General features: G+C 55.8%; 54 protein-coding genes (1 of these 54 only partly in view). 32 read left to right on the top strand and 22 right to left on the bottom strand.

Annotated features, from left to right (window positions below):
- Nucleotides 1-502: 502 nt before the first annotated feature.
- The gene (locus Q0816_RS06710) at nucleotides 503-1,255 is read right to left on the bottom strand and encodes a TylF/MycF/NovP-related O-methyltransferase (protein ID WP_298848856.1); all 753 of its coding nucleotides are present in this window, start codon (nucleotides 1,253-1,255) and stop codon (nucleotides 503-505) included.
- A 356-nt stretch (nucleotides 1,256-1,611) separates the two neighbouring features.
- Here Q0816_RS06710 and Q0816_RS06705 point away from each other — a divergent pair, with 356 nt between their 5' ends.
- Nucleotides 1,612-2,442, top strand: a complete 831-nt coding sequence (locus Q0816_RS06705) for a class I SAM-dependent methyltransferase (RefSeq protein WP_298848854.1) — start codon at nucleotides 1,612-1,614, stop codon at nucleotides 2,440-2,442.
- A 36-nt stretch (nucleotides 2,443-2,478) separates the two neighbouring features.
- Here the strand turns inward: Q0816_RS06705 and Q0816_RS06700 are convergent, their stop codons facing one another.
- Entirely contained in the window at nucleotides 2,479-3,573 is a 1,095-nt protein-coding gene (locus Q0816_RS06700; RefSeq protein ID WP_298848853.1) for an acyltransferase, read from the bottom strand.
- Between the two features lie 319 nt (nucleotides 3,574-3,892).
- Here Q0816_RS06700 and Q0816_RS06695 point away from each other — a divergent pair, with 319 nt between their 5' ends.
- From Q0816_RS06695 to Q0816_RS06680, 4 genes are all read left to right on the top strand, one after another.
- Nucleotides 3,893-5,800, top strand: a complete 1,908-nt coding sequence (locus Q0816_RS06695) for a glycosyltransferase family 2 protein (protein ID WP_298848851.1) — start codon at nucleotides 3,893-3,895, stop codon at nucleotides 5,798-5,800.
- A gap of 94 nt (nucleotides 5,801-5,894) precedes the next feature.
- Entirely contained in the window at nucleotides 5,895-6,566 is a 672-nt protein-coding gene (locus Q0816_RS06690) for a class I SAM-dependent methyltransferase (RefSeq protein WP_298848849.1), read from the top strand.
- A 21-nt stretch (nucleotides 6,567-6,587) separates the two neighbouring features.
- Nucleotides 6,588-7,640, top strand: a complete 1,053-nt coding sequence (locus tag Q0816_RS06685) for a glycosyltransferase family 2 protein (protein WP_298848846.1) — start codon at nucleotides 6,588-6,590, stop codon at nucleotides 7,638-7,640.
- Nucleotides 7,641-7,709: 69 nt separating this feature from the next.
- The gene (locus tag Q0816_RS06680) at nucleotides 7,710-9,563 is read left to right on the top strand and encodes an ATP-grasp fold amidoligase family protein (RefSeq protein ID WP_298848843.1); all 1,854 of its coding nucleotides are present in this window, start codon (nucleotides 7,710-7,712) and stop codon (nucleotides 9,561-9,563) included.
- Between the two features lie 62 nt (nucleotides 9,564-9,625).
- Here the strand turns inward: Q0816_RS06680 and Q0816_RS06675 are convergent, their stop codons facing one another.
- Complete coding sequence (locus tag Q0816_RS06675; RefSeq protein ID WP_298848840.1) at nucleotides 9,626-9,928, bottom strand: DUF6476 family protein; 303 nt, start codon at nucleotides 9,926-9,928, stop codon at nucleotides 9,626-9,628.
- Here Q0816_RS06675 and Q0816_RS06670 point away from each other — a divergent pair.
- The 4 genes from Q0816_RS06670 to Q0816_RS06655 all read left to right on the top strand — a co-directional run bounded on the left by Q0816_RS06670 (nucleotide 9,927) and on the right by Q0816_RS06655 (nucleotide 13,567).
- A complete protein-coding gene (locus Q0816_RS06670; RefSeq protein WP_298848838.1) occupies nucleotides 9,927-10,961 on the top strand; it encodes an RluA family pseudouridine synthase in 1,035 nt (344 codons plus the stop codon). The genes Q0816_RS06675 and Q0816_RS06670 overlap by 2 nt on opposite strands.
- A gap of 145 nt (nucleotides 10,962-11,106) precedes the next feature.
- Nucleotides 11,107-12,003 (top strand): RNA polymerase sigma factor RpoH, encoded by an 897-nt coding sequence (gene rpoH, locus Q0816_RS06665; protein WP_298848836.1) that lies wholly within the window; start codon nucleotides 11,107-11,109, stop codon nucleotides 12,001-12,003.
- 261 nt (nucleotides 12,004-12,264) lie between these two features.
- Nucleotides 12,265-13,239, top strand: a complete 975-nt coding sequence (locus tag Q0816_RS06660) for a Gfo/Idh/MocA family oxidoreductase (RefSeq protein WP_298848834.1) — start codon at nucleotides 12,265-12,267, stop codon at nucleotides 13,237-13,239.
- 58 nt (nucleotides 13,240-13,297) lie between these two features.
- The gene (locus Q0816_RS06655) at nucleotides 13,298-13,567 is read left to right on the top strand and encodes a DksA/TraR family C4-type zinc finger protein (RefSeq protein WP_298848832.1); all 270 of its coding nucleotides are present in this window, start codon (nucleotides 13,298-13,300) and stop codon (nucleotides 13,565-13,567) included.
- A 76-nt stretch (nucleotides 13,568-13,643) separates the two neighbouring features.
- On the opposite strand, the gene Q0816_RS06650 is transcribed toward Q0816_RS06655, so the two are convergent.
- The 4 genes from Q0816_RS06650 to Q0816_RS06635 all read right to left on the bottom strand — a co-directional run bounded on the left by Q0816_RS06650 (nucleotide 13,644) and on the right by Q0816_RS06635 (nucleotide 18,154).
- On the bottom strand, nucleotides 13,644-14,744 hold the full coding sequence (locus tag Q0816_RS06650; protein WP_298848830.1) for a hypothetical protein: 1,101 nt from the start codon (nucleotides 14,742-14,744) through the stop codon (nucleotides 13,644-13,646).
- A 239-nt stretch (nucleotides 14,745-14,983) separates the two neighbouring features.
- A complete protein-coding gene (locus Q0816_RS06645) occupies nucleotides 14,984-16,804 on the bottom strand; it encodes a M3 family oligoendopeptidase (protein ID WP_298848827.1) in 1,821 nt (606 codons plus the stop codon).
- A gap of 85 nt (nucleotides 16,805-16,889) precedes the next feature.
- Entirely contained in the window at nucleotides 16,890-17,864 is a 975-nt protein-coding gene (locus Q0816_RS06640) for an alpha/beta hydrolase (RefSeq protein ID WP_298848825.1), read from the bottom strand.
- Nucleotides 17,864-18,154, bottom strand: coding sequence for an SCP2 sterol-binding domain-containing protein (locus Q0816_RS06635; RefSeq protein WP_298848823.1), 291 nt, complete (start codon nucleotides 18,152-18,154; stop codon nucleotides 17,864-17,866). The genes Q0816_RS06640 and Q0816_RS06635 overlap by 1 nt, the downstream gene beginning before the upstream one ends.
- A gap of 30 nt (nucleotides 18,155-18,184) precedes the next feature.
- Between Q0816_RS06635 and Q0816_RS06630 the strand changes: the two genes are divergently transcribed.
- From Q0816_RS06630 to Q0816_RS06605, 6 genes are all read left to right on the top strand, one after another.
- Nucleotides 18,185-18,793, top strand: coding sequence for a tetratricopeptide repeat protein (locus Q0816_RS06630; protein WP_298848821.1), 609 nt, complete (start codon nucleotides 18,185-18,187; stop codon nucleotides 18,791-18,793).
- A gap of 20 nt (nucleotides 18,794-18,813) precedes the next feature.
- Nucleotides 18,814-21,648 (top strand): helicase-related protein, encoded by a 2,835-nt coding sequence (locus Q0816_RS06625; RefSeq protein ID WP_298848819.1) that lies wholly within the window; start codon nucleotides 18,814-18,816, stop codon nucleotides 21,646-21,648.
- A gap of 6 nt (nucleotides 21,649-21,654) precedes the next feature.
- A complete protein-coding gene (locus tag Q0816_RS06620; RefSeq protein ID WP_298848817.1) occupies nucleotides 21,655-22,020 on the top strand; it encodes an RNA-binding S4 domain-containing protein in 366 nt (121 codons plus the stop codon).
- Nucleotides 22,021-22,086: 66 nt separating this feature from the next.
- Complete coding sequence (fdxA, locus tag Q0816_RS06615; protein WP_074735041.1) at nucleotides 22,087-22,425, top strand: ferredoxin FdxA; 339 nt, start codon at nucleotides 22,087-22,089, stop codon at nucleotides 22,423-22,425.
- A gap of 284 nt (nucleotides 22,426-22,709) precedes the next feature.
- Complete coding sequence (locus tag Q0816_RS06610; protein ID WP_298848811.1) at nucleotides 22,710-23,219, top strand: CarD family transcriptional regulator; 510 nt, start codon at nucleotides 22,710-22,712, stop codon at nucleotides 23,217-23,219.
- Nucleotides 23,220-23,334: 115 nt separating this feature from the next.
- Nucleotides 23,335-24,096, top strand: a complete 762-nt coding sequence (locus tag Q0816_RS06605) for a potassium channel family protein (RefSeq protein ID WP_298848809.1) — start codon at nucleotides 23,335-23,337, stop codon at nucleotides 24,094-24,096.
- On the opposite strand, the gene cobS is transcribed toward Q0816_RS06605, so the two are convergent.
- The gene (gene cobS, locus Q0816_RS06600; RefSeq protein WP_298848808.1) at nucleotides 24,093-24,857 is read right to left on the bottom strand and encodes an adenosylcobinamide-GDP ribazoletransferase; all 765 of its coding nucleotides are present in this window, start codon (nucleotides 24,855-24,857) and stop codon (nucleotides 24,093-24,095) included. The two genes, Q0816_RS06605 and cobS, sit on opposite strands and share 4 nt — an antisense overlap.
- Nucleotides 24,858-24,935: 78 nt before the next feature.
- Between cobS and cobT the strand changes: the two genes are divergently transcribed.
- Entirely contained in the window at nucleotides 24,936-25,946 is a 1,011-nt protein-coding gene (gene cobT, locus Q0816_RS06595) for a nicotinate-nucleotide--dimethylbenzimidazole phosphoribosyltransferase (protein ID WP_298848806.1), read from the top strand.
- A 30-nt stretch (nucleotides 25,947-25,976) separates the two neighbouring features.
- Here cobT and Q0816_RS06590 read toward each other — a convergent pair whose 3' ends face one another.
- Nucleotides 25,977-27,857, bottom strand: coding sequence for a monovalent cation:proton antiporter-2 (CPA2) family protein (locus Q0816_RS06590; protein ID WP_298848805.1), 1,881 nt, complete (start codon nucleotides 27,855-27,857; stop codon nucleotides 25,977-25,979).
- A 20-nt stretch (nucleotides 27,858-27,877) separates the two neighbouring features.
- On the bottom strand, nucleotides 27,878-28,333 hold the full coding sequence (locus tag Q0816_RS06585) for an Lrp/AsnC family transcriptional regulator (protein ID WP_298848803.1): 456 nt from the start codon (nucleotides 28,331-28,333) through the stop codon (nucleotides 27,878-27,880).
- Between the two features lie 147 nt (nucleotides 28,334-28,480).
- On the opposite strand from Q0816_RS06585, the gene hppD reads away from it, so the two are divergent.
- Nucleotides 28,481-29,578 carry a 4-hydroxyphenylpyruvate dioxygenase gene (hppD, locus tag Q0816_RS06580; RefSeq protein ID WP_298848801.1) on the top strand — a complete coding sequence of 366 codons (1,098 nt, stop codon included), beginning with the start codon at nucleotides 28,481-28,483 and terminating at the stop codon, nucleotides 29,576-29,578.
- Between the two features lie 75 nt (nucleotides 29,579-29,653).
- Here the strand turns inward: hppD and Q0816_RS06575 are convergent, their stop codons facing one another.
- A complete protein-coding gene (locus Q0816_RS06575) occupies nucleotides 29,654-31,606 on the bottom strand; it encodes a hypothetical protein (protein ID WP_298848799.1) in 1,953 nt (650 codons plus the stop codon).
- A 164-nt stretch (nucleotides 31,607-31,770) separates the two neighbouring features.
- Here Q0816_RS06575 and Q0816_RS06570 point away from each other — a divergent pair, with 164 nt between their 5' ends.
- Nucleotides 31,771-32,466, top strand: coding sequence for an SIMPL domain-containing protein (locus Q0816_RS06570; protein ID WP_298848798.1), 696 nt, complete (start codon nucleotides 31,771-31,773; stop codon nucleotides 32,464-32,466).
- Nucleotides 32,467-32,468: 2 nt separating this feature from the next.
- Here Q0816_RS06570 and Q0816_RS06565 read toward each other — a convergent pair whose 3' ends face one another.
- The 3 genes from Q0816_RS06565 to Q0816_RS06555 all read right to left on the bottom strand — a co-directional run bounded on the left by Q0816_RS06565 (nucleotide 32,469) and on the right by Q0816_RS06555 (nucleotide 35,542).
- The gene (locus tag Q0816_RS06565) at nucleotides 32,469-33,179 is read right to left on the bottom strand and encodes a GNAT family protein (RefSeq protein WP_298848796.1); all 711 of its coding nucleotides are present in this window, start codon (nucleotides 33,177-33,179) and stop codon (nucleotides 32,469-32,471) included.
- 2 nt (nucleotides 33,180-33,181) lie between these two features.
- Nucleotides 33,182-34,474 carry an O-acetylhomoserine aminocarboxypropyltransferase/cysteine synthase family protein gene (locus Q0816_RS06560; RefSeq protein WP_298848794.1) on the bottom strand — a complete coding sequence of 431 codons (1,293 nt, stop codon included), beginning with the start codon at nucleotides 34,472-34,474 and terminating at the stop codon, nucleotides 33,182-33,184.
- 72 nt (nucleotides 34,475-34,546) lie between these two features.
- Nucleotides 34,547-35,542: a hypothetical protein gene (locus Q0816_RS06555; protein WP_298848791.1), complete on the bottom strand. Its 996-nt coding sequence runs from the start codon at nucleotides 35,540-35,542 to the stop codon at nucleotides 34,547-34,549.
- Between the two features lie 143 nt (nucleotides 35,543-35,685).
- Between Q0816_RS06555 and Q0816_RS06550 the strand changes: the two genes are divergently transcribed.
- The 4 genes from Q0816_RS06550 to preA all read left to right on the top strand — a co-directional run bounded on the left by Q0816_RS06550 (nucleotide 35,686) and on the right by preA (nucleotide 40,019).
- Complete coding sequence (locus tag Q0816_RS06550) at nucleotides 35,686-36,318, top strand: cupin domain-containing protein (RefSeq protein WP_298848789.1); 633 nt, start codon at nucleotides 35,686-35,688, stop codon at nucleotides 36,316-36,318.
- Nucleotides 36,319-36,478: 160 nt separating this feature from the next.
- Nucleotides 36,479-37,813, top strand: a complete 1,335-nt coding sequence (locus tag Q0816_RS06545; protein ID WP_298848787.1) for an NAD(P)-dependent oxidoreductase — start codon at nucleotides 36,479-36,481, stop codon at nucleotides 37,811-37,813.
- A gap of 46 nt (nucleotides 37,814-37,859) precedes the next feature.
- The gene (locus tag Q0816_RS06540; RefSeq protein WP_298848785.1) at nucleotides 37,860-38,696 is read left to right on the top strand and encodes a methyltransferase domain-containing protein; all 837 of its coding nucleotides are present in this window, start codon (nucleotides 37,860-37,862) and stop codon (nucleotides 38,694-38,696) included.
- 18 nt (nucleotides 38,697-38,714) lie between these two features.
- On the top strand, nucleotides 38,715-40,019 hold the full coding sequence (gene preA / locus Q0816_RS06535) for an NAD-dependent dihydropyrimidine dehydrogenase subunit PreA (RefSeq protein ID WP_298848783.1): 1,305 nt from the start codon (nucleotides 38,715-38,717) through the stop codon (nucleotides 40,017-40,019).
- Between the two features lie 47 nt (nucleotides 40,020-40,066).
- Here the strand turns inward: preA and Q0816_RS06530 are convergent, their stop codons facing one another.
- Nucleotides 40,067-40,675 carry a TetR family transcriptional regulator C-terminal domain-containing protein gene (locus tag Q0816_RS06530; RefSeq protein ID WP_298848781.1) on the bottom strand — a complete coding sequence of 203 codons (609 nt, stop codon included), beginning with the start codon at nucleotides 40,673-40,675 and terminating at the stop codon, nucleotides 40,067-40,069.
- 172 nt (nucleotides 40,676-40,847) lie between these two features.
- Here Q0816_RS06530 and Q0816_RS06525 point away from each other — a divergent pair, with 172 nt between their 5' ends.
- The 10 genes from Q0816_RS06525 (at nucleotide 40,848) to Q0816_RS06480 (ending at nucleotide 50,181) form a co-directional block, all read left to right on the top strand.
- Nucleotides 40,848-42,098: a Zn-dependent hydrolase gene (locus tag Q0816_RS06525; RefSeq protein ID WP_298848779.1), complete on the top strand. Its 1,251-nt coding sequence runs from the start codon at nucleotides 40,848-40,850 to the stop codon at nucleotides 42,096-42,098.
- Between the two features lie 92 nt (nucleotides 42,099-42,190).
- Entirely contained in the window at nucleotides 42,191-43,645 is a 1,455-nt protein-coding gene (gene hydA / locus Q0816_RS06520) for a dihydropyrimidinase (RefSeq protein WP_298848777.1), read from the top strand.
- Nucleotides 43,646-43,700: 55 nt separating this feature from the next.
- Nucleotides 43,701-44,498 (top strand): ABC transporter ATP-binding protein, encoded by a 798-nt coding sequence (locus Q0816_RS06515; RefSeq protein ID WP_298848775.1) that lies wholly within the window; start codon nucleotides 43,701-43,703, stop codon nucleotides 44,496-44,498.
- Nucleotides 44,488-44,931 (top strand): GNAT family N-acetyltransferase, encoded by a 444-nt coding sequence (locus Q0816_RS06510; RefSeq protein WP_298848774.1) that lies wholly within the window; start codon nucleotides 44,488-44,490, stop codon nucleotides 44,929-44,931. The genes Q0816_RS06515 and Q0816_RS06510 overlap by 11 nt, the downstream gene beginning before the upstream one ends.
- Nucleotides 44,928-45,845 (top strand): ABC transporter permease, encoded by a 918-nt coding sequence (locus Q0816_RS06505; protein WP_298848772.1) that lies wholly within the window; start codon nucleotides 44,928-44,930, stop codon nucleotides 45,843-45,845. Before Q0816_RS06510 ends, Q0816_RS06505 begins: the two co-directional genes overlap by 4 nt.
- Nucleotides 45,842-46,687: an ABC transporter permease gene (locus Q0816_RS06500; RefSeq protein WP_298848770.1), complete on the top strand. Its 846-nt coding sequence runs from the start codon at nucleotides 45,842-45,844 to the stop codon at nucleotides 46,685-46,687. The genes Q0816_RS06505 and Q0816_RS06500 overlap by 4 nt, the downstream gene beginning before the upstream one ends.
- Nucleotides 46,688-46,750: 63 nt before the next feature.
- On the top strand, nucleotides 46,751-47,746 hold the full coding sequence (locus tag Q0816_RS06495; protein WP_298848767.1) for an ABC transporter substrate-binding protein: 996 nt from the start codon (nucleotides 46,751-46,753) through the stop codon (nucleotides 47,744-47,746).
- Between the two features lie 157 nt (nucleotides 47,747-47,903).
- Nucleotides 47,904-48,617: an ABC transporter permease gene (locus Q0816_RS06490; protein WP_298848766.1), complete on the top strand. Its 714-nt coding sequence runs from the start codon at nucleotides 47,904-47,906 to the stop codon at nucleotides 48,615-48,617.
- Nucleotides 48,610-49,344 carry an ATP-binding cassette domain-containing protein gene (locus Q0816_RS06485; protein ID WP_298848764.1) on the top strand — a complete coding sequence of 245 codons (735 nt, stop codon included), beginning with the start codon at nucleotides 48,610-48,612 and terminating at the stop codon, nucleotides 49,342-49,344. The genes Q0816_RS06490 and Q0816_RS06485 overlap by 8 nt, the downstream gene beginning before the upstream one ends.
- A gap of 21 nt (nucleotides 49,345-49,365) precedes the next feature.
- Nucleotides 49,366-50,181 (top strand): substrate-binding domain-containing protein, encoded by an 816-nt coding sequence (locus Q0816_RS06480; RefSeq protein WP_298848762.1) that lies wholly within the window; start codon nucleotides 49,366-49,368, stop codon nucleotides 50,179-50,181.
- Between the two features lie 53 nt (nucleotides 50,182-50,234).
- Here the strand turns inward: Q0816_RS06480 and Q0816_RS06475 are convergent, their stop codons facing one another.
- The 7 genes from Q0816_RS06475 to Q0816_RS06445 form a co-directional block, all read right to left on the bottom strand.
- On the bottom strand, nucleotides 50,235-51,107 hold the full coding sequence (locus tag Q0816_RS06475; RefSeq protein WP_298848760.1) for a helix-turn-helix transcriptional regulator: 873 nt from the start codon (nucleotides 51,105-51,107) through the stop codon (nucleotides 50,235-50,237).
- Nucleotides 51,108-51,233, bottom strand: a complete 126-nt coding sequence (locus tag Q0816_RS06470) for a hypothetical protein (RefSeq protein ID WP_298848758.1) — start codon at nucleotides 51,231-51,233, stop codon at nucleotides 51,108-51,110.
- 13 nt (nucleotides 51,234-51,246) lie between these two features.
- Complete coding sequence (locus tag Q0816_RS06465) at nucleotides 51,247-52,509, bottom strand: c-type cytochrome (protein WP_298848756.1); 1,263 nt, start codon at nucleotides 52,507-52,509, stop codon at nucleotides 51,247-51,249.
- Complete coding sequence (locus Q0816_RS06460; RefSeq protein WP_298848754.1) at nucleotides 52,510-53,706, bottom strand: formate dehydrogenase subunit gamma; 1,197 nt, start codon at nucleotides 53,704-53,706, stop codon at nucleotides 52,510-52,512.
- Nucleotides 53,707-53,733: 27 nt separating this feature from the next.
- Nucleotides 53,734-54,084, bottom strand: coding sequence for an antibiotic biosynthesis monooxygenase (locus tag Q0816_RS06455; protein ID WP_298848752.1), 351 nt, complete (start codon nucleotides 54,082-54,084; stop codon nucleotides 53,734-53,736).
- Between the two features lie 110 nt (nucleotides 54,085-54,194).
- Nucleotides 54,195-54,788: a formate dehydrogenase FDH3 subunit beta gene (gene fdh3B, locus Q0816_RS06450; RefSeq protein WP_010439472.1), complete on the bottom strand. Its 594-nt coding sequence runs from the start codon at nucleotides 54,786-54,788 to the stop codon at nucleotides 54,195-54,197.
- Between the two features lie 11 nt (nucleotides 54,789-54,799).
- On the bottom strand, nucleotides 54,800-55,060 hold the final stretch of the coding sequence (locus Q0816_RS06445) for a formate dehydrogenase subunit alpha (protein ID WP_298848741.1). The gene runs 2,634 nt beyond the window's last position; the window shows 261 of its 2,895 coding nt (coding positions 2,635-2,895); the start codon falls outside the window, past its right edge; the stop codon is at nucleotides 54,800-54,802.

Genomic DNA, 55,060 nt, shown 5'->3' with positions numbered 1-55,060 from the left:
CAAACCAACGACGACGAATATGAAGACCAGACCCGCAGACTCTCGTTATGAATGAGGGAGCCTCGGGGGGCAGGTCAAATCCAAACTCAGCATCTTGAGTAAAAACTGTCAGAAGTTGGACTTTTCGACCATTTAAGTCGGGTTTTCATTTTGGATTTGTCTCTGATTCAATACGTCAGCTGATGTTCGAGCTACGCTAGTTTTGCGAGACAAAAGAATGCATGCTTCTGGGGTCCTGACTCACATTCGCTCCACATTGAACGAACTGTAACTCGCGAGAGGAATGGGGGGCTTGAACTGGCTCGCGAAAATAGAGCACTGCCGACAAAACTGTAATCAATATTGCATTAAGGGGACCAGGGGGACCGCGTCTTTGACATGACCCGCACTGAGAAATTGCTTACCTGTACACTGGTTTCTACGTGCAGCCTCAAATGTCGAAATTTAGATGGGCACACGATTTTCGACAATCGTGTGCCCAAAGTTTCTTCCAAAGGTCTCGTTACACTTTCTGGAAATATACCCCCACACCATCGATCTCACTGATCGTGGGCGGCTGATACCCGACTTCGTCGAGAAAATCATGTACGGCAGCCTTGGCTGCAGGAACGACGTGATAGTCGTCTACGATGATCCATCCGCCTTTCGAGACTTTGCCAAAGAGATGCCGCAAGGGATCTATGGTTGATTCATACATATCGCCGTCAAGGCGCAGCACAGCGATCTTCTCGCTGGGTACTAGCGGCATGGTGTCCTTGAAGAAGCCCTCAATGAACACGACCTGATCATCCAGAAGTCCGAACTTTTCAAAATTTGCTTTTACTGTATCAACCGAAACTGCCAGGGCATCGTACTTGTGGAAGTCTGATCCCTTGTCATGGGGATAAAGCTCTTCATTTGGCTTGGGCAAACCTTGAAATGAGTCACATAGAACGACTCGTCTGTCATTCTGGCCATATGTAAAAAGGACCGCTTTGGCATAGATGCTGGCACCGCCACGCCAAACTCCGGTTTCGACAAAATCCCCGGGAACATTGTTGCCAATGACAGACTCCACCATGGCGCGGACATTGGCCAACCGCTTACTGCCCACCATTGTGAAGGCTACGGATGGCCAATCCCAACCGTATTCCCGGTTTTGGGAATCGTAATCCGGCTGGGTGTCTCCAAACAAAATTGGTGGGTCTTCATAGATCGTGCCATCAAGGGCACGGGCAACTGTGGTCAGATATTGTTCCCGAAGTTCCGCGAGCATTGACTATAACCTTGTGTAGATGTCGGGCTGGTTCTGACCTCTATCCGGCAAAATTTCAACAAGATTCGCTGAACAGGACCTTCGGGTACGACTAAATTGAGTCACGCTTCCTATGAGAAGTGCCATATTCACCGCGACCGGACGGAAAGAATTGTTTCTTTCCATGCCGTACGCCGATGCGCAAGCGGTCACGCCATCCTCCGCAATAAGCTCGCCGAATATGATCTGACACAACCCATTGTGAGGTAGCAAATCAACTGTCTCCGCGACCCTTTCTGCGTTTGCTGAAAAGGAAGCTTGTAAACACGCGCCTTTCGGGTGAAGTAGCACGCAAGTTATCAGGTAAGGGCATAGTGATGAGCAAACTCAAGAAAACTGTCTCGACTGTCTTGCATTCACTTTCAGGCGGTTCGGAAGAGAAGAAAACCCAACCGATTGTCTGGTCCGAGCGGAACAGATGCTCCGTTGGTGATGTCAATTTTTTCGCGACGGTCGACAATTCCGAATATCACGCGATGACCTCAAACGATAACGAATTTCTCTTGGTGAAAACCCGGGAAATGATCGAAGCGGAACTCGAATGCACCTCGAAGATTGACGTCCGAAATATCGTCGATATCGGGGTATGGCAGGGGGGCAGCGTTGCCCTGCTCGACAGCGTCTTTCGGCCTGATAAACTGGTTGCAATTGAATATTCGACGCGTGAGTTGCCACATCTTGACGCCTATATCGACAAGCATTCGCGGCAGAAAAATGTGCGGCTTTATAAGGGTGTAAGTCAGGCTGATATTGATCGGTTCGGCGAATTGCTGGACGCAGAGTTCGGCAATAAGAAGATCGATCTCGTCATAGATGATGCTTCGCACCAATATTTGGAAACCAAGTTGTCTTTTAACCTTGTTTTCCCACGCATGTCGGAAGGCGGCATCTTTGTCATTGAAGACTGGCAATGGTCTACAATGGAAGAGCACTACAATTCCGACTATTTCGAGGGAAAAGAGGGGCTGGCAAACCTGGTGCTTCAGTGCGTCATGGCATGCGCTTGTCGACCTGATATCGTTCGTGAAGTCATAGTCAAAAATCATTCCGTGATGGTTGTTCGGGGCGACGCAGAGCTTCAGAGCGGTACCTTTGACATCACCGAAATTGCCCGCAACAAAGGCGAGGCTATTCCTCTAATTCTCTAAGCTCGAATTGTTGCTGGTCGGTGGGTTCTGCTCTCTCTACGCCAATCGTTGCGAAGCTGTATTTCTTGAAGCTGGCTTGGTTACATAGCGGGCAAGTAACATAAACGGAACTTCAACAACATAGTACAGCACAGTTGCGATCGGAATTGCTACGGCAAGCGTAACTGCGCAGACAACGGGTACAACAAGGTTCGGATTATCCGTCAATGTTGCGGCCCATCTGGTCAGGTTTGTCATATAAATCAGGAACGGGTGCATCAGATAGAGACTGTAACTTATTTTTCCAAGAAATCGGGTAACGGGGTTGTTTAGAAAAGCAACGGGCTGAAGAGCTTGCGATAATGCAAGACATGCGAAGGCAAGACCCCAGCCAAGAACAAAAATAAAGGGGATCGGTTCGTGTACTTTCTGCGCGGTGTCAGGGAAGGGTCCAAACAGAAACATGCAAGTCAGCCCCGCCAGTCCGGCAGCGAGTGCCAGGAAGCCGAGAGGGCGCATCAACGACGCTTTTGTCGTTTGATAGATACACCAAGCGATCAGACCCAATGCGAAAAAAGGAGCGTTGGTGAGAAAATTGGTCCAATAGTAGTAGTCCGGCACTTCGCCCTGGCTGTTTAGATTTATTGCAGCCCAGCCTAAACATGCGATCAAGAAAAGAAGCAGCGCCGCCCATATGTTCCGCCAAGCCCAGAGGAACGGGAACAAGAGATAGAAGATAACTTCTACGCCAATCGACCAACCAGCGGGAACAAGGCTGGTTTGTTCGTTTGGAACAAAACCAAAAAGAAATGTCACATTCTTGAGGATTGTACCCGTTTCGGCTTGGACGCCTGCATAAAGCCAAGCAATGAGCATCACGTAAAAGAGTGGTGCGATCCGGAAAAACCTGCGCAAGGCATAGGTCCAGCTACGATCAAGGGAAACACCACCGGGATAAGCAAGCGACATGGAAAATGCGCTTATTATGAAGAACAATGGCACACCCATCGAAAAATAATCGGTGCTCCAATCCTTGTGCTCAACACCAAGTGGATGAATGTGAACTGCATGCACAAACACTACGGCAACAGCAGCTATTCCCCGCAGGGCATCAAGGCCATGAGCCCTTCGCTCTTTATGATAAGCTGTCATAGTCCGCTCAAAATACCGTATCTTTGCAGCCAAATACCTTTGGCAATATTGAACGACACCTATAGATGATAGAAGCACGAAGGCAATCAAATAGACCTCGGTTCGTGCACAACAGTGCGTAAACAGGATCGGGGCACCGATGTGCCCGTTTTGGGGGATGAGTATTGTAATCCCTGAGCTGGCTGACTGGCCCGTCCGCTTGCAATGCAATTCCGAGGCCCGTAACAAAGCTGCAGGCAGGGATGCGCGCTATACGTCTGCAAAGATGCGTTTTTTCCCATTATCCTGAATTTGCGGGCGATGGTTGCAGGTAGTTGCGATGAGACTTGTCATATCCACGATGAAAGACGAGGGGCCGTTCATCCTGGAATGGATTGCCTACTATCTCTCGATCGGGTTCACGCATTTCATCGTCAATTCGAACGATTGTTCCGATGGCACCGACGCGATCCTTAAGCGATGCGAGGAACTGGGTTTTCTGGCGCATATCGACAATCCCGGACCTTGGAAATTCGGACCGCAGGCATCGGCGTATGCCAACGCGATGGAACACCCCTGGTATAAAGAGGCCGAGTGGATCTTGGTTTGTGATGTGGATGAATTCTTTGACATCCGCGTCGGCGACGGGACATTGGATGACCTGTTTCGCGCTTTGCCGCATGCCCACGGGTTTGTCGCGCTGTGGCAGTTATTTGGGCACAATGGAGTCATCGATTTCGAAGATCGGTTTGTCATTGAGCAATTTACTCGTGCTGGAGAGCTTGGGGCAGTACTTCCGCAAAATCTGCGTGCACTCAAATCGCTTTACAGAAACAATGGTTCTTATCACGCGGTTGACACCCACCGACCCCGCAGACCTGTTCGTAGAAAAGCGGATCGTTTTGTGTGGGTGGACGGAGATGGGGACCCATTGCCACCGGCGATGCGGCGGCGCGGATGGGGGTTTTCCATGACTGGTGCGGCATTCGGACAAAAGCTGTTTCGAATGAACCACTATGCTGTCAGGTCGATTGACAGTTATCTGATGAAAAGGTTGCGGGGAGATGTGAATACCACGGCCTTTCATCCGAAGATGGAGGCATCCGGTCAATCTTATTGGAATCTGCATTGCCATAACATTGTTGAGGAAACTTCGATAGTTGGCAAAGTGCAGCAATTGCGGTCGGTCTATGATCGTCTGCGAGAGGATCCGGTACTAGAAGGTTTGCATCATGCTACCGTGAATTTTCATAAAGACCGAATTGCTGTTCTGCGAAACACTGATGCGGCCCGAAAGTTCGTTAGCCGAAACAAGGGTTTTCGGGGTGGGCACTATTTGAAAGCACTGGACTTAGGCATTATTGAAGAGGCCAGCATTCTGTTCGGTGCCAAATCTCAATTATTACCCAATGTCGAAACGTATTCAGATGTCGACGTTTCATTCGCCCATAAAGCCAAATGGAACCGGTTAGGACACATGGCGAAGGCGCAAAATTCAAAAGCTAACGCGTACCCCTGGTTTGTTCGGTTGGATTCATTGGAAACGACTTTGGAACCTACCGAGGCAAGAGCGCAGCGAGATCGAGTGTCCGAGTTAAAACATCTCTCTTTGCCCTTTGATCCGAGAGATCCTGATATTCTACCGCCTGTTTCGCCGGAGATTGCGCGGACACAAGAGCAGCGCCGCAGTTTTCTCAAGTCTATCAGCGGTAAAAGGGCTTGGGTTCTGATAGGGCAGGTCGAGGTTGAAATTGTTGAGGAAATTCTGACGCTTGAAACCGTGTCTCAATTAACCGTCATTGCCCCTTGGGGATTGTCCTGGGACAGTTTCGCCTGCGCAGATGAAGTACAGGATCCAGACCTTCAAGCACTTGATCGGGCATTTTACGCCTTTCTCGAATGCTTCCGCGAACCGATCCTTGCCGGGCGATTGCGGGTCTACCGGGCACTGCCGCCCTTGATGCTGAAGCTGTTCGAAGATGAAAGCATTGGCGTCGTCATCATTCGTGGGGTGCGGGCAGAGCAGGTCATGAACCAACTGTTGCGCCGCATCGACCGGGTTCTGTCGCCCGGCGGCAGTATCGCGTTCACGTCCTACCGGCGTCATGGGGGAGGATCGTATTCTGGTATGAATGCAGCCATAAACAGTTTTCTCGGGCGCAATGCCGCAAGGTACAGGATAACCAGCTTGCAGCCTCCGTGGCTCGGTATCGACAAGTTACCGCCACTTGACAAAAAGGACACTTAGCTTCTGGTTCTCGATGCGACGGCATGGTAGCCATGTCTCAACAAACAAAACGGGATTTAAGTGAACGGAACACCCGTCTGTAAGTGAGGTCGAGATGTCAAACGAACCCAAGGTTATCGGTGTTGCACCCGGCAGTCAGAAAAAACCGAAGTCTGACAAGGCGACCAAGCGCAAGAACAGCAAAGAAGCGATCCGTCGTACGTTCCTTTCGCGCCTGCCAAAAGGTGGCTTGGCTGTTGAGATCGGTGTTTGGCAAGGCGAATTCTCTCCGACCATCCTGAAGTTGATCGAGCCCAGCCAGCTCTTTCTGATCGATCCGTGGAAACACATTGGTGAAGAATCGCATACAACCGCGTTTGTGGGCCGGACCGAAGACGAGAAAATGGAAGCCATCTTCCAGAAAGTCGTCAAATCTTTCAAAAAGGAAATCGAAGAGGGCAAGGTCGGTGTTATCCGCGATTTTTCCGTGCCTGCACTTAACCTTTTCGACGATGAAAGCATCTCGTTTGCCTATGTCGACGGGGACCATTCCTATGAAGGCGTGACCGCCGATCTGGCTGCATTGTTACCCAAGATCAAATCGGGTGGGATCATGGCATTCGACGACTACCACCGCCGTGGTTGGTGGGGCGACGGTGTGATCCGCGCGGTCAACGAGTTTCTGGGCAAACACCCCCGAGAGCTGCGCATCCGGGCAATCGCCGGCGCGCAGATCGCCATAGAAAAAATCGTCCCGCAAGATGACAGCAAAGGTCAGGGCGACTAGGCAGCGGGGGTAAGCGCAGCGATGGAAAAGCCTGAAAAGATCCTCATCTCTGCGATGAAGAACGAAGGCCCCTATATTCTGGAATGGGTGGCCCATTACAAGGTGCTGGGGTTTGACCGGATCATTGTTTACACCAATGACTGTACAGACGGCACAAACCAGATTCTTCGGCGTTTGCAGGACTTGGGTCATGTGGAGTTTCACAGAAACCGCGTTGGAACGGGCGGAATTCACCGATCTGCATTAAGACAGGCGCGGCGCTTGCCAGTCGTGAAAGAGGCGAAATGGATTTATGTCGGTGACGCCGATGAATTCCTGAACATTCACGTCGGAAACCACAAGGTTGATGATCTGATTGAGGCGACGCCGGGCGTAGACGTCATTTCCATCCCTTGGAAGATTTTTTCCAACAGTAATCGGCATGTGATGCGCGACACGCTTGTGACGCGGCAATTCTACGATTGTGAACTGGATTTCGAGCAGGGCGGGGCAGGGCGTCGGTTTGTCAAGTCCCTGTTCCGGCAGGGTGATTTTTATCTGCGTTACGGTTTGCACAACCCGCATCCCCGGCCCGAACTTCAGGCTGGCGTGTTCCGGTCTGTGCCCGGGGGACACGCCACAGAACCTGCGCCATTCGGCAACCATGTCGCGCCACCCTTCGGTTTTGAAATTGCGCAAATCAACCACTATGCTGTCCGGTCAACGCAAGCGTATCTGGCCAAGCGCAGCCGTGGTCGGGCAAATCATTCGTCTCAGACCCTGGGAACGGAATACTGGGACCGCTGGAACCGGGGCGGGGCAAAAGATGAAACGATTTTGCGATATAAGGGCGAAGTCGACGCGGTGTTGGAAGAGTTTCGCGCTGATGATCGGCTTCGACGTTTACATAGAAGAGCGTTCCGATGGCATAAGGCACTGATTAATGACCTGCTAAATCTGCCTGAATATCATGAGCTATATCAGAAACTGCTGGAAAAACCTGCGGCGGGGTTTGTGGCGCAGGATCGAGGTGTGCGGGAACGGCTTTCGGCTGGAACAACTTCCTCTTCCGATGAAAATCAGCCAGAATCCTGATAGTACAGCCCCCGGAGAAATGAACTAATGGTTGCGGATCGCTCTCTTCCGACGATTGGGATGCTATGGATGGAAGGAAGCCTGAGCTTCCTGGAACAGGTGTGCATGCTATCGTTCGTCGAATGCGGGCACAGAGTTGTTTTGTTTCATTATGGGCAGGTCGAAAACGTTCCCTCCGGAATCGAGCTGGTATCGGCGAACGAAATTCATGAGCCCGACCAGTTCATCATGAACAACCAATTTAAAACGCCGGTGCCGCAATCTGATATCTTCAGATTACACCTGATGAAGAAAACAGACTTTCTGTGGTGTGATACGGATGTGTTGGCAATTTCTCCCATTCCGTGGGCAGATCACATTTTTGGGTATTTCAACCGCGACACCATCTGTAATGCTGTTATGCGGCTGCCATCTGACAGCCCCACGCTGAACGCGTATTCGGAGTATTGTCAGGACCCTTACCCGATCCGCCCTTGGGTTGAAGGCGAAGAGCGGGCAGAACTTGAGCGTCAGAAACGCGCGGGTGCATTGCCGCATGCATCAGATCAGGAACACAGCGTCTACGGCCCCGGTGTCATGACATGGTTTCTTCGCCACTACGACGAACTGAAACATGCCAGCCCGATACCAGTCTTTTATCCATTGCCTTTCCGGCGGGCGGGACAAGCAAATGATATTCATGTCCGAGAGTTCAGGAACGCTTATATCAAAGAGGAAACGCTTGCCGTACATCTGTGGGGGCGCCGGATGCGATGGTGGATTGCAAACGGCATCAAACGCCACTCTTTCCTGGACCGGCGCCTAAGGAATTTGGGAATTCGCCCGGGTGACGCGCCATTGCCGAACCACGGCCGACGTGGACCCACGCCGATCAGTTTCCCGCCAAACCTTCCTTCATTGCACGCAACGACGGAAGAAATCCGAGACGCGACGGGCGGTGTTATGTCCGTTGCCCTGCTTTCCGACCGGGAAGACTACCTGAAAGCGGCGCAGGCTGATCTGGATGCGATCAAGGCTGACAATCTGTATGGTGTGAATACCCTACCGCGCGACGGTTTCCTGCGCGGGTGGGACCATTATGGTAGCGACCAGGCACGCCTGAATGCGCTTGGATTGTCACTGTACAATTTTGCCGACAACTATCGGTACTTGCCTGACCTGCGCGCTCCAACGACGTTCTCTGAAAAGCTGTTGGTCATGAAGTTGTTCGGTGAAATTCCGGACACCTTAATCGCCGATCGGAACAAAGGCCCGGCAAATGTTTCGGAACGGCTCACTTTCCCAGACCCCGTGTGGCAGTCGCCTTCTCCGAACTTACCGGACACGCTCGATGTTGAGCCGGGGCTGTATTGGCTGAGAGGAACAATAAGTCAGGCGCAAAAGCTTGCCTTATCATTTCCGTTGGATGATGCGCAGCGCGATGACGCCCACAAATATCTGGCTGCGTGGCACAAGACCAAAACTTCCGAAGGTTTCTGGACCGGTGAATGGTGGCGCGTCACCGGACAGCCCCGCTATTTCATAGAGGAAGATTTGGCGGCTGGGGATCGACAGACCGGCGAGTGGCAGTTTTGGGTAATCGCCGGGCGGGTTCAGCTAGTGCAGGTTGATCGTGATCGGGGACGTGGGCGCATTCAAATGCTCCATGACCGCGAATACAACTATGTTGCCGATGAACTGTTTTTTCAAACCAGCAGTACCGTTGAACCCCGGCCCGAGCGCTTTGACGAGATGGTCGGGATTGCTGAAACCCTGGGACAGAACCTCGAATTCGCACGCATCAGCCTGTTCTTGGTTAGGGACAGGATCTGTCTGCGCGACATCACGTTGTCCCCGATCTCGGGCAAGCTCAAGATACGTTCGGATACGCTGGATCAGCGGTTGGGTCGTACATGGACCGGAACGCGGCTGTTTCCCGGCTGAGATGAGGTTGTGCCCTCGAACGCGAAAGGTACCTGGACGGGTGGCCGGTGCGGATCAGTTGGTTACTCGACCGCTATGTCCTGACGCAGTTTCCCGGTGGTCTTGTCAAAAATCAGAACACGGTTGTCATCGGTGACGACAGCGTACCAGTTGGAGCCGATTGTTAGAGCCTGCGCCCGGGCGCCGTCCGGCAATTCGATCTGATCCGGCAGGGTAGGGGTGCGGTCCGATAGGCGGATGACAATCAGGGCGAATGTCACTAGAACCCCGCCAATCATCACCGCGGTCAATAGCATGACCATACGCCGCAGCAATCGCAACTGTGGTGTTTCCTGCGGTTCTTGGGGTTCGGAAGGGACAGTCATGGGCACCCGCCAGATAGAGTTTCAGATTGCGGCCAATCCGCCGCCTCGCCTTGATAAGGCGCTTTCCCGGGATGTGCCAGACGGGGAAAACCTGTCGCGTACCCGTCTGGCGCGCCTTATCGAAGAAGGCGCGGTTCAGATCGATGGAACCGAGACACGCGATCCCAGGGCCAAGGTGCCTGAAGGCGCACAGGTCACGATTGCCGTGGCCGAGGCGGAAGACAGTCATATTGGCCCCGAAAATATCCCGCTTGAGGTTGTTTTCGAAGACTCAGACGTAATCGTGCTCAACAAACCTGCAGGTATGGTTGTGCATCCCGCACCGGGTTCGCCAATCGGGACGCTGGTAAACGCGTTGCTACATCATTGCGGGGACGATTTGTCGGGCGTTGGCGGGGTGAAACGCCCTGGTATCGTGCACCGGATCGATAAGGAAACCAGCGGTCTTCTGGTTGTCGCAAAATCCGACGCAGCGCATCACGGTCTGGCCGATCAATTCGCGGCACACAGTGTTGAACGCTATTATCGCGCGGTGTGTTACGGGGTGCCGGATGCCAATGACCCTCGTCTGCGCGGTGTCAAAGGGATCAGCTTTGAACCCGGCAACATCATGCGCGTGACAACGCAACTTGCACGGCACAAGACCGACCGCCAAAGACAGGCGGTTCTGTTCCACGGTGGGCGCCACGCCGTGACGCGTGCGCGTGTTGTCAAAACTTTTGGAACACCTGCGGGTCTGGCTCTGATCGAATGTTGGCTTGAGACTGGTCGAACCCACCAGATTCGCGTGCACATGGCCCATGCGGGACACGGGCTTGTTGGCGACCCGGTTTATGGCGGTAAGCGAAAACTGTCTGCCAAGGCGTTTTCTCCGGCCTCAGCGGATGCTGTTCGCGATTTTCCACGTCAGGCGCTTCATGCCGCCGTATTGGGGTTTGAACATCCGGTCACTGGTGAAAATCTGCGGTTCGAGGCCGACTTGCCGGAAGATATGCAAAACCTTATTGAAGGTCTGTGTAGACCGCTGTCATAATAAGCAAAGTCCTGTGAAAAAGGGCTTTTTATCTTTCCTTAACGTAAGATTAATTCCAGACTGTTAGCAGCACCTCTTGAATGGGAAGCGTTTCTTACCCATATCCTATGTTAAAGACTTAAACATTTGTCGGAGGGACATCATAATGGCAAATTACGCAAATCTCCCCGCGCCGACGCCTGAGGGCGGCCTGAACCGCTATATGCAGGAAATTCGCAAGTTTCCCCTGCTGGAGCCGGAAGAAGAATACATGCTGGCCAAGCGCTGGGTCGAAGAGCAAGACACTGAAGCTGCACATAAAATGGTGACATCGCACCTGCGCCTGGCAGCAAAGATCGCCATGGGCTATCGCGGCTATGGTCTGCCGCAGGCCGAGGTGATTTCCGAAGCCAATGTGGGTCTGATGCAGGCGGTCAAAAAATTCGACCCCGAGAAAGGCTTCCGTCTGGCGACCTATGCCATGTGGTGGATTCGTGCCTCGATTCAGGAGTATGTCCTGAGGTCGTGGTCGATGGTCAAGCTGGGCACGACTTCGGCACAGAAGAAACTGTTCTTCAACCTGCGTAAGGCCAAAGCACGCATTGGTGCGCTGGAAGAGGGTGATCTGCGCCCCGAAAACGTAAAGAGGATCGCCGAGGATCTGGGCGTTACCGAAGACGAAGTGATCAGCATGAACCGCCGGATGTCCGGTGGGGATGCATCGCTGAACGCTACGGTCGGTTCCGAAGGCGAAGGCACGATGCAATGGCAGGATTGGCTTGAGGACGAAGATGCCGATCAGGCCGGCGACTACGAAGCACGTGACGAACTGGAAGCGCGCCGGGAATTGCTGGCGGCCGCCCTGGACGTTTTGAATGACCGTGAAAAGGACATTCTGACCCAGCGCAGATTGCTGGATCAACCAGTGACGCTGGAAGATCTCAGTACGCAATACAATGTCAGCCGCGAACGTATTCGCCAGATCGAAGTGCGTGCGTTCGAGAAACTGCAAAAGAAAATGCGGGATCTCGCGCGGGAAAAAGGCATGCTGGGAGCCAACTGACGGTTCCATCTGCCTCGCCGGCCCCGCGAAATGGTTGATCGCTGTTTATGTGAATGAAGTTCGCCTCCTGTTGATCAGGGGGCGTTTTCTTTTTGAGTCGACGTTGACTGCATCTGATGTTGAGGCTTGAAAAAGTGGCAGCGGGTCGGAAGCTATGTTACGAGAATGAACAGTTTTGCATTGATGATATTTTGTCAGGTCACGCCCTCGGAAACTCTTGGGGACCGCGCAATTTGCAAACTAGCAAGTCAGGAGAGCGGAATGCACAAACCAGTTCAATTTGGCGTATTGGGTGCCGCAAAATTTGCGCGCGAGTACATGGCCCCTGCTATTCATGCTGCGAACGGCGCGCGATTGGCTGCTTTGGCAACCTCGGATGCGGCCAAAGCAGATCCGTTCTTGTCCTTTTGCCCGGATGCGCAGGTGTATGACTCTTATGACGCGCTGTTGGCAGATTCCGGTGTCGATGCTGTCTATATACCGCTGCCGAACCATATGCATGCGGAATGGAGCCTGAAGGCGCTGGACGCAGGCAAGCATGTTCTGTGCGAAAAACCTATGACGATGAAGGCGGATGAGTTCGACGCATTGATCCAAAAGCGGGACCAAAGCGGCCTGCTTGCTGCCGAGGCTTACATGATCGTGCATCATCCCCAATGGCAGCTCGCGCGGAAACTGATCGCTGATGGTGCCATCGGAGATTTGGTGCACGTGACCGGTGCGTTCAGTTTCGACAATCGCGCAGATACAACGAACATTCGAAACCGTGCTGAAACGGGCGGCGGCGGATTGCGCGACATCGGTGTCTACGTGATCGGCGGAGTCCGCTTTGCAACCGGGCAAGAGCCTGTCTCGGTAAAGTCCGCAATCCGTTGGCAGGATGATATCGACATCTTTACCGAAATTCGGGCGCAATTCCCCGGGTTCACCTATTCCAGCTACGTGTCCATTCGGATGCATCCCCATCAGGAGATGGTGTTTCATGGTGAGGCAGGTTTGATCCGTCTGACGACCCCGTTCAATGCGCGTGTGTTCGGCGAGGCACGCGTCGAGTTGCATCGCCCTGGGCTTGAGGTTCAGGTCACCCGGTTTCCCGGAGCAGACCATTACAAGCTGCAGGTCGAGGCCTTCTGCCGGTCGATCCGGGAGGGGGTAGAATACCCCTGTCCGCTGGAGTTCTCTCGCGGGACACAAGAGGTAATTGATCGTGTGTTCGAAGGTGCCGTTTCGCTGTAACTTGCCTTGTTCCCAATGGCTCAGCTATCCTGAGTGTCACAAGTCCAGGAGATGACCCATGGCCGGAGGTTGGTCACGCGACGGCGCTGTAAGCGAACAGATCGAAGCGTCGATTTCAGATGAATTGGCGCGGATGCAGGCGCAAAAGCGGCCCCAGGGCGAAAGCCTGACCCATTGTGCCGAGTGTGAAGAGCCGATTCCTGAAAAGCGACGTATTGCACTGCCGGGCGCGAAACTGTGCCTGGATTGCCAACAAGAGCGCGATGGCGCGTTCAAGGCGCGTGGCGGCGTCAATCGGCGGGGGTCGAAAGACAGTCAGTTGAAGTGACCTCGGGTATGGCTGTTATGAGCCCTTAGTATCGAATGCGGCGCTTTGTACGAATGTCGGCAGTCTTCTCGCGAAGTTAGAGATTTTCGCTCCCAAATTCGAGAATCTTCAAAAGAGCATCGGCTCCCTGAGCAAACAGTGAAACGGTTTCGGCTTTTTCTAGAGGGGATAAATCAGACCATGTTCGTCCTGCGTGCTCCCCTTTCAAAATGAGTGCGTCCGCTTCTCCGGTCTCGGCATCGAGCGTCAAGCTAAGGTCCTCGTTTTCCATCTGAACCGAAGGCGCACCGTTCGTTAGTTGAAGAAGGGCTGCGTCCCTTTCTGCCTTTAGTTCGGCAATCCGTTCATCCCGCTCTCGTCCGCTGAGCATTTGAGCCTTTTGCATTTCCTTACGCCAAGACCGCATCGCTACTAGAATTGCTGCTCCAGCGCTGACCGGAAGTAAAGGAGGAAACAGAACTGCGGCCATAACGCCAAAACCAACACCAGCACCTGCCCCGTGCGTGAGTGCTTTGCCGCTGGCCTGTAGTCGCATTCCAATTGGCTTTGTGATGTTATCTGACATCATTCCGCCCAACGTCCGGTGCAAATTGGATGCTAGTATTGGGACGGCGTTCGCGCGTTCAAGAGATGTCGAAACACCATCTTTCAGCGCTCCAACCACGTTTGGAACGGATTCAACGCTGATCTTAGCCTTTTGCAGGGTGGTGTTGGAGGCCGACAAAACGCCATCGCGAGTACGTTCGAAGAGCGACGCTTTCTTGAATTCCTGTGTGGTCGTCGGCGCATAGTTGGCCAGCACGCTCAGTTCAACCTTGGCCTCAGTAAGCGCAGATTGTTCGATCCGTTCACGCGCAGAGGATGCCAACTGTGCAGCACGATTGATCGAAGTGTAAATCTGGTGCCGTTCGTCTTCATTGACCGACTTCATTTCGTCGATGTTATCCAACATCGACATAACCGCTAGAAAACTTGGTGCATGAACAGCATGAAATGCCCTGTTCAATTTCCATACGGTCGTGTCACGGCGAAGTGCATCGGAAATAAATTCCAAGTCTTGAGCGAGCGATCCTGTTGCCCGTTTGAAATCATAGTCGGCTAAAGACCGTTTTTCGACCAACAAAGCGAGTTGATCTAAGCTGCGCAACCGCTCGTCGTTAGATGTATTATTTTGCAAATCGAGATTTCCTTAGCTTCGCTCAAGTTCAAAATAAGTAGCCCCTAAAAGAAGTTGAAGTCGACAAGTTATCGTTTGGACATTTTGAGTCTGCCAACCAAAGCAGACCCTGGTGCTTGCGTAGCAAAGGCCCACTTTGTCCCGCGTAGAGGGCATTCAAGAGCCCCTTGGGTGCGACATTGCCGGGCATGGCAGGTTTTTCCACAAGGCAGATGTCACCACCCTCTGTCGAGGGCGTCTCAGCCCTCCATCGCCTCCAGCTCGTCAATAAAGCCCGAGATCATCGAAAGGCCCTTGTCCCAGAACTTTGGGTCGCTGGCGTCCAGACCGAACGGGGCCAGCAATTCCTTGTGATGCTTGGAGCCACCGGCGCGGAGCATGTCGAAATACTTTTCCTCGAACCCGTCCGCGCCGCTTTCGTAAACGGAATAAAGCGCGTTCACGAGGCCATCGCCAAAGGCATAGGCATAGACGTAGAAGGGAGAATGCACGAAGTGCGGGATATAGGCCCAGAAGGTCTCGTACCCGTCCATGAATTCAAATGCGGGGCCAAGGCTTTCGGCCTGAACGCTCATCCAAAGGGCGTTGATGTCATCCGGGGTCAACTCGCCTTCGCGACGGGCGGCGTGCAGCTTGCATTCGAAATCGTAGAAGGCGATCTGGCGGACCACCGTGTTGATCATGTCCTCGACCTTGCCTGCCAGCAACACCTTGCGCTGTTCAGGGGTTTCGGCCTTGTCCAGCATCTTGCGGAAGGTCAGCATCTCACCAAAGACCGAGGCGGTTTCGGCCAGCGTCAGCGGAGTTGATGACAGCATCTCACCCTGATCAGCGGCCAGTACCTGGTGGACACCATGGCCCAGCTCATGCGCCAGGGTCATTACGTCGCGTGGTTTGCCCAGATAGTTGAGCATCACATAAGGGTGGACATCAGTAACTGTTGGGTGGGCAAAAGCACCCGGCGCCTTGCCCGGCTTCACCGCAGCATCGATCCAGCCTTTCGAGAAGAAAGGGGCCGCGATTTCGCCCATGCGCGGGTCAAAGGCGTCATAGGCATCCATCACCGTTTTTTCGGCGTCGTCCCAATTGACAATGCGTGTGTCTTCCATCGGCAGCGGCGCGTTGCGGTCCCAGACCTGCATGACGTCCAGCCCCAACCATTTGCGCTTCAATTCATAGTAACGATGGCTCAGCCTGGGATAGGCGGCCACGACCGCCTCGCGCAGGGCCTCGACCACTTCGGGTTCGACATCGTTCGACAAATGACGCCCGGTCTGAGCGGTTGGCATGTTGCGCCAGCGGTCGACAATTTCTTTCTCTTTGGCTTGCGTATTGTGAACACGGGCAAAGGTTTTGACGTTCTCCTGAAAGACCGAAGCCAATTCACGCGCCGCTGCCTCACGTTTGGAACGATCCTGTTCGGTCAGCAGATTCAGGGTGCCTTCGATATTCAACTCATCACCGCCGACGTGAAACGTCAGACCGGCAATGGTCTCATCGAACAGACGCTCCCACGCGTCGCCGACCACGCCCAGATCGTGCATGAATTTCTCAAGCTCATCAGACAGCTGATAGGGTTTCATCGCGCGTACGCGACGGAACACGGGCTCGTACCGGGCAAGATCTGCGTTGGCTTCGAAATGCGCTTTCAGCACATCGTCTTCGATGCGGTTGATCTCGAGCGTGAAGAACACCAGCGGAGTGGTAAAAACGGTGATTTTTTCCTGCATGTCGGACAGGAATTTGGCCCGTTCTGCGTCGGTGGTCAGCTGATAATACCGCAGACCGGCAAAGGACATGATCCGACCCGCGATCGAGTTGATCTTTTCATTGCGCTGCACGCAGGTCAGTAAGTCGGCAGCGTCCAATTCTGCCAACTTTCCTTCATAGTCAGCAGCAAAGGCGGCACATTCGCCTTCCAACCATTCTAGATCGCGCTCCAACTCGGGTGCGGTTTCCGATGCGTAGAGATCGCTCAGATCCCATTCCGGAAGGTTGCCCAAATTGTCGGCGCCGCCCATTGCGTTTGCGTCAAGGACAGGAAAGGGAAGGTTGCGCATGGATCACCTTTTGTAGACTGCTTTTGCAAACATCTAGGGCTGGCGCGCCCGGATCACAAGCGGCCAATCCCAAAGGTGAGAGGGTTTACGAGGAAACCAGCTTGGACGCACCGTTGGATTGGGTGGCCAGGAAATGCGAGGCAAGCTGGTCCAGAACCGGTCCCCGAACGTCCGGTGCTTCCATCAACACCTCGTGTTCGCCGTTCGGGATTTCGATCAGCGTCCCGTTTGGCCAATTGGCCATACGAGCCCGTATGGCCTTGCGATCCACGATTTGCTCATGGCTGCCCAGAAATGTCAGGCCGGGTGTTTCGGGGGCGGGCTGTTCCATCAACCATGCACATTCGTCCAGAGACTCGCGCAGCCACAGGTTTGAAGGCGCACCAAGTGCCAGTTCGGGATGTGCGTTCAACTGTTCCTGCATCATCCTGTACATATCAGGATCGCGGGTCAGAACATTCCCCTCGAACGGTTGTGACAGCACATAGCTTTCTAACGTTGTCGTCGGTGGCGTTCGTTCACCAAGGCCAAGCGCGGTGCCCCAATAGGCGGTCACGCGGCTTAGCGGCTTCATGACTGGCGTGAAGAAAATTCCCCACATCGGGCCCGTGAAGGCGCATGCGGCAAAGCACCCTTTCTCGATGACGGCGCGCAACCCGATTGCGCCGCCCATCGAATGCCCGATTACGTACCACGGTTTCGGCAGGTCCAGAGCATTGGCAAGATCCAGAGTCGCCTGAACGTCGTGCTGGTAATCGGTAAAGTGATCGACATGGCCGACCCGAGCGTCATCCAGCAATCGATCCGCAAGACCCTGACCACGCCAGTCGACGGCCAGCATCGCAAAACCACGATCCGTGAATTCGCCAGCCGTACGGCCATATTTTTCGATGTATTCAGTACGTCCGGGGAACAACATGACTGTGCCATGTGCCTTGCCGTTCGGAAGCCAGTGACCAACGCGGATGCGTTTTTGGTCAGACGTCGTCAACCAGTGGGCTTTTCCACCGGCGGGTCCGCCGGCCACGTCTTCAAACAAAGGGGCCGGCGTCAGTTTCATCAGGCCAGCACCGATGCAAGTTTCATGGCAACACCCATGTCGCCATCGACGCTCAGCTTGCCCGACATGAAAGCACCTGTGGGATTCAGTTCGCCGCTGAGGATCTGCTCGAACGTATCGGCGTCAGCGCTCAGGGTAACTTCAGCGTCGTCGTCGCTGACCCGTGCACCGTCTGCGTCCAAAACGATTGCGCCCAGATCGGCGATAGCAAACTTGGCCGAGGCATCAAACGCGCCGCCTTCCAGTTTTTCATTCAGCGCGGCTGCTGCCTTTTCAAGAATCTCGCTCATGCTTTTCCTCATATTGTTAGTGCGCCGTGAATGGACATCCCCGGTCGCAACGCTACACTGACTATTGTTATGAGCATTGCAAACCACAATCTCAAAGGTACCGTCGCGGCACTTGCCGTCCTAGTCATGTTTTCCACCAGTTGCTTTGCGCAACAGGCGGATTCAAGGGACGAGGGTGAATTGTTGCAGAAACTTGCCGAGTCGACGCCGGAGCAGGCATTTGCCCTGGATCGGCAGTTACAGGCCCTGTGGTCACAATCCGGTTCGGCATCTGCTGATCTGTTGCTGGAACGGGGCCGTGAAGCGTTGGATGACGGCGACGTGGACGCTGCACTTGATCATCTGACTGCACTGACGGATCATGCTCCTGACTTCGCCGAAGGCTGGCATCTGCGCGCGTCAGCCTTTTTCGGGGTCGAGCGGTTTGGAATGGCCGCTGCAGATCTGGAACATGCGTTGACGCTGAACCCCAACAATTACGAAGCGATATACGGCCTTGGCCTGATATTCGAAGTGGTTGGCCAACCCGAAGAGGCCTATGAAGCCTATTCCCGCGCATTGGCTATACATCCCCATCACGAAGAAGTAACCAATGCCGTGAATCGCCTGAAGCCTCAGATCGAAGGCAAGGCTCTTTAAGGTCCGGGCAGGGGGCAAAAGTGAACGGGTCATCCCGAATCGTGGCCGTGCTTGGCCCGACAAACACAGGAAAAACCCACTACGCGATCGAACGCATGCTGGGGCACCGGACCGGTGTGATCGGCCTGCCGCTGCGCCTTCTGGCACGCGAGGTCTATGACAAGATCGTCGCCATACGGGGTCCTTCTGTTGTGGCTCTGGTCACGGGCGAAGAACGTATCGTGCCACCTCGAGCCCAATACTGGGTGTGCACGGTTGAGGCGATGCCGGAAGGCATGGGCGCTGATTTTGTTGCGATCGATGAAATCCAGCTGTGCGCAGATCCCGAGCGCGGACATGTGTTTACAGATCGGCTGCTGCGGTCACGTGGTACGCATGAAACGCTGTTTCTGGGGTCGGACACCATACGCAGTGCGATTGCAGCGCTGGTGCCAGAGGCGCAGTTTGTGCGGCGAGAGCGGATGTCGCAACTGGTTTACTCGGGCTCCAAGAAAATAAGCCGGATGCCCCCGCGCAGCGCCATCGTCGGGTTCTCGGTAGAAAACGTTTACGCGATTGCCGAACTATTGCGCCGCCAAAAGGGTGGCGCGGCGGTGGTTATGGGTGCGCTCAGCCCCCGTACACGGAATGCGCAAGTCGATCTCTATCAGAATGGCGAGGTCGATTATCTGGTTGCCACAGATGCGATAGGGATGGGGCTTAATCTGGATGTAAACCACGTGGCGTTTTCATCCTTGACCAAATTCGACGGGCGCCGGATGCGCCCGCTTGCCCCGAATGAACTGGCGCAAATTGCTGGCCGGGCCGGACGCGGCATGTCCGATGGCACCTTTGGTGTGACCGGAGAGGCCCCACCGCTGGACGAAGGTTTGGCGCAGGCGATTATGGACAGCCGCTTTACGCCGATGAAAAAACTGAACTGGCGGAATGCTGCCCTCAGGTACGGCTCGATTGACGCACTGATCAACTCGCTGGAAGTCAGCCCGGATGACGTACACTTGATCAAAGCTCGCCCCGCTGACGACCTGAACGCACTCAAATCGCTGTCGCAAGTGACCGAAGTCGTAGCTCGCGCAAGCGACGGTCCGTCCATCCGATTGTTGTGGGATGTGTGCAGAATTCCTGATTTTCGCGGTATCAGCCATGCAGAACACGCGAGTTTGCTTGAGGTGATTTATGGCCACCTGCACGAGCGCGGCAGCATTCCCGACGATTTCTTGGCGCGGCAGATCCGGCGGATTGATCAAACCCAGGGCGATATCGACGCTCTATCTAAAAGATTGGCATATATTCGCACATGGACATATGTTGCGCAGCGAAAAGAATGGGTTCGTGACGAATCACATTGGCGTGACGAAACGCGCACTGTAGAAGACAGACTGTCTGACGCACTACATGAGCGTCTGACGCAAAGATTTGTGGACCGGCGTACATCCGTTTTGCTGCGCCGGCTCAAACAGAAGGAGGCCCTTTTGGCCGAAGTAAATGACAAGGGTGAAGTGACCGTCGAAGGCGAATTCGTCGGTCGTCTGGAAGGGTTCCGGTTCACGCCGGACAAAAGCGCGCAGGGAACCGAGGCGAAAGCTCTGAAATCGGCGTCCTTGCAAGCACTCGCGCCGCAATTCCATCTGCGCGCCGATCGCTTCTACAATGCGCCCGATACCGAAATTGATTTTACCGATCAGGGTGGCCTGATGTGGGGCGAATATGCCGTTGGCAAACTGGTTGCCGGGGCCGAACCGCTTAAGCCCATGGTCGAGGTCTTTGTGGATGAGGCCGCAGGCCCGGATGTAGAACAGAAAGTTCAGCGCCGCCTGCAGCATTTCATTGACCGCAAGGTCGCGGCCCTGTTCGAACCGCTGCTGAACCTGTCGCGCGATGAAGAATTGACCGGTCTGGCCAAAGGCTTCGCCTTCCGCATGGTCGAAGCACTGGGTGTGCTACCCCGTGGCGCCGTCGCGCAAGATGTCAAAGACCTTGATCAGGACGCCCGTGGCGCATTGCGCAAGCATGGCATTCGGTTCGGTCAGTTCACCATCTTCATGCCGCTGTTGTTGAAACCCGCGCCGACACGCCTACGTCTGGTGCTCTGGGCGCTGGCCGGTGGGTTGCAGGAATTCCCTGATGCGCCGCCCCCGGGTCTGGTCACAGTGCCGGTCGCCAAAGGCGCGCCAGAGGGCTACGACACCATGTGTGGCTACCGTAATGCGGGCGAACGCTCGATCCGGATCGACATGCTGGAACGACTGGCTGACATGCTGCGCGCCGAAGACAGCCGCGGCGGGTTTGAAGCCAAGCCCGACATGCTGTCGATCACTGGCATGACGTTGGAACAGTTTGCTGACCTGATGCAGGGGCTGGGCTACAAAGCCGAGCGCGGTGAGCGCGAAAAGGTCAAACCGGCACCTGTTGAAACCGCCGAACAACCTGCGGCGGACACGACTGAGCAATCTGTCACCGGAGAAACTTTGGCACCCGAAGCGGTTAGCGAGGAAACTGCGGCCCCCGCCGAGGGGTCGACCGAGGCCACCGACAGCACCGAGGCGCCAGCCGAGGCTTCCGTGGAAGATCGTGCAGCGGAACCTGCGTCGGATGAGCCCGAGGTTGAAGTGTTTTATACTTTCACCTGGGCCCGTCAGCGCCAACCCAACCGCGCCCCGCGTCGCGAGCAGGGGCAGGGCAAGGGCAAACCGCGTAGCAAACCACAGGATGGTCGCGGCAAACCGCATGGCAAGAAGGGGGGCAAACCTCAGGGGGCCAAAACCTTCTCGTCACGGCCTCCAAAGAAGGAAAAGGCCATTGATCCCGACAACCCGTTCGCAGCAGCGCTGATGGGTTTGAAGGACGGCAACTGACCCGAGATGGCCGAGGCCAAGCTGCGGATCGACAAATGGTTGTGGCAGGCGCGGTTCTTCAAGACCCGCAGCCTGGCTGCCAAACAGGTTAGCGGCGGCCATGTCAGGCTGAACGGAAACCGGGTGCTGAAACCGGCGCAAGCCGTGGCCCCTGGTGACGTTTTGACCTTTCCACAAGGCCGAATCGTTCGTGTTGTTCGCGTCAAAAAACTGGGGGACCGCCGTGGTCCTGCACCCGAGGCGCAAACGCTGTTCGCCGACATGACCGAAAAACAAGACGTTTCTCCAAGAAACCCGGGGTTCGAAGGAAAGGGTCGCCCAACCAAGAAAGTTCGTCGTGCTCTTGATCTTTCTCGCACAGAAGATCGCTGATCCTATCTTGAAGAGTGGGCCAGACTGAATTAGCTAGTCGCTCAAACCGCAAACGGGAATCCGATCATGACCTATGTTGTCACTGAAAACTGTATCGCCTGCAAATACACCGACTGCGTCGAAGTGTGTCCGGTGGACTGTTTCTATGAAGGTGAGAACACGCTGGTCATTCATCCTGACGAATGCATCGATTGCGGCGTTTGCGAACCGGAATGCCCGGCCGACGCGATCCGCCCGGATACTGAGCCGGGAATGGAGCAGTGGGTCGAGTTCAATCGCAAGTTCTCGGAGCAATGGCCGGTGATTGTGACCAAGAAAGACCCGCTGCCCGACGCGGAAGAACGCGATGGTGAAGAGGGTAAAATGGAGAAGTATTTCTCTGAAGCACCAGGCGAAGGCGGTTAAGCGATTCGCTCTCGCAATCCTGTTTGCAGTGTAGGGAACGCGATATAACCTGCTGAAAGCAGGATGAATATGAAAAATTCCCGTAAGGTAAACTTTCGGGTGTCTTATTTTTGTGATATACTCTTACCCTGTATGATGACCGAGATTGGGATGCGCTCCACAAGTATGCTCACTTTGGAGACTTGACTTTATGACAATATCGCCGCCTGACGGGGCTGAAACAGTCCCCGCATGTGGTGTTTTTGTTGTCTTGTGTCCCGATCCGTAACCAAGGAAGAAACTGAATGACAAAGTCGAAAAAGCTCGAATTCCGCCCGAACGACTATGTTGTCTACCCTGCACACGGCGTAGGCCAGATCATCTCGATCGAAGAACAGGATGTCGCGGGGTTCTCTCTGGAGCTGTTCGTCATCTCATTTGAGAAAGACAAGATGACACTGCGCGTGCCGACCAACAAGGTCACAGAATCCGGCCTGCGTTCGCTCAGTTCGCCAGACGTGATCAGTCAGGCGATGAGAACGCTGAGAGGCAAGGCGAAGGTAAAACGTGCCATGTGGTCCCGTCGCGCACAAGAGTACGAACAGAAGATCAACTCGGGCGATCTGATTTCGATTGCCGAAGTGGTCCGCGATCTGCACCGCACCGATGACCAGCGCGAGCAGAGCTATTCCGAGCGTCAGTTGTATGAGGCCGCCCTGGAACGTCTGACCCGCGAGGTTGCGGCCGTATCAGGTGCTGGTGAAGTTTCTGCTGCCAAACAGGTGGACGAAGTTCTGACCTCTCGCGCTGCGTGATCGAGGCGATTAAACAAGTTGGGCCGCTCCAGATTGGGGCGGCCTTTTCCGTGGCTTGGTGAATTGTCCAAGTGGCGTTAATTTCACTGTATCTGCAGCAAGCTATAGGGCGGACATGAAGCAGACAGTGAGATATCTGTACATTGGGCATGACCCGGTTTCGGTCTGGTTTCGGTATGCGCTGATCCTGTTCGACGTTGTGACAATCGTTTTCTTTGTCGCGACAGCGCACATCCCGCACGGGCCCAGTGTGACCTTCGCAAGCCTGTTGATCGGATTTTTGATTTCGCTGGATTTCTCTGCACGGCTTTGGATATCAAAAGACCGGCGGAAACTACTGCGCCAAGTTTACACGCTGGCGGATATCGTTGTTATCATCTCGTTGGTCCTGGATCCTTTCCTGACGGGAAATCTGGCTTTCCTGAGGATTTTACGCGCCTTGCGCCTGATCCATTCATACCATTTGCTCAGGGATCTGCGGCGCGACAGCCATTTTTTTCGAACGCATGAAGATGCAGTGATTGCCGCAATCAATCTGATGGTCTTCGTCTTCGCTACTTCTACCGCGGTTTTGGTGTTTTTTATTCCTGAAGAAGCCCAAACGCCTTATATAGATGCGTTGTATTTCACCATGGCGACGCTGACCACGACCGGATTCGGGGATATAACGCTGGCCACCCCTTGGGGAAAGCTGTTTTCGGTTTTCATAATGGTGGTCGGCGTTGCGCTGTTTGTCCGTCTGGCACAGGCGATATTCATGCCGCAGAAAGTACGTCACAAATGCCCAAGCTGCGGGCTGTACAGACACGACCCCGACGCCGTCCATTGCAAGCACTGCGGTTGCACGTTGCGGATCGAAACAGGCGGCGTGTCTTAAATCTGTGCGCTGAGGGCAAGCAGAAACGCGATTTCGGCCAGTTGTTGCGATGCGCCAAGTATGTCCCCGGTTTGACCACCGATCTTTTTCCGCGCGACCGCCGCCAAAACGACTATGATCAAGGTCGCAAAGATAATGGCGCCAACAGCGGGGCTTCCGCACAGGAAAACGGCTATCAGAATAGCCATGCCCACGGATACGCCGACCGAAATTGTTCCGGGCGTTCCAACCGAATGGCTCAGGCCGGATTTTCTGGCCCTTGGCAGGGATGCCATCAATACCGGCATCAGGGCGCGTGAGAATACGCAGGCTGCCAGAATTGCCCAGATCGATCCGGTCGCCAAAAGCGCGGCGACTGCGGAAACACGCAAAACCTGTGAGATCATCAGCGCAAGAACGCCATAAGTTCCGATGTGGCTGTCTTTCATGATCTCCAGTCGACGCTCAGGGGTAAAACCTCCCCAGAAGCCGTCGAAAGTATCGGCCAAACCGTCTTCATGCATCGCGCCCGTCATCATGATTAATGTCGCAACCAGCAGTGTCGCAGCAACAAAAAGGGGCAGATTGATAACCATTGCCAGCCATCCCACTAAGCAGGCGACCCCTCCGACAACCAACCCGACAACAGGGAAGGCCCACGCCGCCTGTGCTTGCCGCGCGAACACCGGTTCGGGCAATCGGGGCACGGGCAGGCGGGTCAGCAGCACCAGCGCCAGCGGAATATCCCACAGGGAATAGGGTTTCGTGTCGTTTTTTTGCACACCCGTGCCTTTCGGGGTCTTGTTGGATTCAATGCTTCGGTTAAACACACAGGACCACTCTGATGCAATGAGGCTTTCATGTTGCCTGAACTGAATGATTTGAACGCGTTCCGCGCTGCCCTTACGGCGGCTCCGGATCCGGATGCCGCTGCGGTGCAAGGCGCGGACGAGCGCAATGGACAACTGACCAAACCGCCCGGTGCACTTGGGCGGCTCGAAGATCTGGCAATCTGGTATGCAGGATGGCGTGGGGATGCCCGCCCGCAAATCAGGGCACCTCAAGTCATAGTATTTGCCGGAAACCACGGTGTCACAGCGCAGGGCGTATCGGCTTTTCCGCCGGAAGTGACTGTGCAGATGGTAATGAATTTCGAACATGGCGGCGCAGCCATCAACCAACTGGCCAAGTCGGCGGGTGCAAAGATGGATGTGCACGCGCTGGATCTGGACAAACCGACCGCAGATTTCACGCAAGCTCCGGCTCTGACCGAGGAAGAGCTTCTGGCAGCCTTACGTACCGGGTGGCAGGCTGTCGACCCGCAGGCTGATCTGTTGGTTGTCGGCGAGATGGGTATTGGCAACACCACTCCTGCCGCCGCTATTGCATGCGCGCTGTTCGGTGGTAACTCGTCCGATTGGACGGGCCGCGGGACAGGTGTGGATGACGCAGGGCTGGCCAACAAAACCCGCGTTGTGGCCGAAGGCGTGGCGATGCACGCGTCAGAGGATGGTCTGGAAATCCTGCGCTGCCTCGGAGGGCGCGAGATTGCGGCAATGGCCGGAGCGATTGCGGCTGCACGGGTATTGCGCATTCCGGTGATCCTGGACGGGTTCATCTGTTCTGCTGCCGCTGCCTGCCTTTCGAAGCTTTCAGATAGCGCGCTGGATCATACCGTGGCTGGCCACCAAAGCGCCGAGGCAGCGCATGGCGCTGTGTTAGCGAATCTAGGCAAGGAACCGTTGCTGAGCCTCGGTCTTCGGCTTGGTGAAGGATCCGGCGGGACACTGGCGATCAACATTCTCAAAAGCGCCGTGGCCTGCCATTCCGGCATGGCAACCTTTGCCGAGGCAGGGGTTTCCGACGGTTAATTACCTGCCTGACCCGGGCAGTGGTTTGGGTCAGGCCGATTTTTTGGCGTGTTCTTCCGCAAGCTCCAACAGTGCGGTTTCCAAATCCTTTTCAAGCTTCTGCGCCCGTTCGATGTACTTTTTGTTTTCCGCTGTTGGCATGCCGGGCACCCATAGCTCGGCCAGATCGCGAACAGACGTTCGGTCGTGGTGGTAAAAGGTCTGCTCCGCCTGCGCAGCCTCATATTCGCTCAGCCCGATATTCTCCAGGACATAGCGGCCCGCTCGTAGCGAGCCATCGAACAATTCGCGCACGATGTCATTGGCACCGGCCTGATACAGCTCGTAAACATGGGTCCGGTCGCGCGCGCGCGCGACGATGTGCAGGTCAGGGCGCTGGCGACGGGCATAGCCGACAAGCCGTGTGACCTGTTTGCGATCATCCATCGCGGCCACAAGGACAGAGGCCTTCTCCAATCCCGCTGCACGCAGCAGTTCGGGGCGGGTAGGGTCGCCCAGAAACCCTTTGACGCCAAACCGGCGCATCAACTGGATGGTTTCGATGTTGTGGTCCAGAACGACTGTCTTGAAACCGCTGGCCTGCACAAGCCGGTTCACGATCTGCCCAAACCGACCGATACCGGCGATGATGACGGGGCCTTTTTCGTCTATCTCGTCCGGTTCCGGGATCGCCGACGTATCGCCCATCTTTCGGAACAGGACGTCATAGATGATGAACAGAAGCGGTGTGATCAGCATTGTAAGCGCAATGATCATCAGTAGTTTCTGTGAAAGATCCGGCGGGATGACATTCTGCTGTGTCGAGAATGCCAGCAAAACAAAACCGAACTCACCGGCTTGCGCCAACCCGAGGGTGAACAGCCAGTGATCGCGCCCACGCAGTTTGAACGCTTTGCCAACCAGAAAGAGAATGATCCCCTTGGCCAAGATCACAAGCAGCGCCAGGCCGATCAGATCCAGCGGGTCATCGAAGAAATACCCGATGTCGATCCCGGCGCCGACCGTGATAAAGAACAACCCGAGGAACAGACCTTTAAAAGGTTCAAGGTCGCTCTCCATCTCGTGTCGGAATTCCGAGCTCGCCAGAACAACGCCCGCCAAAAATGCGCCCAGAGCAGGTGACAGACCGACCAAGGTCATCAGGAAGGAGATGCCCACCACAATCATCAGCGCCAGTGCGGTGTACATCTCGCGCAGATGGGTTGCGTGGATGAAACGGAACAGAGGGCGGGTCAGATAGACACCGGCCAGAATGACAAACACCACTGCGCCAATCGTGACCAGTGTGACGGCCCAGCCCGGTAGCCCTTCAACCAGAGAAAGGCTGTGATGGCCCGCGCTTTGAAGATCACTGACCCCTCGGTCAATTGAACCATCCGATTCGATATGAGGCATGGCCGGAAGGGCCAGTAGAGGAAGCATGGCCAGTATCGGAATGACTGCGATGTCTTGTGTCAGCAGTACCGAAAACGTCGCCCGCCCGCCATTTGTCTGCATCAGGCCCTTTTCCGATAAGGTCTGAAGGACGATCGCGGTTGACGATAGCGACAAAGTCAACCCAACCGCCAAGGCAACCGACCACGGGTGGTTGGCATAAATCGCAACGGCAGCAATTGCTGCTGTGGAAAGCAATACCTGCAAGCCGCCCAGACCCAATAGCTTGTCACGCATATCCCACAGGGCGCGCGGCTCCAGCTCCAGACCGATCAGGAACAGCATCATCACCACGCCGAATTCGGCGACATGCTGAAGGTTTTCGGTTTCCGCACCAACAAGCCCAAGAACGGGGCCTATTATGATTCCGGCGGCCAGATAACCAAGAACCGAACCCAACCCCAGTCGTGCAGACAGGGGAACGGCGATCACAGCCGCGGCAAGATAGATCGAAGCCTGGTATAAGAAATCGTCCATAGGTGTCCTCTCGGGCCCGTTCAGGTGGGCAGGGGGGCGTCGCGTTTCAATTGGTCCATTACGATCTGGCTTTGGACCCTTGCAACAGCAGGATGGGGCAGGATGACCTGATGTAGCAAGCTGTTGAGGGCGGAAAGATCGTCACAATAGATGTGCAGCAGGTAATCTGCCTCTCCTGTCATCGTCCAGGCGCTTGTAATCTCAGGCCGGGTGTCGACCATGCGGGCAAAACTTGCGGATTGTTCGGGGCCATGAGTGCCCAGATGAACCTGAACAAACCCTTGCACCTGCAAGCCCAGTTTCAGCGGGTCCAGTCGGGCAGCATAACCTGTGATGTAACCCTCGGCCTCAAGCCGTTGTCGGCGACGTCCCGCTTGACTGGGTGACAGGTTCAGCATCTCACCCAGTTGATGGGCCGTCAGGTGCGCGTCTTTTTGCAGGGCGGAAAGCAGTCGTGTGTCGGTTGCGTCCAGCATGTGCGGAAGAATCCTGACATTATTAACTTTGATGCGTGGTTTACGCGTTGATTGCCAGTTTACACGAAAACAATGCGCAGAAACAGCGGCAGATAAGTCGTATTTTTGAATCAGCAAAGAAATTCCAGTTTTTGAAGGAGACGCGCCATGGGTCCTTTCCCGCATAACGCCCCGAAATCTGTCATCAGCGAAGAAAACCCTGCCGGTACCGATGGGTTTGAATTCGTCGAATTCTCTCACCCCGAGCCGCAGGAGCTGCGCGATCTTTTCGCCAAGATGGGGTTCGATCTGGTGGCCCGGCACAAGGACAAACCCGCTGTCGAGCTGTGGCAGCAGGGGGACGTCACCTATATCCTGAATGCCGATCCCAACAGTTTCGCCGACAAGTTCGTGGCCGAACACGGCCCCTGCGCCCCGTCGATGGGATGGCGTGTCGTCGATGCACAAAAAGCATATGATCATGCCGTGTCAAAAGGTGCAGAGCCATATGATGGTGCCGACAAAACAATGAATGTCCCTGCGATCAAGGGCATCGGTGGATCGCTGATCTATTTCATCGATCAGTATTATGATACATCGCCCTACAATCAGGAATTTGAGTGGATCACAGAATCCAAACCTCGGGGCGAGGGGTTCTTCTATCTCGATCACCTGACCCACAATGTCTACAAGGGCAACATGGACAGGTGGTTCAAGTTCTATGGCGACCTGTTCAATTTCCACGAAATCCGCTTCTTTGACATTCAGGGTAAATTCACCGGGCTGTTCAGCCGCGCGCTGACGTCGCCCTGTGGTCGTATCCGTATTCCGATCAACGAAGATCGCGGCGAAACGGGTCAGATCGTGTCCTACCTTAAGAAATACAAAGGTGAAGGCATTCAGCACATCGCTGTCGGCAGTGACGACATTTACGCCTCGACCGATGCGATTGCTGAGAACGGCCTGAAATTCATGCCAGGCCCGAACAAGGCGTATTACGAGATGTCCAGAACGCGTGTGGCTGACCACGAAGAGCCGCTGGACCGGATGATGAAACACGGCATCCTGATCGATGGCGAAGGCGTCGTTGACGGGGGCGAGACCCGGATTCTGTTGCAAATCTTCTCGAAGACCGTCATCGGCCCGATCTTTTTCGAGTTCATCCAGCGCAAGGGTGATGATGGTTTCGGTGAGGGGAACTTTCAGGCGCTGTTCGAATCGATCGAACGTGAACAGATCGAAAGCGGTGAGATTTCAACGGCCTGATCCTGAAAACCGAACGCGCCGGAATGATCCTAAATCCCCGGCGCGTTTGTCCTTTCAAAACCCAAACCGGTCTGGTCAGCTTCGAGGCATGGCCAACGTCACGTTGCGGCCCTTTTTCTGATAGCGCAATTCGCTGTCGCTGATGGCGACGACTTTGCCGCCGTCAATGCGGTCCCCGACCTTCAGTTTTTTATATCGCCCGCTGGGCAGTCGAACCAAAGCGCGCCTGTTGGCGGGCGTGCCGTACACACCGATCAAGTTCAGGCGGCGCAGGTTGATCGCATTGTCGATTGTCGCCTGACGGGCCACTGAGGCAGTTGACGGAATCTTGGGAGCAACCGTTTTTGGTTGGAACGACCCGTCGTCGTCGGATTTCTGATCCAAAGCAGCGGTTGATCCCAGATTGGAACTGTTTGAAGCAGATGTTTTGGCCGGGGCCAAACCAGCCGGGCGCGACTTGGGGCGGGGCACACGAACCACGGCCAATGCGGTTGGCGTTTCGTCCACTTTGGGCTGGACCTGCAGGCTTTCAGGGCGTGCTTTTGGTCGTTTCGTCGCCAACTCTTCCCGCGATCGACCGCCTAATTGCCCGCGCTCAAAACTCTCGACCAGATCAGTAGGACGTGGTTTTGGTCGAATACCCGCCAACCTGTCGTCGATCTCTTCGATTACCGGTTCCTCTTCAAAACGTACCGGTGTTTCGGGCGGAACCTTGGATGGGCGGCCCTGGTAAACGACGATCCCGTCCGGATTCATAGCGCCATCTGGTGTTGGCGTGACCAGGCCGTCTTCATCCAGATCAAACCGGGTGCTGGCAACAGCGGGCAACACGTCCGGTTTGAACGGATCATCCGTGTCAAAACTGAGCGCCGGAGGCAGGGCTACGGCATCGCTGGACAGATCGGACTTGTCGAGCGATGCCAGATACAACTCCCCCGGTTCCACGACGACCGGAACGTCCAACGCACCAGGAGCGGTTGTGTTGATTCCGGTAACGGATTGGATTTCCTGCTGGGCTTCTGGATCCCGAGCAACTGATTCAACCGGAGTAGGAGGAACCTTGAGCGCTTCCAGAATAGCTGCATCTGTGGCGGTCAGACCCGGCTGTGTTTCGGTTTCCTCCTCGGCGGCTTCTGCCGGAACCTCCTGTGGTTTTTCCTCAACCAACTCAGGAGCAACCTCTTGCTGGGGTTCAAGTACAGCAATTTCGGAATCTGGTTGGGGCGCGGGCTCTGCCGCTGGTTCAGCGGGCGATACCTCGGTTGGTGCGGGGCTTAGTTCCGCCTGATCCTGTTCTGAGTCGGAGCCCAAAGCCAGCCAAGCACCAACAACACCGCCGACAAGAACCACGGCAGCAAAGGCCAGAATGGAATATCGGCTTGCACCTGTCGTCGCAGTGACGTCCTTACTGACGGATGCTTCCGGCGCGCGGAACGTGTCAGGAGCGGGGGTGCCCGCAATTGGATGCGTTGGGACTTCGGGAACCTTGATCAGTTCAGGCGCGTTTGTTTCCACGAGTAACGGCCGATCTTTCGGTTGCGGAAGCTCAGACCTGTCTGAATCTTCGCTAAACAGCGCCTCTCGTGGGAACGCGACTGCATCTTCTTCGGCACTGAAGACCACCGGCACAAAACCATGGTCCGAAGCAAAGTTCCGCGCCTCAGTCAGGGTTTCAACTGCTACTGCGGCAACATATGTCGTGTCGCCTTTGGTCTGGCTGTCATAACTCAGATCAGACAAGGCATATGGCGTGGCGTCGGTCAGAGCGCTCTCAATGTGGCCAGTCCGGTCTTCCGGTGGCAACCCATCGGTCGAAAGCTGTAGATACCGAACTTGGTCCTTTGGCAACACGAGCTTGCAGCTCAGATCGTTTTCCAGCGCAAACGCTTTTTCCCGCAACGCCTGCATCTGCTCCGGCAGGTCCGGAGCATCCAAAGGAATCGTGCCGATGACGAACCAGTCGTCATCCGAATGGTGATGCAGTGTTATTCCGGTCGTAGAAAAAGACAGCGCAAAGGCAGGTTTCATAATCCGGAGGAACCATAATTATCAACGTCAATGCAAACGACTTTGCGTTCGCAGACCGACATTAAAGCAGGAACCCGCCGAGGGAAAGAAAAAGGCAAACTCTCCCCTTGTATGGCAAAGCCCCGCCAACCCATCTTGGAACAGAACAAATTGGAGTGATAGCTTTGAAGACATTCGCTTTTCTTGCCGCGATGATAGCCGCCACAGCCGCTGGAGTTGCCAATGCGGAAGAACGTCGCATCAACGTCGATGCCACCGGAACTGTGCAGGTCGCGCCTGATATGGCGACGATCACGCTGGGTGTAACCAACGAAAACACAGAGGCGGGAGCCGCCATGCAGGCGACTTCGGATGCGGTTGCCAAGGTCCTGTCACGACTGTCCGAGATGGGAATCGAAGATCGCGACGTTCAAACCCGCGATTTGTCCTTGTCGCCTGTCTGGTCGGGACGGCACGGACAGAACGGGGAAAAGCCCGAAATCACGGGCTTTACGGCGTCCAACCGTGTTTTTGTACGCGTGCGCGATCTGACCCAATTGGGAAAAATCATGGACGCGGTCATTCAGGACGGCGCCAATGATTTCGGCGGGCTGAGCTTTAGCATGCAGGACCCCAAACCGCTTGAGTCGCAAGCGCGCGCCAAGGCCGTCGGCGAGGCAACCGCCAAGGCAGAACAGTTGGCGCAGGCGGCAGGTGTAACACTTGGCCCGGTGCAGACGATCTCGGAGCGAACAGCTGGTGTCCGCCCCATGGCCGAGATGCGTGCTTTCAGCGCGGCAGATGCAGGCGGTGTTCCCGTTGCTGGCGGAGAGGTTTCTGTTTCTGTCAGTGTCTCGATGGAATTCGAGATTTCGGAATAAGATTAATCCCTGACGCGGGCCATCAGCGGCTTTCGTTGCTGGCCCGTCGCATCGAAATTATCCGGCGACAGCCAGGCCTCGAAAGCATCTCGGATGCGTGGCCATTCGGTGTCGATGATCGAAAACCACGCTGTATCCCGGTTACGGCCTTTGTAATGAGTCGCCTGCCGAAACACCCCTTCAAAGGTGAATCCCAGCCGGTCAGCAGCATTGCGTGAGGGAGCATTCAGCGCGTCGCATTTCCATTCGTAGCGGCGGTAGCCCAGCTCGTCGAAAACCCGCTTCATCATCATGTACATGACTTCAGTCGATTGCGGTTTGCGTTGCAGAAGGGGCGAGAAATGTATGTGCCCGACCTCGATCGAACCTGCTACGGGTTCGACCCTCAGGTAAGACGCCATGCCCAGCGGAACGTCGTTGGCGTCCAGAACGGTATGAAACATCGGGTCTGCGTCCATGCAGTTGGCGCGGGCCCAGCCTTCAAACTCCGGTTCACTGTCAAACGGACCATAGGGCAGGTACGTCCAGTTGCGACCATCCCCGTCATTTGCAAACGCCCGAAAAAGCCCGGGCGCATGCCTGTTCACATCAAGGGGCACGACGGAACAAAAGCGTCCCTCCATCGGCGTGTAAGGCGGCGTCGGGCGCGGAAAGTCACCTGAAACCGGTAAACCGATGGGTTGGCCAAGGTCGTTTGTGTCGTGCCCGGTCATTGTCAGGCGCTTGCTTTGGACAAGGCCTGATCAAGATCTGCGATCAGGTCATTTGCGTCTTCAATCCCGATGGAAACACGCACAACACCTGGGCCGGCGCCTGCGGCTTCTTGCTGTTCTGGGGTCAATTGGCGGTGTGTGGTCGAGGCCGAATGGATGATCAGCGAGCGTGCATCACCCAGATTGGCCACGTGGCTGAAGATCTCCAGCGCGTTGACCAGCTTGATACAGGCGTCGTAACCGCCTTTCACTGCAAAGGTAAACAGCGCACCGGCACCGCGCGGATATTGCGATTTGACCCGGTCTTTATAGGGCGACGACGGAAGGCCAGCATAGGTGACATACTCCACCCGATCATCCGCTTCGAGCCAGGCCGAGATTTTCTGGGCGTTTTCAACGTGACGCTCCATCCGCAGCGACAATGTTTCTATTCCCATCAGCGTGTAATGCGCGGCTTGCGGATTCATGGTCATGCCTAGGTCGCGCAGACCAATGGCAATACCGTGGAAGGTGAAGGCCAGTGGACCAAAGGTCTCGTGAAACTTCAGGCCGTGATAGGCGGGCTCGGGTTCGCTCAGCGACGGGAACTTGTCATTCGCGGACCAATCAAATTTGCCTGAATCCACGATGCACCCCCCGGTGACGGTGCCGTTGCCTGTCAGATATTTGGTGGTCGAATGCACAACCAGCGTCGCACCGTGTTCAATGGGACGGCACAGGTAGGGCGTGGCCGAGGTGTTGTCGACGATCAGCGGAATCCCTGCTGCATCAGCTATGTCAGCCAGAGCACGAATGTCAGTGACGTAACCGCCAGGGTTGGCGATGGATTCGCAGAACACTGCACGGGTGTTTTCGTCGATGGCGTCCTTCACTGCATCCAGATCATCGGTGTCCACGAATTTGGCGGACCAGCCAAAGCGTTTGATCGTCTGGCTGAACTGCGTGACAGTGCCGCCATACAAACGGGTCGAGGCCACCACGTTGCAGCCCGGTCCCATCAAGGGGAACAGTGCCATGATCTGCGCTGCATGCCCGGACGAGCAGCAAACGGCACCAACGCCGCCCTCAAGTGTCGCAACGCGTTCCTGCAGCACGGCGACGGTCGGGTTGGTCAGACGCGAATAGATAAACCCCACCTCTTGCAGGTTGAACAGGGCCGCCGCATGGTCTGCGTCGCGAAACACGTAAGCAGTGGTTTGATAAATCGGCGTCTGGCGCGCACCGGTTGCCGGGTCGGGGCGGGCGCCCGCATGAATTTGCAATGTGTCGAAACCGTAGGTGGGGCCGTCAGACATCTTGAAAATCTCCTGTTGGTATCTGTCTTGCGGAATCTGTAGGCCATTGCCCGGCTGCGCACAACGATCCTGTCAGCGCAGCCAGAGGCCTTTGCTTTTTATTGCGTTGCGCAGGGCCTGTTCGCGTCGTGGCAGATTGTCCCGATCAAACAGAGCACGGATTCTCTCGCCTTTTCCCTGCAGAACCAGCTTTTTCAGCGGTTCGTATTGCTTGAGCACTTTCTTGACCTTGTTTGGGGCCACGACGGTTTCCAGAACCTCGATCACATGGTTGCTTTCGCGTGCATATAGCAATGGAAACAGGCGATAGTGACAACTGACGGATCCGTCCAGAAAACCATCCGGCAAAGCATTCCGCCCGCCGCCGAAAGAATGAATGACCAGCGGCAGAGCGGCCTGATCCAACCATGGGTCAAGGTTCTGGCCCGTCAGCTCTGGAATGTTCTCATCCCGGATCGTTCTGGCATAGTCCAGATACCGTTCGCCGAATGTTCGGGGGCACTTGTAGAAAAAATAGCCCGCGTTGAAATACAGATACCGCCGCCAGTAATCACTAGGTTGGCTGACGTCGAGTGAGCTTTCGAAATCCAACCCGAACCGGGAGTAGAGCGCCCGCCAGATGCCGTCGAAGCCGGGACCATAAAGTGTTGGCTTTGGCCATGTGCCTTCAACCTTCACCGACGCTCCGGGACGCTCAAAATCAAACGGAACACAAGTGATATCACCGGTGATCAGTGTGTCTGTATCGAAGAAGACAAAGGGTTCGCCCTCTGGCAAGGCCAACAAGGCTTCGATCTTGTTGCCATAGGGATAGCTTTCGCCAAAAACATGCGAGTCGAATTGCAGAACTTCTGCGTCCAACTGGTTCAGAGCTTTCAGTACGTCTTCGTCCTGAATGGAGGGGTTCTGGTTCCAGCGTGGGCCCGGGTTGGGTGTGGCGACAAACAGTCTACCATTAAACTCAGGTGAGCAATGGCGCAGTGAGGCCGCAAACAGCAGGGCCTCGTATTGTAGGCGGTTGTTTTGTCCGACAACCGCGATGTTAAATTTCCCTGAAGCTGCCTGCATCTGTGCCCGTTCCTGTTAGCTGCCTGATCCGGCGCCCTTTGATCCGAATTACAGCAAGCAGGTTGAGGCGTCAAAAGCGGATGGTTTGAAATTCCGCCACGCGATCCCATTTCTTTCATGGGATGTTGCGGAAAGGGCTACACATGCGGATCAATGCGGATTTCACCAAACGGGTCGCCGTTCATTTTGACGAGACCGAATGGGTCGCGTCGCCTGCTGTAGGGGTCGAGCGCAAAATGCTGGACCGAATAGGTGAAGAAGTTGCTCGCGCTACGACCATCGTTCGCTTTGCCCCCGGCAGCGCTTTTTCCGCCCATACCCACGACGGCGGAGAAGAATATCTGGTTTTGGATGGCGTCTTTCAGGACGAAACCGGTGACTTTCCGGTTGGCAGCTATGTGCGCAACCCACCAACGTCGTCTCACACCCCGTCCGCGGCCGATGGTGCAACCATTCTGGTCAAGCTGCATCAGTTCGACCCGCAGGACCGGACCGAGGTCCGGCGCTCCATCAACGGCGACACGAACCTAAAGTTGTTCAAGGACGGGCGTGAAGATGTGAATGTTCGAACATGGCAGACAGGAGAGGTCGTCGACTTGGACGCGAGCCAGGGCATGGAAGTGTTTGTGATAAGCGGTGGCTTTACTGAAGAAGGGGCGGAATTCTCCAAGTGGGATTGGCTGCGCTTGCCGCCGGGAACGCATTCTCAGGCCGTTGCCGGGCCCAAAGGCGCACGTGTATGGACCAAATCCGGCCATCTAGGCCAAATGGTCTGAATTTTTACACGACCTATAACGCATGGAAATTACAAGAGGAATCCGAGCTCTCAGGTAGGTGAAATCAGTTTTTGACCTTTTGATAAATTTTACCAATTGATAAAAAATTTATTTGTGGCAAGCTAAGAGTATAACAAACATATCTACAGGGAGTAGAGTGATGGCACAGGGCCAGATGGCACCCGGCATCGTAGCCGGGCGGCTTTCAAGCGATGAGCTGACCTCGAATTTCACCGATCTGCATCCGCCACTGGCCCCGCATGAGGCCGCAGTTGCCGCAGATCGCTGTTATTTCTGCTATGACGCGCCATGCGTAACCGCGTGTCCAACGGATATCGATATCCCGTTGTTCATCCGCCAGATTCAAGCCGGACAACCGCAATCGGCAGGACGCACGATCCTAGAACAGAACATTCTGGGCGGAATGTGCGCTCGTGTCTGTCCGACGGAAACACTGTGCGAAGAGGTCTGTGTTCGCGAAACCGCCGAGGGTAAACCGGTTGAGATCGGTCGCCTGCAGCGTTTTGCCACCGATGACATTATGGCCTCGGGTGTGCACCCATTTGAACGTGCCTCATCGACCGGCAAGACCGTTGCCGTTATCGGGGCCGGACCTGCGGGTCTGGCATGTGCCCACCGGTTGGCCATGCTGGGCCATGATGTGGTGATCCATGAAAGCAAACCCAAGCCGGGCGGCCTGAATGAATATGGTATTGCCGCCTATAAATCGACCAATGACTTCGCGCAGGCCGAAGTAGATTGGCTGCTGAAAATCGGCGGCATCGCGATCGAGACCGGGTCTGTTTTTGGCGAAAACATTTCATTGGATGGTCTGGTTGAAAACTACGACGCGGTGTTCCTGTCCATCGGCCTCGCGGGTGTAAACGCCTTGCGGGCAGATGGTGTCGACAAGGGTGGCGTACGCGCTGCTGTTGATTTCATCGCGGACGTACGGCAGGCCAGTGACCTCGCCGATCTGCCCGTCGGACGGAATGTGGTCGTCATCGGCGGAGGGATGACAGCAGTGGATGCTGCTGTGAAGTCCAAGCTGTTGGGCGCAGAACACGTGACCATCGCCTACCGGCGTGGCCGCGACGCCATGGGCGCCAGCCGGTACGAGCAGGATCTGGCAGCCTCGCACGGTGTTCGGATCATGACCAATGTTCAGCCGGTGTCGGTACACGGCAATGGTGCTGCGGCCGAGATCGAGCTGGAATACACATCCAGCCAGAACGGCACGCTCAGCGGAACCGGTGAAATGATCCGCCTGCCAGCAGATCAGGTGCTCAAAGCCATCGGTCAGACGCTGGAAGGCGCGCCGGACGGATTGACGCTGGACGGCAACAAGATTGCTGTCAGCGGTGCTGGCCGTACCTCCTTGACCGGTGTCTGGGCAGGCGGAGATTGCGCTGCGGGGGGCGAAGACCTGACCGTAACCGCCGTTGCCGAGGGCCGGGATGCTGCGATGGATATCCACGCAACGCTCGTTTCGTGATAGGGTGGGGTATTCACCCCATTCCTTTCGCTGCTGAGGTATTCCCATGTCCCAGATCGAACAAGCTGTTGCTCAACACTATACCACCGGTGCCCTGACCGAACGCGTCCGCGCGGCGCTGGAGGCCAGCGGCATTGACCCGGATGCGGCCACGGTCGCCGATCTGAAGGCCGGGGATGAGTTCCACACAGGCGGCGTTCTGGCGACCGACAACCTGTTTGCACAGCTGTCGCCGACCCATGCCACCCGTGTTCTGGATGTCGGATGCGGTATCGGAGGCACCTCGCGTTACATCGTGGATCGCTATGATTCAACGGTGACCGGGGTCGATTTGACACCTGAGTTTGTTGAAACCGCAACCGCGCTCAGCGATCTGGTCGGGCATTCCGGTAAAGCCAGTTTTCACGTTGGCAGCGCTCTGGACATGCCGGTCCCGGACGCAGGGTATGATCTTGCCGTCATGATGCATGTGGGCATGAACATCGAAGACAAGGCGGGGCTGTTCGCCGAAGTATCCCGCGCGCTCGCCACGGGCGGAACCTTTGCCCTGTTCGATGTCATGGGCGGAGACGTGGATCAGCCGCTGTCTTTCCCTCTTCCGTGGTCCACATTGTCAGAGACTTCCTTCGTTCACACTCCGGATGTGTACAAGAATGCTGCGGAAACAGCGGGTCTTGAGTTGGAAACCGAAACGGACCGCACCGATTTCGCGATACAGTTCTTCGAGGATGTCTTTGCAAAGATTGCCGAAAGCGGCCCTGCGCCGCTGGGAATTCACCTGATGATGGGCGAGACGGCGCCCGAAAAGTTCCAAAACTACGTCACAAACCTGAAGGCCGGGCGCATCCGCCCGACTGAAATGATATTCAAGAAATCCGGCTAAGCCGGGAAGGGAGAAGCCATGGCCGATCTGACGACAAACTTTCTGGGTATTTCCAGCCCCAACCCGTACTGGCTGGCCTCTGCTCCGCCTACGGACAAGGAATACAACGTCCGCCGCGCGTTCGAAGCGGGATGGGGCGGTGTTGTGTGGAAAACGCTTGGCGCCGAGGGTCCCCCGGTTGTGAACGTGAACGGCCCGCGCTATGGCGCAATCTATGGGGCTGACCGCCGTTTGCTGGGCCTGAACAATATCGAACTGATTACGGACCGGCCATTGGAGGTGAACCTTGAGGAAATGGCGCGGGTCAAATCAGACTATCCGGATCGCGCGCTAATCGCATCGATCATGGTGCCGTGCGAGGAAGGGGCATGGAAAGCCATCCTGCCCCGTGTTGCCGAAACCGGCGCTGACGGGATTGAACTGAACTTCGGTTGTCCGCACGGGATGAGCGAACGCGGAATGGGCTCGGCCGTTGGGCAAGTGCCGGAATACATCGAGATGGTGACCCGGTGGTGCAAGCAATACTACGACCGCCCGGTCATCGTGAAGCTAACGCCGAACATCACGGATGTCCGCAAACCAGCTGCGGCAGCAAAAAACGGCGGCGCGGATGCGGTGTCGCTGATCAACACGATCAACTCGATCACCAGTGTCAATCTGGACACGTTCAGCCCGGAACCCTCGATCGACGGCAAGGGCAGCCACGGCGGTTATTGCGGCCCGGCAGTCAAGCCAATTGCCTTGTCGATGGTGTCCGAGATAGCACGGGCCGAGGCGACGCGTGGACTGCCAATTTCAGGGATCGGCGGCGTCACGACCTGGCGTGACGCGGCCGAGTTCATCTCGTTGGGTTGTGGCAACGTTCAGGTCTGTACCGCTGCTATGACCTATGGCTTCAAGATCATCGACGAATTGACCGCGGGCCTGTCGGAATGGATGGACGCGAAGGGTTATACCAGCGTCGATCAGGTGATCGGACGTGCAGTGCCCAATGTTACCGACTGGAAGTATCTGAACCTGAACTACATTGCCAAGGCCAAGATCGATCAGGATCAGTGCATTAAATGTGGTCGCTGCTATGCGGCCTGTGAAGACACCAGCCATCAGGCGATATCGATATCGGATGAACGAGTGTTCGAGGTGATGGATGACGAATGCGTTGCCTGCAACCTGTGCGTTGATGTTTGTCCGATCGAAGGCTGCATCGATATGGTGCCGATGGCCGCGGGCGAGGTTGATCCACGTACGGGGAAAGAAGTTCAGCCAACCTATGCGAACTGGACGACGCACCCGAACAACCCGATGGCCAAGGCGGCCGAATGAGGGGAATGCAACAAATCACCAAGGGGCCGGTTCTGCGGCCCCTTTTATTAAGGGGTCAGAAGCTTTCGATACAACGTATCGACAAAGGGATCGGCGCCTTCAAACGGATCCTCTTCGCCCAAAATTGCGCGCACTTGAACTTCGAAATCGGCGTAATGCTGCGTCAAAGCCCAGATCGAAAACATCAGGTGATAGGGGTGCACACGCGCGATTTTGCCCTGATCCATCCAGCGGGTAAGGGTCGTGACCTTGTCATCGACCAGTTCCTTGAGGTCATTGGACAAAGCCTCGTGGATACGCGGCGCCCCCTGCACCAGTTCATTGGCAAAAAGGCGGCTTTCGCGTGGTAACTCCTGACTCATCTGCAGTTTCCGCTGAATGTAGGCCAGGATTTCCTCCATCGGATCGCCATCTTCATCCAGATCGTGCAACGGGGCCAGCCAAGTGTCCAACAAACCCGACAGAAGTTCCGTATGGATCGCCTCTTTCGATGGGAAATAATACAGCAGATTCGGTTTGCTTAGCCCGGCCTCAGCGGCAATCTGATCCACGGTTGCCCCGCGAAACCCGTGGGCTGAAAACACGTTCAGGGCGGCCTCGAGAATCGCTGCGCGATTCTTTTTCTGAATGCGAGTCGGGGCGCGGTCTTTTGGCATGTTTTCAGCGTGTCTCTTTTTTCGTCGAATAGGCGCGGGATACACTGAAAACTTCAGCTGTACCGCGCAATTTCTTGACTGATACCGAACCCGTGATAGCGTGAGTTTGACCAGATGGTCAAATCAAGACACCAAAAGCGAGCTAAATCGCAAATAGACAGGGAAGATGAACATGGCAGCTCCGGCGCAGAATCTCAGGATCAATGGCGACAGGCTATGGGACAGCCTGATGGAGATGGCCAAGATCGGCCCTGGAATTGCAGGCGGAAATAACCGTCAAACCTTGACGGACGAGGACGGGGAAGGCCGCGCCTTGTTCCAGAAATGGTGCGAGGAAGCGGGGTGCACCATGGGGCTTGACCAGATGGGCAACATGTTTGCCCGCCGTGAAGGCGCCGACCCAGACGCCTTGCCTGTTTATGTAGGGTCCCATCTGGATACGCAGCCGACAGGCGGCAAATATGACGGTGTTCTGGGAGTATTAGGTGGGTTGGAGCTGATCCGGACGCTGAACGATTTGGGCATCAGGACGAAACATCCCATCGTGGCCACCAACTGGACAAACGAAGAAGGGACCCGTTACGCACCGGCAATGCTGTCATCGGGTGTATTTGCAGGGATGCACGCACAGGACTGGGCCTATAACCGCGAAGATGCCGAGGGCAAGAAGTTCGGGGATGAGTTGAACAGGATCGGTTGGCGCGGCGACGAAGACGTTGGTGCGCGCAAGATGCATGCGTTCTTCGAATTGCATATCGAACAGGGGCCGATTTTGGAGGCTGAGGGTAAGGACATCGGCGTCGTCACCCACGGTCAGGGGCTGAGCTGGACCCAGATCACTGTAACGGGCAAGGATGCCCATACCGGCTCGACCCCGATGCCAATGCGCAAAAATGCCGGGCTGGCGATGGCACGTATTCTTGAAAAAGTGGACGAGATTGCCTGGTCCCATGCACCGCATGCAGTTGGGGCGGCAGGCCATATTGATGTGTTCCCGAACTCGCGCAATGTGATCCCAGGCAAGGTGGTGTTTACGGTTGATCTTCGCTCGCCCGATCTGGATGTGATCACCGACATGGAAAACCGACTTCGCGTGGCCGCTGAGGATATCGTTGACGAGATGGGCCTGCAAATCGAATTCGAGAAAGTCGGTGGGTTCGACCCGGTGGAATTCGATGATCGCTGTGTATCTGCGGTGCGCAACGCGGCCGAGCGGCTGGGCTATTCACACACCGATATCATCTCGGGCGCAGGGCATGACGCCTGCTGGATCAACCGGGTGGCACCGACCGCGATGGTCATGTGCCCTTGTGTCGATGGGCTGAGCCATAACGAGGCTGAAGATATCAGCAAGGAATGGGCGGCAGCCGGGGCGGATGTTCTGCTGCATGCCGTGGTCGAGACTGCCGAAATCGTGGAATAGGGGGCGCTACCCCCGTCGCCCAGAGGGCGACTCCCCCGAGGTATTTTTGGCCAGATGAAGCAAGCGGCGCAGACCGCATGAGGGAGTTTAAAATGAGTACTGTTATCAAAAACGGAACCGTCGTCACCGCGGATTTGTCTTACAAGGCGGACGTATTGGTCGAAGGTGGCGTGATCACCGAGATCGGGATGGATCTAAGGGGTGACAAGGAGTTGGACGCGACCGGCTGTTATGTGATGCCGGGCGGGATAGATCCGCACACCCATCTGGAGATGCCTTTCATGGGCACTTATTCCAGTGACGATTTCGAAAGCGGCACGCGCGCGGCGCTTGCAGGTGGCACGACGATGGTCGTCGATTTTGCGCTTCCCAACCCCGGTGAAAGCCTGCTGGATGCATTGAAGCGATGGGACAACAAATCGACCCGCGCGAATTGTGACTATTCGTTTCATATGGCGGTCACGTGGTGGGGCGAACAGGTGTTCGACGACATCAAAACCGTGATTGAAACCCGGGGCATCAACACCTTCAAGCATTTCATGGCGTATAAAGGCGCGCTGATGGTGAATGATGATGAACTGTTCGCCTCGTTCAAGCGTCTTGCCGAACTGGGCGGAACCGCCATGGTGCATGCCGAGAACGGGGACGTAGTGGCAGAGCTGAGCGCTAAGTTGCTTGCGGAAGGCAATACCGGACCCGAAGCGCATGCCTATTCCCGCCCGCCGCAGGTTGAAGGTGAGGCCACCAATCGGGCAATCATGATCGCGGACATGGCTGGCGTGCCGTTATACGTCGTGCACACCTCGTGTGAAGAGGCACATGAAGCCATCCGGCGGGCAAAAATGCAGGGCAAACGGGTGTGGGGAGAACCCCTGATCCAGCACCTGACGCTGGATGAAAGTGAATACTTAAATCAGGATTGGGACCACGCGGCGCGACGGGTCATGAGCCCTCCGTTCCGGAACAAACAGCATCAGGATAGCCTTTGGAACGGATTGCAGTCGGGGTCTCTGAGCGTTGTGGCCACTGATCATTGCGCCTTTACCACTGAGCAGAAGCGATATGGTGTTGGCGATTTTACAAAGATCCCCAACGGCACTGGAGGACTGGAAGACCGGATGCCGATGCTGTGGACACATGGGGTGAGCACCGGGCGCCTGACACCGAATGAATTCGTGGCGGTCACTTCAACAAACATCGCCAAGATATTGAATTGCTATCCGAAAAAGGGCGCAATCTTGATCGGCGCAGATGCTGATCTGGTGGTTTGGGACCCTGAGAAAAGCAAAACGATCAGCGCCGGGTCCCAGCAATCCTCTATCGACTATAACGTGTTTGAGGGCAAACAAGTTAAAGGTCTGCCGCGCTTTACTCTGACCCGTGGACAGGTTGCGGTACATGATGGTGAGATCCGCACGCAGGAAGGTCATGGGGACTTTGTGGCGCGTGAGGCGAACACGACCGTCAACAAGGCCTTGAGCACCTGGAAAGAGCTGACAGCACCAAGGCCTGTTGAGCGGACGGGTATTCCGGTGACCGGTGTTTGACCAGTTTGGGCTGCTTTCGCGGCGGCCCTGACACCACTCTTTTCAAGGCAATAGAATGAACACTGAAAGCACGACCCAGCCCGTCATCGAGGCAAGGCATCTGGACCTGACATTCCAGACTAATGATGGGCCAGTTCACGCGCTGAAAGACGTGAACCTGACAATTGACAAGGGCGATTTCGTCAGTTTTATCGGCCCCTCGGGCTGCGGTAAAACCACCTTTCTGCGGTGTATCGCAGCGCTGGAAACGCCAACGGGCGGGTCGCTCACCGTCAATGGTATGACCGCCGATGAAGCGCGGCGAAATCGGGCATACGGGTATGTGTTTCAGGCGGCAGGACTTTATCCCTGGCGCACAATTGCCAAAAACATAAAGCTACCGCTTGAGATCATGGGCTACTCGGCTGCCGAGCAGGATGAGCGTGTAAAGAACGTCCTTGAACTAGTTGATCTTGCAGGATTTGGCGGGAAGTTTCCGTGGCAGCTGTCGGGCGGGATGCAGCAGCGGGCCAGTATCGCACGGGCGCTGGCCTTCGATGCCGACATCCTGCTGATGGACGAACCGTTTGGCGCGTTGGACGAGATTGTGCGCGACCACCTGAACGAGCAGCTTTTGGAGCTTTGGGCACGGACAGAGAAGACGATAGGCTTTGTGACGCACTCGATCCCCGAAGCGGTGTATCTCAGCACCAAGATTGTGGTGATGAGCCCTCGGCCGGGTCGAATCGCCGATGTAATCGACAGCCCTTTGCCGAAAGAACGGCCATTGGATATCCGTGACACGCCAGAGTTCATCGAAGTGGCTCATCGTGTACGCGATGGGCTGCGCGCGGGGCATTCCTATGACGACTGAGCTGAACGCCACTGTGATCAGGCGGGCCGTGCCAGATGACGTGACGGCCTGTGCTGAAGTTATTCATGGCTGGGCTACGCAAACAAAATGGATGCCCGATGAACTGCAGGTGGAAGAACTGTCGGTCTTGATCCGCGACGCATTCGACAGCCGTGAAATCTGGGTCGCTGGTGATCCGGTCGATTGCTATATGTCGGTTGATCCCGTGCAGCAGAAAATCGGCGCTTTGTTTTGTCGCCGGACAGGGCAAGGCATCGGCAAGTGCTTTGTTGACAAAGCTAAAGAAGGCAGGGCGTTCCTTTGGCTGACAACACACAGACCCAACGTGGCGGCGCAGCGGTTTTATCGCCGGGAAGGGTTTGAAGTGACCGCCGAAGAGCCGCCCGTACCCCCTGACACTGTGCCCGTCTATCGAATGGGGTGGCACGTATGAAACAGGTCATTGCCATACTTACTGTTGTCGCCGTGATTGCCCTGATCTGGTATGCGGCTTGCGTTCCGATGAATATCAAAGGTGTTCTGAGTGAACTTGAACGCGGCGGCGCCGAGGTTGAGCCGCCTACAACGAGCGCACGCAGGGGCATGGGAGAATTCGGCTTGGTTGTGAACAACACGTTTGCGATCCCCGCCGCGTGGGAACAGAAGAAACCCCGTCTTCCATCGCCTCATCAGGTCGTGATTGAACTGTGGGAAACGACCGTCGAGAAGAAAATCACATCAAAACGATCGCTGATCTATCATGGTTGGGTCACACTTAGCGCGACAATGCTGGGTTTTGTGATCGGTACCGGGCTGGGCGTCTTGTTGGCTGTTGGGATTGTGCATAGCCGGGTTATGGATTTATCGGTCATGCCATGGGCCATTGTAAGCCAGACAATCCCCATTATCGCATTGGCCCCGATGATCATTGTCGTCCTGTATTCGGTTGGCGTACAGGGGATCATTCCCAAAGCGATCATCTCGGCTTATCTGAGCTTCTTCCCGGTTGTCGTTGGTATGGTCAAAGGATTGCGCAGCCCCGATGCGATGCAGCTGGATTTACTGCGGACCTATAGTGCCAGCCGGTCGCAGGGTTTTTGGAAACTGCGGCTGCCTGCGTCGATGCCTTACCTGTTCACGTCATTGAAAATCGGCATCGCAGCGTCTCTGGTCGGTGCCATTGTTGGTGAGCTGCCGACAGGGGCTGTTGCTGGTCTGGGGGCGCGCTTGCTGGCAGGCAGTTACTATGGCCAGACGGTTCAGATCTGGTCGGCTTTGTTTGCAGCGGCCATTTTGGCGGCCTGTCTGGTTGGGTTGCTGGGAGTGATTGAACGGACAGTCCTTAAAAGGATGGGGATGGCGCAATGATGTTGGTTATCTTTGCATTGCTTTTGTGGATTTTTGGCTGGTGGCTGAACAGCCGACTGGCCAGTGGTCCACAAGCCGATAGCCAGATCGTTCGTTTCCTCGCTCCGGTGATTTTTGGGCTGACCATCGTGGGCGCCTGGGAGTTGATTGTACGCGGTCTTGAGGTGCCGTTGGTTATCCTGCCTGCGCCCTCTGCCATCGCGCTGCGCTTTGCGGATAGTTTGGGCATTCTTTGGGCAGATTTTGTTCAGACAATCCTGAAAGGTGCGCTTAGCGGTTATGTCATCGGATGCGGAGCAGCATTCCTGATAGCAATAGCTGTGGATCGGTGGGACTTTCTGCGCCTCGGGCTTTTGCCTGTAGGCAATTTCGTGGCGGCTCTGCCCATTGTTGGAACGGCACCTATTCTAGTCATGTGGTTCGGGTTTGACTGGCATTCCAAAGCGGCGGTGGTCGTCGTGATGGTGTTCTTCCCAATGCTGGTCAACACCGTTGCCGGGTTGCGTGAAGCCACTGCGATGCAACGCGACTTGATGGAAACGTATGGTGCAACCTATTGGCAGAGTTTTCTGAAACTGCGTTTACCCGCAGCGATGCCTTTCATTTTCAACGGGTTGAAGATTTCGACGACATTGGCTTTGATTGGAGCCATTGTGGCAGAGTTCTTTGGCTCGCCAATCGTTGGGATGGGCTTTCGGATTTCGACCAGCGTCGGTCAGCTGTCGCTTGATATGGTCTGGGCCGAGATCGTGGTGGCTGCGCTTGCAGGTACCGCGTTTTATGGCCTTGTCGCAGGTATCGAGAAGGTCGTGACGTTTTGGCATCCGTCACAACGCGGATAAGAAAATGAATAACTCAACAGACCTCGAAAACGGGGCAACCATAAGCAACTAGGAGATATGAAGATGAACAAGCTACTTAGCGGGGCGGTTGCCGCCTTCAGTTTGGCAGCCAGCACGGCGCTAGCGGCGGACGAAGTGACGTTGCAGTTGAAATGGGTAGGGCAGGCGCAATTTGCCGGCTACTTCGTAGCCGAAGCAAAGGGTTTCTATGACGAAGAAGGGCTTGATGTCACAATCAAACCGGGTGGCCCGGACATTGCACCGGAACAGGTCATTGCCGGTGGCGGTGCAGATGTCATCACCACATGGATGGCCGCTGGTTTGGCTGCGCGCGAGCGCGGCGTTCCGCTGGTGAACATCGCACAACCGTTCAAAACGGGCGGTCTTCAGGTCAACTGCCTGAAATCCACCGGCGTCGAAACACCCGAGGATTTCCCCGGCCGCACCATGGGTGTTTGGTTCTTTGGCAATGAATATCCGTTCTACGCCTGGATGGCGTCCTTGGGCATTGAAACGGACGGCGCAGATGATAACGGCGTCACTGTTTTGAAGCAGGCGTTTTCTGCAGATCCTCTGATCCAGGGGCAAGCGGATTGCATTTCGACAATGACCTACAACGAGTATCGCCAGATCCTTCAGGCCGGTATCACACCTGAAGAGTTGGTGACGTTCAACTATCTTCAGATGGGCTTCGGGATGCTCGAGGATGGCCTGTATGTCATGGAAGATAACCTGAGCGATCCAGAATTCGCCGACAAGATGGAGCGTTTTGTTCGGGCCTCGATGAAAGGTTGGAAATACGCGGCTGAAAATCAGGAAGAAGCCGCCGAAATCGTGCTGGAATTCGATGAGACTGGCGCACAAGAGCTGGACCATCAGGTCTATATGATGGGTGAGGTGGCAAAGCTGATCGAAGGATCGGACGGCGCATTGGATCCTGCCGATTATGACCAGACTGTAAAAACACTGCTGTCAGCTGTTTCCGCAGAGAACCCGGCGATCACCAAAGAACCCGATGGTGCCTGGACGCATCAGATCACGGACGCAGCGTTGAACTGACGCTATCCGTCAATTCGAGTGATTTAAGCGCGGCCCCGATCGGGGCCGCGTTTCTCATTTAGATGCCGGATTTGTGTCTGTACTCGATTGAAAAACCGAGTAGTATTTACTTGTAAATTAACGCATTTCGTACGAAATGCAGTTACTATGGAAAGAAATGCAGGGATTTGCATCAGAATTCAGCGCTGCCGTTGCTTTGATCTTTGAAGGAGACTCAGAGCTTTGGGCGATTGTGCTTTTGTCCCTGAAAGTATCTGTATTTGCAGTGCTGATTTCTGCCCTGATCGGCATGCCGGTCGGGGCTGCTTTGGCCGTGGCCCGGTTTCCGGGGCGACGGATGTTGATCGTTCTTATGAACGCGCTGATGGGGTTCCCACCCGTGGTGGTGGGTCTGCTGGTCTATCTGATGCTGTCCCGATCTGGCCCCTTGGGTGTGCTGGAGCTTTTGTATACCCCAACGGCCATGATCATTGCACAGGTCGTGTTGGTGACACCCATTGTTGCGGCGCTGACGCGACAGGTGGTCGAGATGCTGGCTGAAGAATACTCCGAGCAATTGCGATCACTGGGCGTGTCGCGGCTGGCATCGGTTCCTGTGCTGCTTTGGGATGCACGGCTGGCTTTGGTCACGGCTTTGCTGGCCGGTTTCGGACGCGCCATTGCCGAGGTGGGCGCGGTGATCATCGTGGGCGGGAACATCAACCATGTGACGCGCGTCATGACGACGACGATTGCATTGGAAACCTCGAAAGGAAATCTGGCACTGGCATTGGCGCTGGGAGCGATCCTCATCGGGATTGCCATCGCGGTGAATGCAATGGTCAGCGCCGTAAGCCTGCGGGCTGAGCAAGAGGGGTTGCGCCATGCGTGATTTGCTCGGCGATATGGTGAGTTGCCTGAAGGTTGAGGATTTGCAGATCCGCAGCAAGGGAAAGGCGTTGCTGGATGTCCGTTCGCTGGTTCTGGATGGTCCGGGACCAACCTTGATCCTTGGCCCCAACGGCGCAGGCAAAAGCCTGCTGTTGCGGTGTTTGCATGGGTTGATTTCACCAGACCGGGGGCAGGTGATTCAGGATGGAAAGCTACTTGGCGCAGAGCAGAAAGCCCGCCAGGCCATGGTGTTTCAGCAACCGGTTCTGCTGCGTCGGTCTGTTGCTTCAAATCTGGATTTCGTTCTCAAGCGTCAGGGCTTGGGTCGACCGGCAAGAAGGGCACGCATCGCTGAATTGCTGACCGAAGGGGGGCTGGACGGGAAGGCCCGACAACCTGCACGGTCATTATCGGGGGGTGAGGCGCAACGGTTGGCAATCCTGCGGGCGCTGGCACTGGAACCCGAAACACTGTTTCTCGACGAACCGACCAGCGCCCTTGATCCCGGCGCGACACAGGTGATCGAACGAATGGTGTTGCGCGCCTCGTCGCGGGGCGTGCGAATTGTGATGGTCACACATGATATCGGTCAGGCTCGTCGTTTGGCTTCGGACGTGGTCATGATGCAGGGCGGACATGTGGTGGAACATGGCGCCGCAAAACAGGTTTTGGATGCCCCCGAAAGCGATGCGTCGCATCGCTATCTGGCGGGTGGATTGGTTACCTAAAAAGATAAAACGGAGAGAGTGATGTTCCGGGCATTAATTCGGGCAGCGGTGATGGCTTTGGGCCTGTCGACCAGTATGGTTTCGGCGGAAGAGCCCTTTATCGTGGTACAGTCGACAACATCCACGCAGAACTCTGGGTTGTTGGAATACATCCTGCCGTGGTTCGAGGCCGAGTCCGGCATCGACGTCCGTGTTGTTGCAGTTGGAACCGGTCAGGCCATTCGCAATGCGATCAACGGAGACGCAGACGTTCTGCTGGTTCACGCCAAACCGGCCGAGGAGCAATTTGTCGCTGACGGCTGGGGCGTTGAGCGGAAAGATTTGATGTACAACGACTTTATTCTGGTTGGCCCGAAATCTGATCCCGCCGGAATTCGCGGCGGAGCCGATATTTTGGCTGCGCTTTCGGCCATCGCTGCGGCTGAGGTTCCCTTTGCATCACGTGGTGATGACAGCGGAACGCATAAGGCCGAGCTGGGTCATTGGTCTGCGGCAGGGCTGGACCCAACTGATGCGTCGGGTGCATGGTATCGGGAAACCGGGTCCGGCATGGGGGCGACCCTGAACGTAGCCAGCGGCATGGATGCGTACACGTTGACGGACCGGGCAACGTGGTTGTCATTTGGAAACAAGGGCAATCTCGAGGTGCTGGTTGAAGGTGATCCGCGTTTGTTCAACCAATATGGCGTGATCCTTGTAAACCCGGAAAAGCACGTGCATGTTCGGGCGGCTTCCGGTCAGCGTTTTGTCGAATGGCTGACCGGGCCGGACGGGCAGGAGGCCATCGCGTCCTTCAGGCTCGAGGGCCAACAGGTGTTTTTCCCCAACGCGCAGTAACTGTTCCTGCAAGCCGCGGGAAAACCCGAAGGAATCCACCAGGAGACGCTGAATTACCCGCTGGCACCGTTGTGGTGAATCGCACCCAGACCTGACAAGTCGTAGCCGCCGAACTCGCGTGCGCGCAGAGAAAATTGCTCTGAGCGTAGGAATGTCATTAGCTTCTGCATGGGCGGATCGAAAAACGCCCTGCGCCAGATGGCAAGGTCCAGCCGCTCGGAATGGGTAGGCACAATGCCCAGGTTGTAGAGCTTGGCCAACGCACCAAGACCAAAGCCTGCTTCGGCTTTTTGATCGTGCAAGGCGATGGCCAACTCTTCTTCGGTACGTGCGCAACCGGGCTGAACGTCCAGATCGTCGCGTGTCATGCCGTGGGACTCAAGCTGCGTGTCGAAGAGGCGCTGGCTTGCTGCACTGTCCTGACGCAAGATGACCCGGCGCGACTTAAGATCTTCAAAAGCCTTAATGTCCGTTACACCCGGAGCAAGAAGCAGCCCGCGCTCGCGCCGGGCGACTTCGTACAGGATCACTGGTGCTTCGCCGAAAGCGTCGCGCAGAGAATTTTTGTTGAACCCGTCATCTTCGTGGATGTGCAACACGGCGGCTTGTGCTTTGCGTTCGCTCAGCCTTGTCAGCCCGTCAAAAGAGCCATCGTAATAGGTGGCCAGCCCCGATCCGCTTTCGCGCAATGCCCAGTCAAGCAAAGGATCGTGACTGCCCGCAACAATCGGGGGCAGGGGCGGTTCGGCCACCTGTGGGCCAGACCGGGAAGCGTTGAGCCAGGCAACGACCTCGGCTCGGGGGAACAACAGCTTGCCCATGGCCCGTACGCAGGGCACCTCGCCTGATGAGGCAAGATCATAGGCTTTCCGCTCGCCAATACGCAGCAGATCGGCCAGTTCTCGGGTGGTCAGATATTGCGACATTCAGTCGAGACGCACGGCGGAGCCTGATGTGGCGTCGGCGGCGCTGAACCCGATCTGGTCCAGCACAAAAGGCGCTGCAATTGCAATAACGACCATCGCGGCGACGGCAGCAAGAAAGGCTTTCATGGTTTCCTCCGGTTCAGTTCCGGTCACCCGTTGCGCGACGTATGAAAGCAATCAGATCCTCACGATCCTGAGCTTTGGCAATCCGCTGCATCGGCATCTTCGACCCCGGAATGTAATGGTCAGGCCCTTCATCGAAAAGGGCGTTTATCGTTTCGTCATTCCAAATGATATCAGAGCCTTGCAGAGTTTCCGAGTACAAATATCCGGGCAATGTGCCAGCCTGGCGCCCGAATACCCCGTGCAAGGTAGGCCCCGCACGGCGTTCGCTGTCGAGTGAGAGGCTGTGACAGATCGAACACTTGCGTGAGAACTGACGTTCTCCGTTGTCCATTTCGTCGGGGTTTTTCAGGAAACTGGGTTCAGAGCTGGCCATCCGCTGTTGGTCCGACAAGGCAGTTACAGGCCAGCTGTACATTGCTTCGTCAATTCCGCCCGCGTGGATGTTTTCACCATCGACCGAAAAGGCCAGGGCCCAGACCGGTCCCCGTAATGTCGCGCGAAAATCCTGTGCGATGCGCCACTCGGTGGTATCGATGACCATGATGTAACCTTCGCCGTCACCCACAGCTAGAAACCTTCGATCCGGGCTGAGCGCAAGGGCAAGGATCGGGCGACGGCCCAGCGTGAAATCGCGCTCTTCGCTTGTCGAAAGGCCCAGAATTCGGGTCACGCCATCAACCGCACCGTAAGCGATCCAGTTGTCCCGTTCATTCAGGACCAGCTCGTTTATGCCAAACCCGTGCTCAACGAGTCGGGCGGTTTCTTGTCCACTCGAGACGTCCCAGATCCGCAGCGACCCATCCATGCCTGCTGAATAGAGCTGTGTGCCGTCAGACGAGAACACGACCGCGTTCATACCGCTTCCAGTCGGGCCAAGGATTGTTGCTTCTGCTCCGTCCACGGGCCACAACCCAATTGTCCCATCCCAACTGGCGGTTGCAACGTGAGTTTTTGACGCCGCCAATCCGACGATCTTACCCTGATGACGTCCGACGACATCGCCACTCGGCCATTTGCGCAGGGTAAAATCATCTCCGGCCGAGTAGATGGCGGTACCGTTGAACGCAACGGCGTTTACGGCAGCCTCGTGACCTTCCAGCCATTCAGGGCGCTTGTCAGCCCAGAGCCCGACGGAGTTGTCAAAACTGGCTGTCGCAATGCGCCCGTCCGGGGCTGTGGCGATCGCCATGATGGGGCCGCCATGACCTTTAAGCGTGAAGAACTCGGCCAAGGCCGGCAGAGGCACCAGTGCCAGGGCCAGAACCAGCCCACGCATTTATTCAGCAGGCGAGGCGACGGCCTTACCTGCCTCTTTTTCCTGAACTTCTTCCAACCACAGCGAGTGGTGTTCGCGAGCCCATTGCTCTTCAACCTCACCCGTGCCCATGGCATCAAAGGCACCTTCCATCCCGACAGAGCCGAGATAGATATGCGCGACGATGATCGCGATGAAGACATAAGCCACCATCACGTGCCAGACCTGCGCGTATTGCATCTCTTCCTGCGGGGACATTTGTACCGGCAGGTTCAGGCCCATCATTTGCGGCAAGCCTGTCGCGTTAGCGATCTGGAAGGTTTTGGCAAATAGCGGCATCTCGAACGGGAACAACAAAGACAGGCCCGACAGGCTGATAGAAACGCCCAGCAGGATGCAGGCCCAGAAGATCACCTTTTGTCCTGCGTTGAATTTCTTGGCTGGCGGATGACTGCCCTTGGAGAAAAGCCCGCCACCTGCGGCCAGCCATTTCAGGTCTGTGCGGTTCGGGATGTTATGGGCAATCCAGTTTACCGTGACGATGATCAGACCCAGCATGAAAGCCCAGGCCAGATTGTTGTGCAGCCACTTGCAACCCTGTGCGATGGTAGCGAACCCTTCTTTCCCGAAGAGCGGGATCAGGAAGTCACGCCCGTAAAGTGTCAGCAAACCAGTTGCACCGAGGATCAGGAACGACCCGGCGAACAGCCAATGGCCAAACCGTTCAAAGCCATTGAAGCGGGTAACCGTGCGGCCAGTCCTCTCACCGTCGATGCGAATTTTGCCGCGGATCAGGAAGAATAGGATGATGATGCCGAGCATTCCAGCGATGATGTAAGTCCCGTATTCACGCAATGGTCCAGTGCGGAAGGTCAACCACCACATGCCGCCATCCTGTATCAACACGCTGGCTGCAGGGCCGTTTGAGGACACCGTCACATCCGCAGAACCATACCGCAATGCGCGGTATACATCACTGTCCGAAGCTAGGCCGCGGGTTCCAAGCTGGCCCAACAATCCCTCTGCATTGCCCTGACCGGTATTGTCGGAGCGATAGCTATTGTCGACTTGTTCGCCGCGTTGCCGGGCGAGGATATCTTCCAGGGTTGTCGCCCCGCCGGTCGAGGAGCGGTCTTCTGCTGTGGGTTCAGAGGTCTCCTGCGCCCATGCGGCTCCGGTCAGGAATATCGAAACAAGCAGGTACTGGATCAGGCGCATAGGGATATCCTCCTGTGCATTTTCAGGTCAGCGGTCAAAGCCGCCGATTTGCTCGTGAAATACTGCTCCGACAGGCGTGAGAGCTTCGCGAAGATCATCCTTGGCCGGGCCATAAACGTCTAACCCCACTGGCGTCAAAAGAGCTAGAAACCTTTCCGCGAAATTCGCGCCGAAATTCTGCATGTGAATCATGGCATCTTCGGAACTGGCATAGCGTTCATAGATATGAACTGCTGAACCGGATATATGCCATTCATAGCTTTTGGCACCGGTCTCTTGCAGCGTTGCCGTGACCATTTCCGCCATAAGCGCTTCGAATTCAGTCTTTTTGTCGAGATTGAGGTCAAGTTTCAGTAGCCAGTAAACATCGTTAGTCATGCGCGCCTCATTGTCGAAATTGTTGTGACGAGGAAGGAAGCGGACTCCTGCTCGCAGCATCCGGAAAGCCCCCCGCGCACGGCGGAGGGCTAGTTTTCCAAGGCCGGGCTTTACCCGTCTTTCTGGTCGTAGGCTGTACCCCAGCCCCAGGCGCCCGAGCCGAAACCGCGCGCCACGACGCGTTCACGGTAAACTGCGGACACCACGTCGCCGTCACCAGCAAGCAGGGCCTTGGTGGAACACATCTCGGCGCAGATGGGCAGTTTGCCCTCGGCGATCCGGTTGCGACCATATTTGGCGAACTCTGCTGTCGAGTGCGTTTCCTCGGGGCCGCCGGCGCAGAAGGTGCATTTGTCCATCTTGCCGCGCGAACCGAAGTTGCCCGCCTGCGGATATTGCGGCGCGCCGAACGGGCACGCGTAGAAGCAATAGCCGCAGCCAATGCACAGGTCCTTGGAGTGCAGGACAACGCCTTCTTCGTTCTGATAGAAGCAGTCGACCGGGCACACCGCCATGCAGGGCGCATCCGAGCAATGCATACAGGCGACCGAGATCGAGCGTTCGCCCGGGTTGCCGTCATTGATCGTCACCACTCTGCGACGGTTGATGCCCCAGGGCACCTCGTGCTCGTTCTTACACGCGGTGACGCAGGCGTTGCATTCGATGCAGCGTTCAGCGTCGCAGAGAAACTTTGCTCTAGCCATTTTCGTCCTCCTTACGCTGACCAGATTTTGCAGAGCGTCACTTTGGACTCCTGCATCTGGGTCACTGAATCGTAGCCATAGGTCTGGGCAGTGTTGGAACTTTCACCCAGCACATAGGGGTCGGCCCCTGCGGGGTATTTGTGCCGCAGATCTTCGCCCTGGAAATGACCGCCAAAGTGGAACGGCATGAAGGCCACACCGGCACCGACCCTGTTGGTCAGCATCGCCATCACCTTGACCTTGCCACCTTCGGGACCTTCGACCCAGACCTG

It is taken from the genome of uncultured Ruegeria sp. (assembly GCF_947497005.1).
Lineage (GTDB): Bacteria > Pseudomonadota > Alphaproteobacteria > Rhodobacterales > Rhodobacteraceae > Ruegeria.
This window is presented reverse-complemented; position numbering and strand designations above follow the sequence as displayed.

What these genes read in the sequence shown, in the direction of transcription:
- Q0816_RS06710 (WP_298848856.1), bottom strand. Translation starts at nt 1,255, where the DNA reads ATGCTCGCGGAACTTCGGGAACAATATCTGACCACAGTTGCCCGTGCC.
- Q0816_RS06705 (WP_298848854.1), top strand. Translation starts at nt 1,612, where the DNA reads ATGAGCAAACTCAAGAAAACTGTCTCGACTGTCTTGCATTCACTTTCA.
- Q0816_RS06700 (WP_298848853.1), bottom strand. Translation starts at nt 3,573, where the DNA reads ATGACAGCTTATCATAAAGAGCGAAGGGCTCATGGCCTTGATGCCCTG.
- Q0816_RS06695 (WP_298848851.1), top strand. Translation starts at nt 3,893, where the DNA reads ATGAGACTTGTCATATCCACGATGAAAGACGAGGGGCCGTTCATCCTG.
- Q0816_RS06690 (WP_298848849.1), top strand. Translation starts at nt 5,895, where the DNA reads ATGTCAAACGAACCCAAGGTTATCGGTGTTGCACCCGGCAGTCAGAAA.
- Q0816_RS06685 (WP_298848846.1), top strand. Translation starts at nt 6,588, where the DNA reads ATGGAAAAGCCTGAAAAGATCCTCATCTCTGCGATGAAGAACGAAGGC.
- Q0816_RS06680 (WP_298848843.1), top strand. Translation starts at nt 7,710, where the DNA reads ATGGAAGGAAGCCTGAGCTTCCTGGAACAGGTGTGCATGCTATCGTTC.
- Q0816_RS06670 (WP_298848838.1), top strand. Translation starts at nt 9,927, where the DNA reads ATGGGCACCCGCCAGATAGAGTTTCAGATTGCGGCCAATCCGCCGCCT.
- Q0816_RS06675 (WP_298848840.1), bottom strand. Translation starts at nt 9,928, where the DNA reads ATGACTGTCCCTTCCGAACCCCAAGAACCGCAGGAAACACCACAGTTG.
- rpoH (WP_298848836.1), top strand. Translation starts at nt 11,107, where the DNA reads ATGGCAAATTACGCAAATCTCCCCGCGCCGACGCCTGAGGGCGGCCTG.
- Q0816_RS06660 (WP_298848834.1), top strand. Translation starts at nt 12,265, where the DNA reads ATGCACAAACCAGTTCAATTTGGCGTATTGGGTGCCGCAAAATTTGCG.
- Q0816_RS06655 (WP_298848832.1), top strand. Translation starts at nt 13,298, where the DNA reads ATGGCCGGAGGTTGGTCACGCGACGGCGCTGTAAGCGAACAGATCGAA.
- Q0816_RS06645 (WP_298848827.1), bottom strand. Translation starts at nt 16,804, where the DNA reads ATGCGCAACCTTCCCTTTCCTGTCCTTGACGCAAACGCAATGGGCGGC.
- Q0816_RS06640 (WP_298848825.1), bottom strand. Translation starts at nt 17,864, where the DNA reads ATGAAACTGACGCCGGCCCCTTTGTTTGAAGACGTGGCCGGCGGACCC.
- Q0816_RS06635 (WP_298848823.1), bottom strand. Translation starts at nt 18,154, where the DNA reads ATGAGCGAGATTCTTGAAAAGGCAGCAGCCGCGCTGAATGAAAAACTG.
- Q0816_RS06630 (WP_298848821.1), top strand. Translation starts at nt 18,185, where the DNA reads ATGGACATCCCCGGTCGCAACGCTACACTGACTATTGTTATGAGCATT.
- Q0816_RS06620 (WP_298848817.1), top strand. Translation starts at nt 21,655, where the DNA reads ATGGCCGAGGCCAAGCTGCGGATCGACAAATGGTTGTGGCAGGCGCGG.
- fdxA (WP_074735041.1), top strand. Translation starts at nt 22,087, where the DNA reads ATGACCTATGTTGTCACTGAAAACTGTATCGCCTGCAAATACACCGAC.
- Q0816_RS06610 (WP_298848811.1), top strand. Translation starts at nt 22,710, where the DNA reads ATGACAAAGTCGAAAAAGCTCGAATTCCGCCCGAACGACTATGTTGTC.
- Q0816_RS06605 (WP_298848809.1), top strand. Translation starts at nt 23,335, where the DNA reads ATGAAGCAGACAGTGAGATATCTGTACATTGGGCATGACCCGGTTTCG.
- cobT (WP_298848806.1), top strand. Translation starts at nt 24,936, where the DNA reads ATGTTGCCTGAACTGAATGATTTGAACGCGTTCCGCGCTGCCCTTACG.
- Q0816_RS06590 (WP_298848805.1), bottom strand. Translation starts at nt 27,857, where the DNA reads ATGGACGATTTCTTATACCAGGCTTCGATCTATCTTGCCGCGGCTGTG.
- Q0816_RS06585 (WP_298848803.1), bottom strand. Translation starts at nt 28,333, where the DNA reads ATGCTGGACGCAACCGACACACGACTGCTTTCCGCCCTGCAAAAAGAC.
- hppD (WP_298848801.1), top strand. Translation starts at nt 28,481, where the DNA reads ATGGGTCCTTTCCCGCATAACGCCCCGAAATCTGTCATCAGCGAAGAA.
- Q0816_RS06575 (WP_298848799.1), bottom strand. Translation starts at nt 31,606, where the DNA reads ATGAAACCTGCCTTTGCGCTGTCTTTTTCTACGACCGGAATAACACTG.
- Q0816_RS06565 (WP_298848796.1), bottom strand. Translation starts at nt 33,179, where the DNA reads ATGACCGGGCACGACACAAACGACCTTGGCCAACCCATCGGTTTACCG.
- Q0816_RS06560 (WP_298848794.1), bottom strand. Translation starts at nt 34,474, where the DNA reads ATGTCTGACGGCCCCACCTACGGTTTCGACACATTGCAAATTCATGCG.
- Q0816_RS06555 (WP_298848791.1), bottom strand. Translation starts at nt 35,542, where the DNA reads ATGCAGGCAGCTTCAGGGAAATTTAACATCGCGGTTGTCGGACAAAAC.
- Q0816_RS06550 (WP_298848789.1), top strand. Translation starts at nt 35,686, where the DNA reads ATGCGGATCAATGCGGATTTCACCAAACGGGTCGCCGTTCATTTTGAC.
- Q0816_RS06545 (WP_298848787.1), top strand. Translation starts at nt 36,479, where the DNA reads ATGGCACAGGGCCAGATGGCACCCGGCATCGTAGCCGGGCGGCTTTCA.
- Q0816_RS06540 (WP_298848785.1), top strand. Translation starts at nt 37,860, where the DNA reads ATGTCCCAGATCGAACAAGCTGTTGCTCAACACTATACCACCGGTGCC.
- preA (WP_298848783.1), top strand. Translation starts at nt 38,715, where the DNA reads ATGGCCGATCTGACGACAAACTTTCTGGGTATTTCCAGCCCCAACCCG.
- Q0816_RS06530 (WP_298848781.1), bottom strand. Translation starts at nt 40,675, where the DNA reads ATGCCAAAAGACCGCGCCCCGACTCGCATTCAGAAAAAGAATCGCGCA.
- Q0816_RS06525 (WP_298848779.1), top strand. Translation starts at nt 40,848, where the DNA reads ATGGCAGCTCCGGCGCAGAATCTCAGGATCAATGGCGACAGGCTATGG.
- hydA (WP_298848777.1), top strand. Translation starts at nt 42,191, where the DNA reads ATGAGTACTGTTATCAAAAACGGAACCGTCGTCACCGCGGATTTGTCT.
- Q0816_RS06515 (WP_298848775.1), top strand. Translation starts at nt 43,701, where the DNA reads ATGAACACTGAAAGCACGACCCAGCCCGTCATCGAGGCAAGGCATCTG.
- Q0816_RS06510 (WP_298848774.1), top strand. Translation starts at nt 44,488, where the DNA reads ATGACGACTGAGCTGAACGCCACTGTGATCAGGCGGGCCGTGCCAGAT.
- Q0816_RS06505 (WP_298848772.1), top strand. Translation starts at nt 44,928, where the DNA reads ATGAAACAGGTCATTGCCATACTTACTGTTGTCGCCGTGATTGCCCTG.
- Q0816_RS06500 (WP_298848770.1), top strand. Translation starts at nt 45,842, where the DNA reads ATGATGTTGGTTATCTTTGCATTGCTTTTGTGGATTTTTGGCTGGTGG.
- Q0816_RS06495 (WP_298848767.1), top strand. Translation starts at nt 46,751, where the DNA reads ATGAACAAGCTACTTAGCGGGGCGGTTGCCGCCTTCAGTTTGGCAGCC.
- Q0816_RS06490 (WP_298848766.1), top strand. Translation starts at nt 47,904, where the DNA reads ATGCAGGGATTTGCATCAGAATTCAGCGCTGCCGTTGCTTTGATCTTT.
- Q0816_RS06485 (WP_298848764.1), top strand. Translation starts at nt 48,610, where the DNA reads ATGCGTGATTTGCTCGGCGATATGGTGAGTTGCCTGAAGGTTGAGGAT.
- Q0816_RS06480 (WP_298848762.1), top strand. Translation starts at nt 49,366, where the DNA reads ATGTTCCGGGCATTAATTCGGGCAGCGGTGATGGCTTTGGGCCTGTCG.
- Q0816_RS06475 (WP_298848760.1), bottom strand. Translation starts at nt 51,107, where the DNA reads ATGTCGCAATATCTGACCACCCGAGAACTGGCCGATCTGCTGCGTATT.
- Q0816_RS06470 (WP_298848758.1), bottom strand. Translation starts at nt 51,233, where the DNA reads ATGAAAGCCTTTCTTGCTGCCGTCGCCGCGATGGTCGTTATTGCAATT.
- Q0816_RS06465 (WP_298848756.1), bottom strand. Translation starts at nt 52,509, where the DNA reads ATGCGTGGGCTGGTTCTGGCCCTGGCACTGGTGCCTCTGCCGGCCTTG.
- Q0816_RS06460 (WP_298848754.1), bottom strand. Translation starts at nt 53,706, where the DNA reads ATGCGCCTGATCCAGTACCTGCTTGTTTCGATATTCCTGACCGGAGCC.
- Q0816_RS06455 (WP_298848752.1), bottom strand. Translation starts at nt 54,084, where the DNA reads ATGACTAACGATGTTTACTGGCTACTGAAACTTGACCTCAATCTCGAC.
- fdh3B (WP_010439472.1), bottom strand. Translation starts at nt 54,788, where the DNA reads ATGGCTAGAGCAAAGTTTCTCTGCGACGCTGAACGCTGCATCGAATGC.